62 protein-coding genes and 1 tRNA gene (1 of these 63 cut by a window edge) are annotated in these 56,046 nt (G+C 43.4%); 34 read left to right on the forward strand and 29 right to left on the reverse strand.

Features of this window, described 5'->3' with window-relative positions:
• The 9 genes from MgSA37_RS00600 to MgSA37_RS00640 all read left to right on the forward strand — a co-directional run.
• Positions 1-359, forward strand: partial view of a hypothetical protein gene (locus MgSA37_RS00600; RefSeq protein WP_157750364.1) — the 3' portion only. Its footprint begins 52 nt before the window's first position; only the last 359 of its 411 coding nucleotides appear in the window; its start codon lies beyond the left edge, outside the window; it ends in the stop codon at positions 357-359.
• Entirely contained in the window at positions 356-838 is a 483-nt protein-coding gene (locus MgSA37_RS00605) for a M23 family metallopeptidase (protein WP_096349345.1), read from the forward strand. Before MgSA37_RS00600 ends, MgSA37_RS00605 begins: the two co-directional genes overlap by 4 nt.
• On the forward strand, positions 777-1,955 hold the full coding sequence (locus MgSA37_RS00610) for an ArdC family protein (protein WP_096349346.1): 1,179 nt from the start codon (positions 777-779) through the stop codon (positions 1,953-1,955). The genes MgSA37_RS00605 and MgSA37_RS00610 overlap by 62 nt, the downstream gene beginning before the upstream one ends.
• A complete protein-coding gene (locus MgSA37_RS00615; RefSeq protein ID WP_096349347.1) occupies positions 1,956-2,732 on the forward strand; it encodes a DUF4099 domain-containing protein in 777 nt (258 codons plus the stop codon).
• A 55-nt stretch (positions 2,733-2,787) separates the two neighbouring features.
• Positions 2,788-3,327 carry a hypothetical protein gene (locus MgSA37_RS00620; protein WP_096349348.1) on the forward strand — a complete coding sequence of 180 codons (540 nt, stop codon included), beginning with the start codon at positions 2,788-2,790 and terminating at the stop codon, positions 3,325-3,327.
• Positions 3,311-3,769, forward strand: a complete 459-nt coding sequence (locus MgSA37_RS00625; protein ID WP_096349349.1) for a PH domain-containing protein — start codon at positions 3,311-3,313, stop codon at positions 3,767-3,769. Before MgSA37_RS00620 ends, MgSA37_RS00625 begins: the two co-directional genes overlap by 17 nt.
• A gap of 55 nt (positions 3,770-3,824) precedes the next feature.
• Positions 3,825-4,103: a hypothetical protein gene (locus MgSA37_RS28010; protein ID WP_157750365.1), complete on the forward strand. Its 279-nt coding sequence runs from the start codon at positions 3,825-3,827 to the stop codon at positions 4,101-4,103.
• Between the two features lie 160 nt (positions 4,104-4,263).
• Positions 4,264-5,070 carry a hypothetical protein gene (locus tag MgSA37_RS00635; protein ID WP_096349351.1) on the forward strand — a complete coding sequence of 269 codons (807 nt, stop codon included), beginning with the start codon at positions 4,264-4,266 and terminating at the stop codon, positions 5,068-5,070.
• Positions 5,071-5,178: 108 nt separating this feature from the next.
• Positions 5,179-5,442, forward strand: a complete 264-nt coding sequence (locus MgSA37_RS00640; protein WP_096349352.1) for a helix-turn-helix domain-containing protein — start codon at positions 5,179-5,181, stop codon at positions 5,440-5,442.
• 308 nt (positions 5,443-5,750) lie between these two features.
• On the opposite strand, the gene MgSA37_RS00650 is transcribed toward MgSA37_RS00640, so the two are convergent.
• The 3 genes from MgSA37_RS00650 to MgSA37_RS00660 all read right to left on the reverse strand — a co-directional run bounded on the left by MgSA37_RS00650 (position 5,751) and on the right by MgSA37_RS00660 (position 7,874).
• Positions 5,751-7,016: a site-specific integrase gene (locus tag MgSA37_RS00650; RefSeq protein ID WP_096349354.1), complete on the reverse strand. Its 1,266-nt coding sequence runs from the start codon at positions 7,014-7,016 to the stop codon at positions 5,751-5,753.
• Between the two features lie 248 nt (positions 7,017-7,264).
• Positions 7,265-7,352 (reverse strand) — tRNA-Ser (locus MgSA37_RS00655).
• Positions 7,353-7,553: 201 nt separating this feature from the next.
• Positions 7,554-7,874, reverse strand: coding sequence for a hypothetical protein (locus MgSA37_RS00660; protein ID WP_096349355.1), 321 nt, complete (start codon positions 7,872-7,874; stop codon positions 7,554-7,556).
• 276 nt (positions 7,875-8,150) lie between these two features.
• Between MgSA37_RS00660 and MgSA37_RS00665 the strand changes: the two genes are divergently transcribed.
• The 3 genes from MgSA37_RS00665 to MgSA37_RS00675 all read left to right on the forward strand — a co-directional run bounded on the left by MgSA37_RS00665 (position 8,151) and on the right by MgSA37_RS00675 (position 11,118).
• A complete protein-coding gene (locus MgSA37_RS00665) occupies positions 8,151-9,122 on the forward strand; it encodes a polyprenyl synthetase family protein (protein WP_096349356.1) in 972 nt (323 codons plus the stop codon).
• A gap of 372 nt (positions 9,123-9,494) precedes the next feature.
• Positions 9,495-10,286, forward strand: a complete 792-nt coding sequence (gene cdaA, locus MgSA37_RS00670) for a diadenylate cyclase CdaA (protein ID WP_096349357.1) — start codon at positions 9,495-9,497, stop codon at positions 10,284-10,286.
• Positions 10,287-10,305: 19 nt separating this feature from the next.
• A complete protein-coding gene (locus tag MgSA37_RS00675; protein ID WP_096349358.1) occupies positions 10,306-11,118 on the forward strand; it encodes a sterol desaturase family protein in 813 nt (270 codons plus the stop codon).
• Positions 11,119-11,124: 6 nt separating this feature from the next.
• On the opposite strand, the gene MgSA37_RS00680 is transcribed toward MgSA37_RS00675, so the two are convergent.
• The 3 genes from MgSA37_RS00680 to MgSA37_RS00690 form a co-directional block, all read right to left on the reverse strand.
• The gene (locus tag MgSA37_RS00680) at positions 11,125-11,499 is read right to left on the reverse strand and encodes a hypothetical protein (RefSeq protein WP_096349359.1); all 375 of its coding nucleotides are present in this window, start codon (positions 11,497-11,499) and stop codon (positions 11,125-11,127) included.
• Between the two features lie 153 nt (positions 11,500-11,652).
• Positions 11,653-14,154: a M1 family metallopeptidase gene (locus MgSA37_RS00685; RefSeq protein WP_096349360.1), complete on the reverse strand. Its 2,502-nt coding sequence runs from the start codon at positions 14,152-14,154 to the stop codon at positions 11,653-11,655.
• A 5-nt stretch (positions 14,155-14,159) separates the two neighbouring features.
• Positions 14,160-15,440, reverse strand: a complete 1,281-nt coding sequence (locus MgSA37_RS00690; protein ID WP_096349361.1) for a metal-dependent hydrolase family protein — start codon at positions 15,438-15,440, stop codon at positions 14,160-14,162.
• 401 nt (positions 15,441-15,841) lie between these two features.
• On the opposite strand from MgSA37_RS00690, the gene MgSA37_RS00695 reads away from it, so the two are divergent.
• The 5 genes from MgSA37_RS00695 (at position 15,842) to MgSA37_RS00715 (ending at position 20,043) form a co-directional block, all read left to right on the forward strand.
• The gene (locus tag MgSA37_RS00695; RefSeq protein ID WP_232010755.1) at positions 15,842-16,378 is read left to right on the forward strand and encodes an RNA polymerase sigma factor; all 537 of its coding nucleotides are present in this window, start codon (positions 15,842-15,844) and stop codon (positions 16,376-16,378) included.
• Positions 16,379-16,620: 242 nt separating this feature from the next.
• Entirely contained in the window at positions 16,621-17,028 is a 408-nt protein-coding gene (locus MgSA37_RS00700; protein WP_096357174.1) for a hypothetical protein, read from the forward strand.
• Between the two features lie 12 nt (positions 17,029-17,040).
• The gene (locus MgSA37_RS00705; protein WP_096349363.1) at positions 17,041-17,652 is read left to right on the forward strand and encodes a YceI family protein; all 612 of its coding nucleotides are present in this window, start codon (positions 17,041-17,043) and stop codon (positions 17,650-17,652) included.
• A 386-nt stretch (positions 17,653-18,038) separates the two neighbouring features.
• Positions 18,039-18,647, forward strand: coding sequence for a YceI family protein (locus tag MgSA37_RS00710; protein WP_096349364.1), 609 nt, complete (start codon positions 18,039-18,041; stop codon positions 18,645-18,647).
• A gap of 31 nt (positions 18,648-18,678) precedes the next feature.
• Positions 18,679-20,043 (forward strand): hypothetical protein, encoded by a 1,365-nt coding sequence (locus MgSA37_RS00715; protein ID WP_096349365.1) that lies wholly within the window; start codon positions 18,679-18,681, stop codon positions 20,041-20,043.
• 321 nt (positions 20,044-20,364) lie between these two features.
• Here MgSA37_RS00715 and MgSA37_RS00720 read toward each other — a convergent pair whose 3' ends face one another.
• Together MgSA37_RS00720 and MgSA37_RS00725 are read right to left on the reverse strand one after the other, a co-directional pair.
• Positions 20,365-21,006, reverse strand: coding sequence for a DNA-3-methyladenine glycosylase family protein (locus tag MgSA37_RS00720; protein ID WP_096349366.1), 642 nt, complete (start codon positions 21,004-21,006; stop codon positions 20,365-20,367).
• Complete coding sequence (locus tag MgSA37_RS00725) at positions 20,990-21,667, reverse strand: hypothetical protein (RefSeq protein ID WP_096349367.1); 678 nt, start codon at positions 21,665-21,667, stop codon at positions 20,990-20,992. The genes MgSA37_RS00720 and MgSA37_RS00725 overlap by 17 nt, the downstream gene beginning before the upstream one ends.
• A 63-nt stretch (positions 21,668-21,730) precedes the next feature.
• Here MgSA37_RS00725 and MgSA37_RS00730 point away from each other — a divergent pair, with 63 nt between their 5' ends.
• From MgSA37_RS00730 to MgSA37_RS00745, 5 genes are all read left to right on the forward strand, one after another.
• Entirely contained in the window at positions 21,731-23,011 is a 1,281-nt protein-coding gene (locus tag MgSA37_RS00730; RefSeq protein ID WP_096349368.1) for a replication-associated recombination protein A, read from the forward strand.
• A 28-nt stretch (positions 23,012-23,039) separates the two neighbouring features.
• A complete protein-coding gene (locus MgSA37_RS28015; RefSeq protein ID WP_157750366.1) occupies positions 23,040-23,276 on the forward strand; it encodes a hypothetical protein in 237 nt (78 codons plus the stop codon).
• A 100-nt stretch (positions 23,277-23,376) separates the two neighbouring features.
• A complete protein-coding gene (locus tag MgSA37_RS00735; RefSeq protein WP_096349369.1) occupies positions 23,377-24,858 on the forward strand; it encodes a DUF5687 family protein in 1,482 nt (493 codons plus the stop codon).
• Position 24,859: 1 nt separating this feature from the next.
• Positions 24,860-25,603: an ABC transporter ATP-binding protein gene (locus MgSA37_RS00740; RefSeq protein WP_096349370.1), complete on the forward strand. Its 744-nt coding sequence runs from the start codon at positions 24,860-24,862 to the stop codon at positions 25,601-25,603.
• A 112-nt stretch (positions 25,604-25,715) separates the two neighbouring features.
• Positions 25,716-26,210 (forward strand): GNAT family N-acetyltransferase, encoded by a 495-nt coding sequence (locus MgSA37_RS00745; RefSeq protein WP_096349371.1) that lies wholly within the window; start codon positions 25,716-25,718, stop codon positions 26,208-26,210.
• Between the two features lie 66 nt (positions 26,211-26,276).
• Here the strand turns inward: MgSA37_RS00745 and MgSA37_RS00750 are convergent, their stop codons facing one another.
• Positions 26,277-28,076, reverse strand: coding sequence for an IPT/TIG domain-containing protein (locus MgSA37_RS00750; protein ID WP_096349372.1), 1,800 nt, complete (start codon positions 28,074-28,076; stop codon positions 26,277-26,279).
• 796 nt (positions 28,077-28,872) lie between these two features.
• Between MgSA37_RS00750 and MgSA37_RS00755 the strand changes: the two genes are divergently transcribed.
• Genes MgSA37_RS00755 through MgSA37_RS00765 form a run of 3 tightly spaced genes read left to right on the forward strand, consistent with a single transcriptional unit; the run spans position 28,873 to position 31,698 of the window.
• Positions 28,873-30,552 carry an FAD-dependent oxidoreductase gene (locus MgSA37_RS00755; RefSeq protein WP_096349373.1) on the forward strand — a complete coding sequence of 560 codons (1,680 nt, stop codon included), beginning with the start codon at positions 28,873-28,875 and terminating at the stop codon, positions 30,550-30,552.
• A gap of 25 nt (positions 30,553-30,577) precedes the next feature.
• On the forward strand, positions 30,578-31,009 hold the full coding sequence (locus tag MgSA37_RS00760) for a DUF983 domain-containing protein (protein ID WP_232010756.1): 432 nt from the start codon (positions 30,578-30,580) through the stop codon (positions 31,007-31,009).
• A gap of 44 nt (positions 31,010-31,053) precedes the next feature.
• Positions 31,054-31,698: a class I SAM-dependent methyltransferase gene (locus MgSA37_RS00765; protein WP_096349374.1), complete on the forward strand. Its 645-nt coding sequence runs from the start codon at positions 31,054-31,056 to the stop codon at positions 31,696-31,698.
• Here the strand turns inward: MgSA37_RS00765 and MgSA37_RS00770 are convergent.
• Positions 31,682-32,680 (reverse strand): GRP family sugar transporter, encoded by a 999-nt coding sequence (locus MgSA37_RS00770; protein ID WP_096349375.1) that lies wholly within the window; start codon positions 32,678-32,680, stop codon positions 31,682-31,684. The genes MgSA37_RS00765 and MgSA37_RS00770 overlap by 17 nt on opposite strands.
• A gap of 285 nt (positions 32,681-32,965) precedes the next feature.
• A complete protein-coding gene (locus MgSA37_RS00775) occupies positions 32,966-33,946 on the reverse strand; it encodes a deoxyhypusine synthase family protein (RefSeq protein ID WP_096349376.1) in 981 nt (326 codons plus the stop codon).
• A 116-nt stretch (positions 33,947-34,062) separates the two neighbouring features.
• On the opposite strand from MgSA37_RS00775, the gene MgSA37_RS00780 reads away from it, so the two are divergent.
• Together MgSA37_RS00780 and MgSA37_RS00785 are read left to right on the forward strand one after the other, a co-directional pair.
• A complete protein-coding gene (locus MgSA37_RS00780) occupies positions 34,063-35,202 on the forward strand; it encodes a BamA/TamA family outer membrane protein (protein WP_157750367.1) in 1,140 nt (379 codons plus the stop codon).
• Between the two features lie 119 nt (positions 35,203-35,321).
• A complete protein-coding gene (locus MgSA37_RS00785) occupies positions 35,322-35,831 on the forward strand; it encodes a GNAT family N-acetyltransferase (protein WP_096349378.1) in 510 nt (169 codons plus the stop codon).
• A gap of 11 nt (positions 35,832-35,842) precedes the next feature.
• Here the strand turns inward: MgSA37_RS00785 and MgSA37_RS29495 are convergent, their stop codons facing one another.
• From MgSA37_RS29495 to MgSA37_RS00820, 8 genes are all read right to left on the reverse strand, one after another.
• Entirely contained in the window at positions 35,843-35,968 is a 126-nt protein-coding gene (locus tag MgSA37_RS29495; protein WP_317046618.1) for a low molecular weight phosphatase family protein, read from the reverse strand.
• A complete protein-coding gene (locus MgSA37_RS00790; RefSeq protein ID WP_317046619.1) occupies positions 35,965-36,282 on the reverse strand; it encodes a low molecular weight protein-tyrosine-phosphatase in 318 nt (105 codons plus the stop codon). Before MgSA37_RS00790 ends, MgSA37_RS29495 begins: the two co-directional genes overlap by 4 nt.
• A gap of 122 nt (positions 36,283-36,404) precedes the next feature.
• Positions 36,405-37,202: a S1/P1 nuclease gene (locus MgSA37_RS00795; RefSeq protein WP_232010757.1), complete on the reverse strand. Its 798-nt coding sequence runs from the start codon at positions 37,200-37,202 to the stop codon at positions 36,405-36,407.
• 1 nt (position 37,203) lies between these two features.
• Positions 37,204-37,716: a hypothetical protein gene (locus MgSA37_RS00800; RefSeq protein WP_096349379.1), complete on the reverse strand. Its 513-nt coding sequence runs from the start codon at positions 37,714-37,716 to the stop codon at positions 37,204-37,206.
• Positions 37,717-37,773: 57 nt separating this feature from the next.
• The gene (gene fumC / locus MgSA37_RS00805; protein WP_096349380.1) at positions 37,774-39,171 is read right to left on the reverse strand and encodes a class II fumarate hydratase; all 1,398 of its coding nucleotides are present in this window, start codon (positions 39,169-39,171) and stop codon (positions 37,774-37,776) included.
• An 81-nt stretch (positions 39,172-39,252) separates the two neighbouring features.
• Complete coding sequence (locus MgSA37_RS00810) at positions 39,253-39,669, reverse strand: hypothetical protein (RefSeq protein ID WP_096349381.1); 417 nt, start codon at positions 39,667-39,669, stop codon at positions 39,253-39,255.
• 379 nt (positions 39,670-40,048) lie between these two features.
• Positions 40,049-41,104 carry a tetratricopeptide repeat protein gene (locus tag MgSA37_RS00815; RefSeq protein WP_096349382.1) on the reverse strand — a complete coding sequence of 352 codons (1,056 nt, stop codon included), beginning with the start codon at positions 41,102-41,104 and terminating at the stop codon, positions 40,049-40,051.
• Between the two features lie 23 nt (positions 41,105-41,127).
• A complete protein-coding gene (locus tag MgSA37_RS00820) occupies positions 41,128-42,144 on the reverse strand; it encodes a tetratricopeptide repeat protein (RefSeq protein WP_096349383.1) in 1,017 nt (338 codons plus the stop codon).
• A 112-nt stretch (positions 42,145-42,256) separates the two neighbouring features.
• On the opposite strand from MgSA37_RS00820, the gene MgSA37_RS00825 reads away from it, so the two are divergent.
• A complete protein-coding gene (locus MgSA37_RS00825) occupies positions 42,257-43,486 on the forward strand; it encodes a serine hydrolase domain-containing protein (RefSeq protein WP_096349384.1) in 1,230 nt (409 codons plus the stop codon).
• A 142-nt stretch (positions 43,487-43,628) separates the two neighbouring features.
• Positions 43,629-43,928: a YbaB/EbfC family nucleoid-associated protein gene (locus tag MgSA37_RS00830; RefSeq protein ID WP_096349385.1), complete on the forward strand. Its 300-nt coding sequence runs from the start codon at positions 43,629-43,631 to the stop codon at positions 43,926-43,928.
• 49 nt (positions 43,929-43,977) lie between these two features.
• Here MgSA37_RS00830 and MgSA37_RS00835 read toward each other — a convergent pair whose 3' ends face one another.
• On the reverse strand, positions 43,978-44,949 hold the full coding sequence (locus tag MgSA37_RS00835) for a quinone oxidoreductase family protein (RefSeq protein WP_096349386.1): 972 nt from the start codon (positions 44,947-44,949) through the stop codon (positions 43,978-43,980).
• Positions 44,950-45,028: 79 nt separating this feature from the next.
• Positions 45,029-45,604, reverse strand: a complete 576-nt coding sequence (locus MgSA37_RS00840) for a Crp/Fnr family transcriptional regulator (protein ID WP_096349387.1) — start codon at positions 45,602-45,604, stop codon at positions 45,029-45,031.
• A gap of 150 nt (positions 45,605-45,754) precedes the next feature.
• Here MgSA37_RS00840 and MgSA37_RS00845 point away from each other — a divergent pair, with 150 nt between their 5' ends.
• Positions 45,755-46,432, forward strand: coding sequence for a metal-dependent hydrolase (locus MgSA37_RS00845; RefSeq protein ID WP_096349388.1), 678 nt, complete (start codon positions 45,755-45,757; stop codon positions 46,430-46,432).
• 40 nt (positions 46,433-46,472) lie between these two features.
• Here MgSA37_RS00845 and MgSA37_RS00850 read toward each other — a convergent pair whose 3' ends face one another.
• Positions 46,473-46,661, reverse strand: coding sequence for a hypothetical protein (locus tag MgSA37_RS00850; protein WP_096349389.1), 189 nt, complete (start codon positions 46,659-46,661; stop codon positions 46,473-46,475).
• Positions 46,662-46,852: 191 nt separating this feature from the next.
• On the opposite strand from MgSA37_RS00850, the gene MgSA37_RS00855 reads away from it, so the two are divergent.
• The gene (locus tag MgSA37_RS00855; RefSeq protein ID WP_096349390.1) at positions 46,853-47,110 is read left to right on the forward strand and encodes a hypothetical protein; all 258 of its coding nucleotides are present in this window, start codon (positions 46,853-46,855) and stop codon (positions 47,108-47,110) included.
• A gap of 202 nt (positions 47,111-47,312) precedes the next feature.
• On the opposite strand, the gene MgSA37_RS00860 is transcribed toward MgSA37_RS00855, so the two are convergent.
• From MgSA37_RS00860 to MgSA37_RS00870, 3 genes are all read right to left on the reverse strand, one after another.
• Positions 47,313-48,134 (reverse strand): N-acetylmuramoyl-L-alanine amidase family protein, encoded by an 822-nt coding sequence (locus tag MgSA37_RS00860; RefSeq protein ID WP_096349391.1) that lies wholly within the window; start codon positions 48,132-48,134, stop codon positions 47,313-47,315.
• A gap of 32 nt (positions 48,135-48,166) precedes the next feature.
• The gene (locus MgSA37_RS00865; RefSeq protein WP_096349392.1) at positions 48,167-48,616 is read right to left on the reverse strand and encodes a Fur family transcriptional regulator; all 450 of its coding nucleotides are present in this window, start codon (positions 48,614-48,616) and stop codon (positions 48,167-48,169) included.
• Positions 48,617-48,757: 141 nt separating this feature from the next.
• Positions 48,758-49,186 carry a MerC domain-containing protein gene (locus tag MgSA37_RS00870; protein ID WP_096349393.1) on the reverse strand — a complete coding sequence of 143 codons (429 nt, stop codon included), beginning with the start codon at positions 49,184-49,186 and terminating at the stop codon, positions 48,758-48,760.
• A 141-nt stretch (positions 49,187-49,327) separates the two neighbouring features.
• Here MgSA37_RS00870 and MgSA37_RS00875 point away from each other — a divergent pair, with 141 nt between their 5' ends.
• Complete coding sequence (locus tag MgSA37_RS00875; RefSeq protein ID WP_096349394.1) at positions 49,328-50,002, forward strand: phosphatase PAP2-related protein; 675 nt, start codon at positions 49,328-49,330, stop codon at positions 50,000-50,002.
• A gap of 14 nt (positions 50,003-50,016) precedes the next feature.
• Here MgSA37_RS00875 and MgSA37_RS00880 read toward each other — a convergent pair whose 3' ends face one another.
• From MgSA37_RS00880 to MgSA37_RS00895, 4 genes are all read right to left on the reverse strand, one after another.
• Positions 50,017-50,781, reverse strand: coding sequence for an NYN domain-containing protein (locus MgSA37_RS00880; protein ID WP_096349395.1), 765 nt, complete (start codon positions 50,779-50,781; stop codon positions 50,017-50,019).
• Between the two features lie 152 nt (positions 50,782-50,933).
• Complete coding sequence (locus tag MgSA37_RS00885) at positions 50,934-51,653, reverse strand: DoxX family protein (RefSeq protein ID WP_096349396.1); 720 nt, start codon at positions 51,651-51,653, stop codon at positions 50,934-50,936.
• Between the two features lie 4 nt (positions 51,654-51,657).
• Positions 51,658-52,650 carry a TolB family protein gene (locus MgSA37_RS00890; RefSeq protein WP_172885276.1) on the reverse strand — a complete coding sequence of 331 codons (993 nt, stop codon included), beginning with the start codon at positions 52,648-52,650 and terminating at the stop codon, positions 51,658-51,660.
• Between the two features lie 125 nt (positions 52,651-52,775).
• A complete protein-coding gene (locus tag MgSA37_RS00895) occupies positions 52,776-53,894 on the reverse strand; it encodes a DUF2911 domain-containing protein (RefSeq protein ID WP_096349398.1) in 1,119 nt (372 codons plus the stop codon).
• 345 nt (positions 53,895-54,239) lie between these two features.
• Here MgSA37_RS00895 and MgSA37_RS00905 point away from each other — a divergent pair, with 345 nt between their 5' ends.
• Both MgSA37_RS00905 and MgSA37_RS00910 read left to right on the forward strand, forming a co-directional pair.
• Positions 54,240-55,259 (forward strand): sensor histidine kinase, encoded by a 1,020-nt coding sequence (locus tag MgSA37_RS00905; protein ID WP_096349400.1) that lies wholly within the window; start codon positions 54,240-54,242, stop codon positions 55,257-55,259.
• On the forward strand, positions 55,256-55,966 hold the full coding sequence (locus MgSA37_RS00910) for a LytR/AlgR family response regulator transcription factor (protein WP_096349401.1): 711 nt from the start codon (positions 55,256-55,258) through the stop codon (positions 55,964-55,966). The genes MgSA37_RS00905 and MgSA37_RS00910 overlap by 4 nt, the downstream gene beginning before the upstream one ends.
• Positions 55,967-56,046: the final 80 nt, after the last annotated feature.

A 56,046-nucleotide genomic window follows, 5' to 3' on the forward strand; every position in this document is an offset into this window, starting at 1 on the left:
TTGAAAATGACCCCGGTACAAAAAAGGGTCTGATTGGTATCCTGACCTATGCCAGGTCGGAAACCGAAAATTATGTACGTTTTCCGGAGGTTGGCGAAGCCTATTATCCTGCCGGACGGGTAATGATGCTCAAAGATAAACAGCAGGTTATGGACGACCTTACTCACAACGGCTCCAACATGCCGCTGGATGATTTTAAGGCCATGTATAAGATCATGCTCCTGCAGGACAGGGGAACTTCACAGGCCTTGTATTCTGCATTGGCCATAGCCAATGACCATCCGGGCGTACAAGAACGCGTGCTGGAATCCATCAATCCTATGCCAAAACAGGAAATGGCAAAAACTTACAGCCGGTGAAGACGCTGATCAGCTTCTGCCTGGTCTGCCTCCCCCTCAAACACCTGAAAATAAATTCTGATTACGGTTATCGCATCCACCCGCTTACCGGCAGATATGCCATGCACGCAGGTGTGGACTTAAAGGCCAGCCACGATACCGTATATGCCATCCTTGATGGCGTAGTGAAATCTACCGGATATGATGATGGCCTCGGACTAAACATTTGGCTGCAACATGGTCCTGTTGAATCCATCTACGGTCATCTAAGCAGGATTTTAATAACAATTAACGACAGTGTGAAAGCGGGGGAACCTATTGCAATTTCAGGTTCAACAGGCAGGTCAACTGGCGAGCACCTGCACTTCAGCATCTGCTACAGGCATAAATACCTCAATCCAATTCAATTTTTATATGAACTGCTAATCAAACAACAAAATGAGCAAAAATTTCAAAGCACTTCCGATACAGCTTTCAGAAAAGCTGATCGGCGAAATTAAAGAGGGTAATTCCCTGTTTCAAAAACCACTTAAGGACAATGGCCTGCCTGCCTTCGTCAAACCAGTTAATCCCACCACGGGAAAAGGTTACAGCGCGATGAATGCACTGATCCTTGGCATGCAGCGCCATGATGATCCACGCTGGCTGTCGGCAGATGCAGCCCGCTTTGCCGGGAACTGGGTGAAGGAAGGCGAAAGAGGCACGCTGATCGAGTTTCCGAAAACAAGCGATATCCAGGCCATCCGCACAGCTGAAGGCGAGCGCATCAAAGATGAAGCGGGTGTGACCCAAACTAAAACAGTTGAATTTGAAAAGCCGCAACAAGGAAAGGCTTTCCTGTTTAACGCAGAGCAGATGAACGATATCGTACCCCTGGAAGAGTTCCTGGCCAAACAGGACGAAGGCCAACCGCTATCGCCTGTTGAGCGCGCGGAAAAACTGATCGAAGACAGCAAAGCCGTGATCATCCATGGCGGCCAGGAAGCCTACTATGATAAACAGCGCGATGCCATATTTATGCCTGAAATGGAACAGTTTGAGAACGAAACCAAATATTACCAGGCGGCGATTCATCAGCTGGCACATTGGACAGGGCATGAAAGCCGCCTGAACCGTCCAATGGAGGGTAAGTTCGGATCATTGGACTATGCGCGTGAAGAAATGCGTGCTGCTATTGCGGCCATCCTGATCGGTGGCGAATTAAAGACCGGGCACAACTTTGGGCATCAGGCAGCCTACATGAACAACTTCGCCAAAATCTTAAAAGATGAGCCCTTTGAGATTGCCAAAGCTTCAAGGGATGCCCAGAAAATTGCCAACCTTTTATTGGGAGTTACGCAGAAGCGCGAGCAGAAACAGGCTCCCGAAGCTATCGGTTTCAAAAAAGGTGATGAGATCGCCTATATGGATACCACTTATAAAGTGCTGGAAACCTATAAAACCAAAAGTATCAAGGTAGAAGATGCGGAGGGCACCCGTAAGGTTTTGAAACCGGAATACGGCCTCTATAAATCCCTGTTAGAGGCCAAAGCCAATCCACGGGAACCAGAATTGCAACTTGCGGAAGAACAGGGCCAATCCCATGAACAGGGGCCAAACCAAAAAATAGGGCGGTAAATGAACCTGGTTAACTATAATGAAGATGATCTCCCGATCAAGGATCTGGAGACCATCGGGCTGGCCGCAGGCGGTCAGCTCCTGTTAAATGTCGATGACCTGAAAGCATTGCTTTCGGGCCGTCGAACCGGTTTGCTGGAACTGCATGACCTTGAAGCTGAAAACATCAGGATCAAGTCCATCAACGCGAAGATTTCGCTAAAACCGAATGAAGCCGGTAAAATGGATTTGCTCATTCACCCGATCTACCGTAAAGCGCTGACACCGGATTTTCTGGATGATAACGAGGCGCAGCAATTGCAAAAAGGTGAAGTGGCCACTTTATTGAAAACAACGCTGGATAATCATGGCAACAAAAAAGAAATGCTGATCGAATACGATGCCGAAACGAAAGAATATATCGTTTCAGATACCGAAAAGATACTGGCACCGGACATGGTCAATAACGAGTTCCTGACACCGGCCCAGAAGGAAGCTTATCGCAAGGGTAAGGAAGTTGAAATTGCTGACGGTACCAGGTTTAGTTATTCCGGTGTTGACCATCATGGCATTCGTTCCAATAAGATTGCGTTAGTCGCTTCAATACTGATCGATGGCGGTCTTTCCTATATGGTTTATAAAGGATTGAATGCTTTATTTAATAAAAAGCAAGACCCGAAAACAGCCGAAAAATTGAGCCCGGGATACTACAATGCGCTCAAAGACATTGAAAATCAGCGGTCATTTGTTCCGAACCAGGAAAACCGTTCCTATACCCGTAGCGGCGGCTCGCGCTGATGAATGCGCTCTTAACAGGCCTGGGCGTTCCCCCGGAGATCCAGGCCTTTTTAATGTGGGGGCTGAACTGTCTTTTAATTATGGCGGTACTTTTGAGTATTATGGTGAGGATGGGCATATAGTTCCGGCAACACCAAATCTTTGGGTGGCTGGCAATGAAGCCGCTTCACACGTGGTTGTTACGCATTCGGCGATGGAGGCAATTGCCTTTATCACGGTCTATCGCCAGCGCTATCCCCGGTTGGAGCAACTTGCTTTTATTGCCACCGGTAACCGGCTGCACACCGGACAGGCCGACTGGATCAGGCAGCATTTTGCGGGGCGCAGGTTCACATTGGTATTTGGCAAAGACCTGCTCGGCCAGCTCACCGCTATCAAATTAACGGCCGGTATAAAAAATATCGCTATCCGGATATTTCATGCCGGAGATCAAGTGGTCATTTGCCGCGGCAGGCAGGAAGTCATTTTTAATACCGGCCAAATCAGCCTGCACGCTTTCCAGGAAGCCTTCGGCATACGCCCCCGTTTCCGTACCGGTAAACCGGTTCAATCATTAACTTTTTTAGATCAATTGAAATATGATGCAGAACGATGATGTTTTATTAAGACCGGCGATGCTTTTTGCTTTTTTGAAAGCCTTGCCAATGATATTGCTGGCCATCATTTTTCTTTTATTGGCCTGGTGGCTGTCACCTTACTTTATTTTATTCAGCCTGGCCATATGTGGTGCCGCATGGTACCGGCTTTTGTACATCCGTAGTTTTCAGTATTTGATTACTGCAGAGTATATCCGGATTACCCGTGGTATTTTTTTTAAAAGAATCGATCAGGTGGAAATGTACAGGGTAAAGGATTACATCATTACGCAATCTTTTATATTGCAGCTTTTCAGGCTGATGTACCTGACCTTAAAGAGTACTGACCCTGAGAATCCTGTGGTCCTGTTACAGGGAATCCCCGAATCGGACATAACAGATACCATCCGCGACAGGGTGCAGGAGGCACGAAAGGACAATAATATCTACGAATTAAATTGAAAAAACACTTGTTAATTACTAATTATTTTAGTAATTTTAGTTAATAAAGATGATCATGAAAGCGATAGTACGAAACATATTATTGACCTGTTTAATTTCCATGTTCGCCTTTTTTGGCGCCGTAGGAAGAAAACATAGCAGGGATAAAATGACGGAAACGCAAAAGGCAGAGGCGCGCAAGGAGACGTTGACCTGTTTAACAGTTGCATTTGTAGCCTGCGGTGCCTGTGCCTGGAGATGTAACGTGCTCTATAAAAGATTAAACGAAGAACGGGAATACAGACGAAGATTTAATGACTATAGTCGTAATACTGCCTACAACAGGCATTATTAAAGAATTATTAATAATTTGCAACATCTTAAAAGCCGGCATTCCTGCCGCGCAATTGTGATAAGGTTTAGGTTTAAAGTCCCCGGCAGCGAGTGTTTGGGGACTTTTATTTTTACCTGTACCTCCCATACACGGCTGCCCTAAGCCCCAGTATCCAATTTTTATGAACCCTTCAAAACAGCCCGCGTTTAAATCAACCGGGACGATAACGGAAAGTGAACTTACTGAACTTTATGGCTCGATGCTTCCCGCAGAACTTGTTTTAAAATTCGCTGAACACAAAAATTTTGACGCTGCAAGGGAAAGTTTCAAGACCTTGAACGAACACGATATTACCCAAACGGATAATTTCCTTATTCAAAATAACCGGCTTTCAACACAATCTCATGAAAGCTGGGAGGCATACATTGCTAATATGTTCCTCAAAGTCTTAATTAATGAATATGTGCATGACAAGCAGGAGAAAATAAGGGTTCGCACGGAAGATCCGGTTCAGCAACAAAAGGCCGAAGAGTTATTAAAGATCCGTCAATCAGGAAAGCTGCCACACATTGATCTTGCCGGAACCGATTTTACGGTTGACTGGCGATTAAGGCAGATGAGGGAAACTGAACTGCCCTGGAAAAACATCAGCTTTGATGATTTTGAGCTGGACGATTATGGTGATAATTACCTGTGCTTCTTTAATACGAAAACACATGAACTTTATATGCCGCCGGATGATCTAATGGAATTGCCGGAAAATGTCGTGGTTCTGGAAATACCAAATGAACTCCATCTTGATCCTGTTGCAGTCGCGCGTGAATATGGGTCGGATTTGGCAGATCTGCTCAGAGCGTATCCCATAAGAGAAAATTTAACGGCTAAAGTTTCTCCATTGACGGATACCGGGCTATCGGCTATGATCGAAAATAATATTCGTATTCAGCAAGGGACAATGAACCAGAAACAAAATAAAATAGGCCGGTAGAAATATTCGCTACCTCCAGAAAATAACAGCTTATACCAGATATCCCCTAACTGGTGCTGTTATTAACCCTGCCTTATGCTAACTCCAACCATCATTAATACAATTTTCATGGCTATAGAAATAATAACCAAGGATGACCTTGAAGCATTCAGGAAAACCTTATTGCTTGATATCAGGCTATTGTTATCCGAAAAACAACAGGATAACAAGGAATGGCTGAGATGCGCAGACGTACGTAAAATGCTCAAAATTTCAACCGGTACAGTACAAAACCTCAGAATATCCGGAAAACTTAAATCCCAAAAAGTTGGGGGAATTCACTTTTATAAACTTGCCGATGTCCAAAATATGCTCGGCGGCAAAATTCATTGACCTATGGTTTCACAGTCCAAAGTCCTTTATAACCTTTATGTCAAAGTAGCTGAAGATCCGCGGTTAAATGTTTGGCAAGTAAGTTTGTTCTCGTTTATCTTAACCCTTTGGCAACAGGATGGGTTTAAAGACCAAATAAAAATCACACGAAAACAACTCATGACCGGGGCCCATTTCGGCAGTATAACCACCTATCACAAATGCATCAACCAACTCCAGGAACTAAAGTATATCACCTATCAGCCAACCTTTGACTCCTATAAAGGAAGCATAATCAAGGTGTTGGTATAACAGGGCTTCGGCGGTGCTTAATAAATGCTAAGCACCGCGTTTTCTTCCTCTTCCTCGAGCTTTCCTTTTCCCAACAAATTCTCCTCTAATATGAGCATATCCCTGCTCACCTTGTAATCCTGCATTTTCGCGTAGTGTTGGGTCTGCTTTATATCAGCATGCCCCAGCATTTTTGATACAGACTCAATCGGTACGCCATTGTTTAGCGTAACCGTAGTCGCAAAAGTGTGCCTCGCGATATGGAAAGTCAGTTCCGTTTTTATCCCACAACATCCCGCAATTTCCTTTAAATAGGAGTTCATTTTCTGATTGGTGAGCACCGGTAACGCCGTTCCTGCATGCGAACATTTTGGATCATCCTTATATTTTAGCAGAATGCTTTGCGCTTGAATAAGTAATGGTATTCTCGAAGGCGCGTTTGTTTTTTGCCGGTGCACGATGATCCAAAACTTTTTGTCCTCCCCGTACTTAATATCTTCCCTTCTTAATTTTTGAACATCTATATACGCAAGTCCTGTATAGCAACTGAACAAGAAAATATCTCTTACTACCTGTAGCCTTCCGGTCTGGATATTTTTTGTTTCCAATCGTCGCAATTCAAGTTCGGTCAATGCTGTTCGCTCAACCTTCTTCTTCGTCATCTTAAAATTTGAAAAAGGATCAGCGGGCAGCCATCTGTTTTTCACACAGATCAGCACTATCTTCTTGAAATTTGCTAAATACTTAACCGTCGAATTGTGATTGCATTTTCTGACCGTCTTTAGCCAAAATGAATATTGTGAGATGAATTCGTGATCTAATTTCCGGATATCTTTATCTTCATCGGTGCCATACATCCATTTCATAAATGCTTTTGTATGTCCGTATGAAATCTCATACCTGCCGATAGTTCCACGGGCATAATCAATGCCCTCCAGTTCCTTCATTTGATCATTATGATGCCTGAAGGTTTCCAGGATCATTCTTTTCTGATCGTAATTACCGGTGAGTATATCCTTTATCGCCTGCGCGGAAATGTCCTTATCAGACTCGATCAGTCTCTTTTTCGCCTGGTACACCTGCTGTTCCATTTCATCAAGGTAGGCGTTTAATGCTTTTACAGATTCCTTATTGCCGATGGCCCTTCCTAAATGCGCACCCCACCTGGAGACTTCGCATTTGCGCTTAGTCGATAACTCTTTCGACTTGCCATTAACAGTGATTTTCAGATAAATATATCTGTCATCATTTTGATTTTGGGACTGTTTAAGAAAAAAAAGCAGTCCGAAGCTTTTGTCTAACATAACTCTGATTTTAAAAGTGAAATAAAAATACGTTTTAACCAATAATTTCACAAGATGTACACGTCGTAAACATCCTGTATATCAATTTGTTATGGTGTTTTCATTGCGTGATTTTTGAATTTGAAATCACGCAATGAATCACGCAATAGAGTTATGCGTTTTTATGCGAGTTTTGATAGAGTGGAAAAATAAAAAAGCCCTTTAATATGCAATTAAAGGGCTTTTTCGACTTTTGTTAACGTTAACAGCGGAGAGGGAGGGATTCGAACCCTCGATACCCTTTTGAAGTATACACACTTTCCAGGCGTGCTCTTTCGACCACTCAGACACCTCTCCCGGGTTAATTGTAAGATTGTAACACGTCGTATTGTTTTTAAGTGTTGGGTTTTTTAAACCTATTACAACTTTTATAACATTTACAACTTTTTACAACCCAACATCAATCGCGCAAAGGTAAAATAATTATGCTTTTACACACAATAAAAAAAGCGCACCTGGTAAACCAGGGCGCTTTGTGAAAATTCAACCCGCAAAATATTAACTAACCCTATCCCTGTGCTCAGCGCGGCGGATGTTGTGGTTTATCCTTCTTTCTTCGAGGCGCAGGTGGCGGCGTTCGCCGCGGGTAACCCGTCCGTCAGCCATTGCCATGCGCTTTTCTTTGTTTAATCTTCGTTCTTCCATTCGCAGGTGATATGCTTGCATACGGGATATTTTCCCGTGGCGCACATCCATCGTAATACGGTGTTCCTGTTTCTTTTGCACACGATTAATGTGTGGTATGTGTGTTTGCGCATTTGCTATGGAGGTGATAGCTAATGCAGCTACCAGTAAGCCTCCGAATATTGTAATTTTCATTTCTTTTCTAATTTTAGTTGTTTAAACAATAGAGCATTTTGGGTGCATTTGGTTTAAATCGGATATGTTAAAAGATGTTAACGAAGGAAATTGATTGGAGGCCGTTTTGGTTCATGGATCATCGTTCATAGTGTATAAAAAACTATTCATTAATAAAAACGCTCTTACCAATGAACTAATGAACAAGTAAACTAATGAACCAATCAACTAAATTTCCTATGTTTGCTGCAGGTTGCCGGCAAGGCTGCCGGCAAATAAAAAGCGTGTATAGTTTCAATGCTGAGCATCAACGAGATTAAAAAACCTATTGCCGCTGATATTGATGTTTTTGAAGGGAAGTTTAAAACTTCTATGCAAAGCTCAGTACCGCTGCTCGACCGTATTACCCACTACATCGTTAAGCGCAAGGGCAAACAGATCAGGCCCATGTTTGTATTTTTTTCGGCAAGCATTTGCGGCGGTATTAATGAATCTACTCACCGGGGTGCCGCCCTGGTTGAGCTGTTGCATACAGCTACGCTGATACATGATGACGTGGTTGATAACTCTTATCAGCGCCGCGGATTTTTCTCCATCAACGCTTTATGGAAAAACAAAATAGCGGTTTTAGTAGGTGATTACCTGCTGTCAAAAGGGTTGCTGCTTTCCATTAAACATGATGATTTCCGGTTTCTGAAAATTGTATCCGAAGCAATGCAGCAAATGATTGAAGGAGAGCTGCTGCAGGTGGAGAAGGTACGCAAAATGGATATTGAGGAACCTGTTTATTACGAAGTGATCAGGCAAAAAACAGCCTCGCTGATTGCATCCTGCTGCGAGTGCGGCGCAGCTTCGGCAGGCGCCGATGATGCTACTATTGAGAAAATGCGCCTGTTTGGCGAAAAGATCGGCATTGCTTTCCAGATAAAGGATGATATGTTTGATTTTGGAACTGATGATGTTGGTAAACCGCTGGGCATCGACATAAAAGAAAAAAAGGTGACGCTCCCGCTCATTTATTCGCTTAACAACAGCAAGCCTGATGTTAAAAAGCAAATGATCAACCTGGTAAAAAATCATAACGACGATCCTAAAAAAATAGCGCAGATCATCAGGTTTGTTAACGAAACCGGCGGCCTGCAATATGCCGAAACGCAAATGAAAAAATACCAGGATGAGGCTTTTGAAATACTAAACACCTTCCCCGAAGGTGAATCGCGCAAGGGGTTGGAACAACTGGTACGCTTTACCACCGAACGGAATAAATAATGCATTTTGCATTATTTATTAATTTTCATTTTGGCCTTTATCATATTTATTCCTCAAGCTGGTCATCAACCCTGGCTTATTAGCAAATTCCGATAAACCTGCTGGCCCTTAATTCAGATCGGTATTTATAGCTTACCCGATTGAGAAACCCGCATAGCGGTTATTAATTCAACTTTGGAGGGCTTATCGGAAGACCCGGATTTTGCCTATACGTCAATGGAGATGGGGAGTTCCCGGCGGACTACATCTGAGTTAGTAATTAGTGATAAGAGAACGGGGATTAGTTAGAACGGGGGCATTTCGAGTGGTTTCGTTCGGACTTCCCCGTCCCGATAGCTATCAAGATTCGGACTAAAATCGCTACCTTAGTAAATGCATTTTTTCGATTTCAACTTATTTAAATTTACATTTTTCGACCTGTTGGACGTTTTGCTGGTAGCATTTCTTATCTACCAGTTGTACAACCTTATCAGGGGCACTATAGCGGCAAATATTTTTATTGGCCTTGCGCTTTTGTTCGGCATGTACTATGTGGTAAAAGCGCTGCATATGCAGTTGCTTACCGGTATCCTGGGCAAATTTGTGGATGTAGGCATCATCGCCCTGATTGTAGTTTTTCAGCAGGAGGTACGGCGTTTTTTACTATTGGTAGGCAAAAATGCTTCTTTGCAGCGCAACAGGGCGTGGTGGCAGTATTTTTTTGGCAAAGCCGATGCGGAAAAAAATAATTATGCCCGCATAAAGCCCATCATTGATGCATGTAAAAGTTTGAAATCAACCCGTACAGGCGCTTTAATTGTTTTTGCCAAATATTATGATGAACAGTTTTACCAAAACAGCTGCGAGGTTATTGAAGGGAAGATCTCCAAACGCTTACTGGAAAGTATATTTCAAAAAACAAGCCCCCTGCATGACGGTGCCGTGGTCATAGCCGAAAACAAGATCAAATCGGCAAGTTGCATTTTACCGTTGACGGAAAAGACCGATCTACCGGCACAATTTGGTTTACGTCACCGCGCCGGCATAGGTGTTACTGAAGCCAATGACGCTACGGCGATCATTATTTCCGAAGAAACAGGCGAGTTATCCTATGCTAAACAGGGCCGCGTTAAAATGAATATCAGCTTTGCCGAGCTGGAAAAGTTGCTGAATAAGGATTTTTAAAATTTGCCGTTAATATGCTATGTTTTCTTCAATTGCAAATTCGCTTGAATCGTTAAAGGTTTTATTTAACCTGGTTTCGCGGTATTTGCTTTTTACCGGATCATTTTATTTGTTTTTTTATGTTTGGAAGAACAAAAAATACTGGATGGCCAAGATCCAGCAACGGTACCCCGAACGAAAACATATTTTTAATGAAATAAAACACTCGGCCATTACCATCCTTATTTTTGGATTAATTGTTTTGATGGTGATTTGGGCGGGAAAAAATGGATTAACGCAGGCTTACGAACCGATAAACAAATATGGATACTTCTATTATTTTTTAAGCATCGTGCTGATGATCGTTTTGCATGATACTTATTTTTACTGGACCCACCGGGCCATGCACTGGAAGCCCCTTTTTAAATGGGTGCATAAAACCCATCACCTCTCTGTTAATCCTACGCCATTTGCGGCCTATGCCTTTCACCCATTGGAAGCGGTTATAGAAGTTGGTATTATTCCGCTGATTGCTTTTACCATCCCCCACCATCCTTCGGCAATAACCATTTTTTCGCTTTATTCCCTGTTGTTAAATGTTACCGGGCACCTGGGATATGAGCTCTTCCCGAAGGGATTTGCGGAGCACTGGCTATTTAAATGGCACAATACTTCAACACACCATAACATGCACCACAGGCTGGTTAAATGCAATTATGGGCTGTATTTTAACTTTTGGGACCGGCTGATGAAAACCAACCACCCCCATTACGAAGCGCATTTTAATGAAGTGGTTGAAAGACGGCAGCAGGGGAAAACACCTTCAGTTTCTCCTGAAGCTGTGCTTGAATAAATAAGCTCAAGGTTTACTAAGTGTTGGCAAACCCGAAAGCCCCGGACGCTCTACAGTGATCACCTCCTCCGTCCCCATCTTTTTTACCGGCATAGTATAATATCCTCCTAATTTAACCACAGGCATTTTTGAATTGCCTGCTAATACCGCTATGGGCATATGATCAACGTTTGATTTTTTAACGTCGACAGGGGCAAGCATCAACGGATGGTAAAAGGCAGTGTTGGGTTGAAGTAATTTTAAAGCAGCATCTGGCTTTACTTTCAACTGGCTTAAAAGCTCATTTGTTAAACTATCAGCAGGTTTAACCTGGAAAAATTGCTGCGCTTTTAAGTGGTACCCGGCAGCCATGAAACAGATAATAAGCAAGGTTTTTTTCATGACGGTTTATTTATTACGAATATAAACATAACCGGTAAATTAAATATGTTAAATGGATGTTAATTTGAAACCGGAAATGTTAAAAAAAGGAAGCCGGCCCAATTGGCCGGCTTCCTTTTTTAAGCAACGTAAAAATAGCGCTGGTTTTACAATTTATTTTGCATCATTGATAGCCTGCGTAGCATCATCTGCCGCTTTAGCGGAAGCATCATCTTTTAGTTTAACGCGCTGCGCCTTTATATCTGCAAGCAAGCCGGTAACAAATGGCGCTACGCCAAATTTTTTGTATTTAATACCAAGGTCTTTAAATGCAGCAATGCCCTGCTGCGCATATGTTGGGTTGTCTACATGGCCGGTCATGGCGGCAAAATTCCTTGCCATACCAAATTTACCCTGCGGCCCCTGTTCATTAAATGCTTTAAGGACATACGGCCACTCATCGCTGCCTCCAGATGTAGAATATACGGTGATTATAGCTTGTGTAAGCGGCCCTTTATTATCCTGTTCAAAACCTTTAGCCAGTGGAAGCGCCTGTTTCGGGTCAAGCAGGTTGATGGCAGTTAACGCTGCACCCTGTACCGCGTATGACTGGCTGCTTAATGCCTGTTTAAAGAGATTCATATTGCCCGAAGCCTTAAGTTTGCCTAAAGCGCTAATTGCGGCGGCCCTGACCAGGGTATTGTCGTCAGTTTGTGCCAGCGTGGTTAAAACCGGCAGTGCTGCATTATGGATATCATCATTGCTCATATTTAACGCCCGGATAGCTTTTATACGTAAGCCGTAATATTTATCCTTCAAAGCGGCGATCAGTACTTTTTGAGCGCCTTTATCTGACTGCCTGCCGGATACGGCATTTATGGCCTCAAAACGGTCGAGGTATAAGGGCGCATTGAAATACTGGAACTCAAATTCTTCCAGCGATTTGTTATCTGTTTTGGCACATAACAAAACTTTGTCGCCGTCAACATTTACCAGGTTGGGTTTCGATGCAACAGTAAAGGTTAAGGTATCGGCCTTATCATTCATCCAAACTTTATGACGTTCCTTTTTGCCGCCGGCATAAATATCAACGGCAAAAGGCAGTTTGAATATTTGCCCCTCCTGGGTTTGCTGTAAGTAAACGGTTTCGGTTTTGCTGCCTTCATCCCATTTATAGCTGATATTTAACACAGGATGGCCCGCGCCGTAATACCATTGGTTAAAAAACCAGTTCAGGTCCAGCCCGCTGGCTTCTTCTTCGGCCAGGCGTAGCTGCTGTGCCTCGCCATTTTTAAACTGGTTTGTTTTAAGGTAGATGTTTAAGCCTTTAAAAAATGCAGCATCACCTAAATAATTGCGCAACATATTTAAAATACGGCCGCCCTTTTGATAGGTTACCACATCAAACACATCTTCCTTATCATCATAATGAAAACGTACAAGATCCTTTGTACTGGCATCCGGAGAGCCCAAATAATTCTGCAGCGCAGTATAGCTGTGTGCATCGGCTTCATCTTTACCATATTTATGTTCGGCCCAAAGCATTTCGCTAAAATCAGCGAAAGATTCGTTTACAGTAAGGTTGCTCCAGCTTTCGGCAGTTACCAAATCGCCAAACCATTGGTGGAAAAGCTCATGTGCAATGGTGCTGCGGCCAGCGTCATAATTAGCGTCCAGCAATTCGCGCGGGGTTTCCTGTACATAATCGCCATGCAAAGTAGCGCTGGTGTTTTCCATAGCACCGCTTACATAGTCGCGCACAACGATCTGTGAATATTTGTTCCATGCAAAGGGATAGTCTAATGTTTTCGAATAAAACTCGATCAGCTCTGGCGTCATCCCGAATATTTGTTTGGCGTAAGGGGCATATTTCGGCTCCAGGTAATAGTTTACCTCTTTGTTGCGCCAGTGGTCATGATAGATCTTAAAGTCGCCCACAGCCATCATAAACAAATAAGGTGAATGCGGTAATTCCATTTTCCAGTCATCGGTACGGGTACCATCGCCATTTAACTTTTGAGCAGCGAGGCGGCCGTTAGACAGAGTAACGTATTTAGCCGGAACGGTCATGATAATCTCATCGGTTGTTTTTTGCTCAGGTTTATCGATGGTCGGGAACCATGCTGATGAACTTTCAGTTTCGCCTTGCGTCCAAATCTGTACCGGTTTATCTTTCACCGCGCCATCAGGGTTAATAAAATACAAGCCTTTGGCATCGTTAATAGCCGCGCTGCCCTTTGTTTTTAATTGGTTTGGCTTTGCAGTATAATCGATATAAATGGTGTAGGTTTCGTTATTATGATAAACCTTATCCAGTTGAATAGCCACGGTAAGGCTATCGTCATATTTAAACTTTAACGGATAATTCTTTCCGTTCCTTACCACGGAAATGTTGTTCAGGTCCATGCCTTTGGCATCTAAACGAAGGGTGTCAGTTGGATAAAAATGCGGTCGCAGGGTAACCCATTCCTTCCCATACATAAAGCATTTTTTGTAATCAAAGCGCACATCCAGTTTGGTATGCACCAGGTCGTTGATCTTCGGCGGCGTTGCGCGGTAAATCTTCATCAGCGGGTCATCAGCTTTAGCAGGCGCCTGTGCGTAGGCCGTTGAAAAAGCCATCCCGGTAGCGAGGCCCGAAAAGATCAAGGTCGAAAGTGTTTTAAATGTTAACATAAGTTTTATTGATTATAGATTTTCCCATCCTTCATCACGAAGGAAACGTTCTTCATTGTTTTAATATCTGTAAGCGGGTCACCTTCAACAGCGATAATATCTGCCAGTTTACCTTTGGTGATGCTGCCTGTTTTATCGCTGATGTCCAGCAGGTCGGCGGCGCTGGTAGTAGCAGCTTTTATAGCGTCCATTGGCGGCATCCCGGCATCAACCATATAACCAAACTCCAGATAGTTTTTACCATGAGCAAAAACCCCGGCGTCGGTGCCAAAAGCAATTTTAACCCCCGATTTGTATGCCCTGGCAAAGGTTTGCTGCATGCGCGTGCCCACTGCTATGGCTTTGCGCGCGATAACCGGCGGAAAAAAGCCCGGGATCCTGGCCGAATCGGACACAGATTTACCGGCAATAATAGTTGGCACCAGGTAAGTGCCGTATTTTACGGCCAGTGCCATATCTTCATCATTCATAAAAGTGCCATGCTCTATTGATGTTACACCACCTAATATCGCCCTGCGGATACCTTCCGCGCCGTGGGCATGGCAGGCAACCCGCAGTCCGTAGTCTTTTGCAGTTTCAACAACTGCTTTAATTTCATCAATCGTAAACTCGGCGCCTGAGCCGTTTTCGCTCAGGTCCAGTACGCCGCCTGTGGATGCTATTTTTATAACATCCGAGCCGCGTTTGATTTGCAGGCGAACCGCTTTTATCAGTTCATCCCTTCCATCCGCTACACCATCATCCGGGCCCATTTTATGGTTAAAAGCATCATCCCTGAAACCGACCGAGCCATCCATATGGCCGCCGCTGGCGGAGATGGCCCTGCCTGCGGTAACGATCCGTGGCCCTTCGGTTAAGCCATGGTTGATGGCATTGCGTAAGCTGATATTTACCCCGATGCCGCCAAGATCGCGCACGGTAGTAAAGCCGGCCAACAGCGTTTTTTTGGCGTTAACGGCTGCACGATAGGCAATATCTGCATCAGTTAAAGTAAAACCCTCTAAAAGTGTGTTTTTGCTGAACTGATCCTCGAGGTGAACGTGGCAATCGATCAGGCCGGGCATTACAGTTTTATCTTTCAGGGATACTACCTTATCACCGGCGTCGCCGTTAAAATATCCGGCTTTTATATCGATGATGGTATTGCCTTCAACAATGATGGTTACGCCTTTTTGTTCGGTATTTGATATACCATCAATAAGCCGCCCGCATTGGATATAGGTTTTTTGTGCGAAAGCTGAACAGGAAAAAAATAATAGAAAAGTAAAGTAAAGTTTCTTTACCATAAATTGTGCGTTAAGAGGTCAGTTTAATGAAAGCTAAATTAGAATGTTTTTATCAATAAAACTAAGACGGTAAAGAAACCCGGTTTGTTACACTAAGTTGTTGTGTTTTTTTATAAATGCACTGTTTTATTTTGCCTTTTTAACCTGGTCAAAAAAATATTTATACACTAATAGCGAAGCCCGTTGATTGCAGTGTCTGTGTGTTAATATTTATGCAGAACCCTCCCGGAAGGGTCAAAAAACGTCCGCCATCATGCACCAACCGTACGAAAACGAACACTTTCGTAGCTTATAAAAAACAACAATTAACTGAAAATCAAATATTTAAATTTAAGGTATCAATATTGGCATAGTGGTGCAAAAACACAACAATGATGTGCACCGATATAAAATTAGCTGAAATGTGGGAAGGCTGCTTGAAAAACGACCGTAAGCAACAGGAGTTACTATACAAAACCTTAGCGCCACGGATGCTGGCCGTTTGCATGCGCTATGCCCATGATAAAGATGAGGCCCAGGATATTTTACAGGAAGGTTTTATTAAAATGTTTAACAACGCGCATAAATACCGCGGTGAAGGGAACCTGGAAGGATGGATTCGCCGTATTATGGTGCATTGTGCCATATCGCGCTACCGCAAACAAAAGCCAATGGTTTTGGTAGATGATTTTACGGAAGATAACTATGCGTTCAGTAACGGTTACAATGCGCACGGTTTGGAGGTTAAGGACCTGCTGAAAATGATACAAAAGTTGCCGCAAACCTACCGTTCTGTATTCAACCTCTACGCTATTGAAGGATATTCGCACCAGGAGATCGGAAATAAACTGGGTATCACTGAGCTTTTATCCCGTACTAACCTTTGCCGCGCCCGTGCCATTTTAAAGGATATGGTAAACAAATTGACAACCAGCGAGATGCATTACCTTGCGTGTTAACGCAATAATATTGAGCAGTAAGCAGCCGGTCATGCTTTTCTGCTTTGATTCAGGATGATACCATCGTTCATCATCGGCGCCCGCCAGAGGGTATTGCCGCTATCAGCGGAGCTCCATTCTTCACTTTTTCAATTTATCGTCTTTATAAATTGTGCCGCTTGTCATTTGAGTAAATGATATTGATCATATTTTGTGCCTTTATCAAACCTGATTTTTGTAACTTCAAAAACAAATTTGAAAAAATGAAGAAAATTCTTATTTCAGGATTAATAGCGGGTGTTATTTTATTTATCGTCAGCTATGGTGGCCTGTTCCTCGCGATCAGGTTTTTCCCAACCCTGTTTATTGAATATAACGGCCCGCTGTTTAACTCCGATGGCAGCAGGGACGTACTTTTTTACATGCACGCCTTTATTATCAGCTTAGCCCTCTCCTGGTTTTGGGATAGGTTTAAATCACTTTTTAAAGGCCACTCTATATTAAGAGGTTTGGAATTCGGTTTTGTTTATGCTATCATCGCGCTGTTGCCAATAATGTGGATTTCCTTCAGCGCTTTGGATATTACGCTGCCCATCGTCATCAGTTGGTTCTTGTACGGTTTTGTACAAGCAGTCATCGCCGGAGTTGTATTTGCAAAAATTAATCCCTGAAAGTTTAAGGCAATGTTGTTCAAAAACGTTACATGGTATTTTTTGATGCTCATTACGCTCACCAGTTTTATTTCCCGGGGCTCCAGGAACCTTTCGCCCCAAATAAAAAAATGGGTGGTCAGCGAAAATAGCAAGCTCAGGGTTAACGGCAGTACCAATATCAATACATTTATTTGTGAGATCCCATCGTACGATCAAATCGATACCATCACTGTAAACAAAACTAATAAGGATGTTTTATTATCCGGCACCATCAACCTCAATGTTAAAAGTTTTGATTGTCATAATGTGATCATGACCCACGATCTGCGTAAAACATTAAAGCAGGACCAATATCCTGTGCTTCATATCAGCTTTTTAACATTAAACAAACTTCCCGATCTTACAGCAAAACCGGAGCCCGTAACCGGCTGGGTGTTTATTGAAATAGCCGGCGTTCGCAAACGCTTTGAAGTTAATTACCAGATTAGCCAGGATGGCCAAAAAATAATTCATTTACTGGGAACTCGGGATGTTAATTTCTCTGATTTTAATTTAGTACCGCCCCGCAAATTGGGAGGCATGATTAAAACGAGTGATAAACTAAGTGTTGATTTTCATTTGAAAATGAAAAGTATGGACTGATACAGCAATACACACATTTTCCGCTGATTGATTTTTTTGTGACGCCCGTCACGCCATTGTCACCTCTGAAATTTTTTTGCAAAAAACAACCCCTTTTTTTAAGAATTATACAATAGAATTTTTTCAAAAGAAAATATTTTGAGCAAATTCTGTAGTAAAAATTAAATACCCCAAAAAAAACCATTATAAAAATCATAAAAATACCTTCTTTTTTTTAGGTTTTTTTTCCACCCCAACAGTTAAACGTCTTGTTTTTTGCAGAAATTATCCATGAATAGGATATTTTGTTAAAAGAATGACAATGATCACTTTTATAACTAACCTCTATCATTCGGCCGGTCGGCAATTACCCACACATTTGCTTTGAAATTAAAACATAAGAAAAAATGAAAAATTTTAAGACACAAGTTTTATCGATCACTACAGCGATAGCACTAGCCATATTTTTTGTACTGCCGCAGAGTTTAAAAGCGCAGGCCAATTATAAGGCATCGCCGGGCAAAGACGTATCTATAAAAGTACTGGGCAGTTCCAACATACATGAATGGAACATGACCGCAACCGGCATTGAAAGCCAGGGACAATTTAAATTTGAGGGCGGCCAGCTGCAAGCGCTTACTTCTTTCGGTTTAGTGGCAGAAGCAAAAAGCTTAAAAAGCGAATCAACCTCAATGGATGGCCGTTGTTATAAAACCATCAAAGCCGATCAATATCCAAAGATCACTTTTAAACTTAGCTCTGCCACAGTTACAGCCGTGCAGAAAAACAAGTACACCATCAAGGCATCAGGCGAGCTGACCATTTCAGGCTCAACACAACCTGTAGTGTTAACCGTTACAGCGGTGGTTAACCCCGATAATACCATCACCTGCACAGGTGCACAAAAAATTAAATTGACAGATTACAAAATTGACCCCCCAACCTTTTTGCTGGGCGCCATGAAAGTATACAACGACCTTACAATTCAATATAATATCACTTACAAAGCGATCTAAATTTTCACAAACCATTTAATAAAAAAACAACATGAAAACAAATTTATTTAAAATACTCGGTTCACTAGCCGTTGCCAGTTTGAGCCTTGTACCATTCGGTGTTAAAGCACAAGAAATTCAGTTCTATCGTCCAAACGGCCAGCAAGGTGTTAATGTATTTGAAACCAGCAAGGCTGATACAGTACCGTTCAAAGGGGTACACGTAAAAGTGGGCGGTAACTTCGAATTAACTTTCCAGGCATTGGGTCAATCAAATACCGCCGTTGCGGTACCACTTAGCAGTACCAATCCAGCTAATTCTACAAGCCTTATCGCGCTTACCCATGGATTTACCCTGCCAATGGCTAACCTTAACATAGATGTTCAGTTGGCTGATGGTATCCGCATGAACCTTACGCAATACCTTGCTGCAAGGCACCACGAAGACACCTGGGTTAAAGGCGGATACATTCAGTTTGATAAACTACCATTCCTTCATAGCGCTGTTATTGATGATATCATGAAAAGTGTAACCATCAAAATCGGTCAGAATGACGTTGATTACGGCGATCAGCACTACCGCAGAACTGACGGTGGCAACACTATCTACAATCCATTTGTTGAAAACTATATCATGGACGAATTCTCTACCGAGCTCGGTGCACAATTCTACTACTTTAACAAAACAGGATTTTTTGCAATGTTTGGCATAACTGATGGGTTATTGAATGAAACTGTGGTTCAAAGCACTAAAGTTGATGCTTTAACTGGCAAACCACTTAAATACGACCCTGCCATCCTTGCTAAATTAGGATTTGACAAACAGGTAAATAAAGATTTCAGATTCAGGTTAACCGGATCAATCTATACTGTAAGCAGTACCTACAGCAACACATTATTAAGCGGCGACCGTACAGGTTCACATTACTATAACCTGATGGAAAACCAGGCAGTAGCAAACGCCACTACCTTAAACGATGCTGTTGACTACAGCTTTACTTCAGGAAGATTTAACCCCGGCTTTAGCAACGAACTACACGCTGCAATGGGTAACTTGTTTTTGAAATACAAAGGCTTAGAATTTTTTGGTACTGCTGAAAATATTACCGGCAGAGGCGCTGCAGAATTACATAAACGCTGGGCTACCCAATATGCTGGCGACGTGATCTACAGGTTCCCTGAAAATACCGAAAACTTTTGGTTAGGCGTTCGTTACAACACTGTAACAGGCGACGTTTTGAACATAGGAGACGTAACCACTAACCGTACAGCAGGTTCATTCGGCTGGTTTTTAACAAAACACGTGATGATGAAAGCTGAATACGTAAGCCAGGAATACAAGAATTACCCAACTACCAGCATCCTTAATGGTGGCAAGTTCCATGGCGTAATGCTTGAAGCTTCAATCGGTTTCTAATTGTTTTTTTCATAATTGTTGATCATAGCAAAGCCCCTCCGGTGTTAAACCCGGGGGGCTTGCTTTTTTTATAGGGGTTCGGCATAAGAATTAGCATACAATGCTGAATGCCCCATAGGGGCTTCCCCTTTGTAGGATGATGTTCAAAACGTTATTTAGCCACGTCAGTGGCTACCCAATTCGCGAAGGGTAGCCACTGACGTGGCAATTATCCCCGGGATTTGGTTTCTACAAAGCGGTAGTCCGCCTGCGGCGGAGCATTTTGACGGTGGGCAAATTCATTTACGAACTCACGTTAGTTTATAGGCTTTGCAGCGAAACTCAAATCGCGGCTCTCTTTTCCCTGGGCGCTGATAAATAAAAATGCCATAGCAGCATGGTGGCAATAGTCCGGTAGGGCTGCCAGTTAGCGGCAATTTCCAGCAACTGCTCTTTGGTTGTTTCGGCAGGCAATTTTTTTACCCGCTTCATGGCGTTTACCGCGGCCAGGTCGCCAATGGGGAATACATCAGGGTGTTGCAAAACAAACATCAGGTAAACATCGGCCGTCCAGTTGCCGATACCTTTTAAGGCGACCAGTTTTGCCCTCACCTGATCGTCGGGCATGTCTTCCAGTTCGGTTAAATTTAGTTGGCCGCTTAACAAGGCTTCGGCCAGGTATTTCAGGTAGCCTGATTTCTGCCGGCTTACATAGCAGGCGCGCATTTCTTCGTCGGTTAATAACAGTAGTCTTGCGGGAGTTAATACCTGCAGCCGCTCTTTTAATTTATTTAAAGCAGATAATGCAGAGGCCAGCGAAACCTGCTGCTCCAAAATAATATGCACCAGGGTTTCAAACGTATTGGGCCGCGACCAGAAGGGCGGGTAACCGTGGGTTTGGATGATGGCGGCTAAATCGGCATCTGTTGATGCGAGTTCGTCGCAGATGGAATGATAATTGGAAGAATTAAAGCGATGAATCATTCTGAGCGGTTTTGACTTTTTTGAATTTTTCCTTTACATCCTTTAAAATATTCCTTTTGACCATTAATTTCTTATTTATAAAATAAGCTTGCTTATAAATTGGCTGAAGTGTTATGATGTAATTTGCATTTACACTATCTCTAACTATAAATTTAAATGGTTCGTAGTACACAGGAAAAAAAACAAGCGTGTCATTCTTTGATACCTGAAGGTCTATCTTCCAAAAATAATTATCTACTACACTTTGTGATGCTATCTTGGTTTTATTGTACAAATGGTTATCCACACTTTGAAAAGGTATCCTGCCACCGAAAGCATTCCTGATCAAAAACATTGACTCGTTTGATTTGGTTGGTGTTTTTAAAATTTTTAGAACCCTTGATGTGTCTGCATAGTTATTCCCACAACTATTGAGGACGATTTGGTTTTTATCAAGCTGCCATGTGCCAGCTGTAAAAAAATGAGTGGAATCATTGCCTGAGGGCGTCATTAGCCAACTTAATGGATTTAAATTTTCATAAAAAAAAGAATGATCTGATTTAATGATAATTATATTGAAATTTGACCCTTTTGCCCGGTAAGTTCCAATTAATCCTTTTTTCGTTACCTTACAGGAAACACTTAGCAGGAGTAAAAGGAAGGCCAGGTGTTTAGTTTTCATAATTTCCATTTAAACGTACTAATTTTTTTAGGATTTAGCATTTACTTTTCGGAATTTTACGATATGAATAACCTGCCCCCATTAGCCGAACGCATGCGCCCCAAAAACCTGGATGATTATGTGGGGCAGAAACATCTGGTGGGCCAGGGCGCCGTATTGCGTAAGGCCATTGAGTCGGGCAATTTGCCGTCCATGCTATTTTGGGGGCCGCCGGGCGTAGGTAAAACCACGCTGGCCTATATCATTTCACAGCAGTTGGACAGGCCGTTCTTTTCCTTAAGCGCCATTAATTCGGGCGTGAAGGATGTGCGCGAGGTGATTGAGAAAGCAGCCGTCCTGAAGGCCGAAGGGCAGAATTTGCCCATCCTTTTTATTGATGAAATTCATCGTTTCTCCAAATCGCAGCAGGATTCGTTACTGGGCGCGGTGGAGCGGGGCATAGTTACGCTGATGGGCGCAACTACTGAGAATCCTTCCTTTGAAGTGATTTCGGCGTTATTGTCACGCTGCCAGGTGTATATCCTGCAGCCTTTAAATGAGGACGACCTGGTAAGCCTGCTGCAAAAAGCGCAGAAAGAAGATGAGGTGATCCGAAAAAAAAATATCACTATCAAAGAAAATGAAGCCTTGCTGCGCCTATCCGGCGGGGACGCCCGTAAGCTGCTCAATATTTTTGAGCTGCTGGTAAATGCCTTCGACAGTAAAAAAATAACCATCACCAACGATGCCGTACTTAAACATGTGCAGCAAAATATGGCGCTGTATGATAAAGCCGGCGAACAGCATTATGATATTATTTCGGCCTTTATCAAATCCATGCGCGGCAGCGACCCTAACGGCGCGGTTTACTGGCTGGCCAGGATGATCACCGGCGGCGAGGACCCTTTATTTATTGCCCGGCGGATGCTGATCCTGGCATCCGAAGATATTGGCAACGCCAATCCCAATGCGCTGCTGCTGGCCCAAAGCTGCTTTAACGCCGTAAATGTGATAGGCATGCCCGAATCGCAGCTGATCTTATCGCAAACGGCCATTTACCTCGCAACCTCAGCAAAAAGCAACTCAGCCACTACGGCCATTGGCGCCGCGATGGAACTGGTGCGCCAAACCGGCGACCTGCCCGTACCACTGCACCTGCGCAACGCGCCAACCAAACTGATGAAAAACCTGGGCTACGGCAAAGATTATAAATATGCACATAGCTACGAAGGCAACTTTGCCGACCTTGACTTTCTGCCTGCCGAAATAAAGGGCGCAAAAATCTATAATCCGGGTAACAATGCCCGCGAAAATGAATCAAAAGAGAAATTAAAAAAACTTTGGGGCGACAGGTATAAATATTAAATCCTGGCCCGCCCCCGCGGAAAACAACATGAAGGTTACCTGTCTGACCCATAGGGGCCAGATATTGGTAGAAGACAATAACAGCTATTTATACCGTGCAGCAGGTACGGAACCTATACGCAATGCAATAGCGCTAATGCTGCTCCGATTGTTGCGTACCGATGGCACGCTTTTCGTTTATTGTCTATTTTCTACCAATATTTTGCACCTGACGGCGCAAAGAAGCGCTTATAAAGTGGGGTCACTTTGCGCAGCGGGCCGTTAAGTGATTAAATTGTACACGAATAGCCGCATCCTGCGTTCTTTATCTGAATGAGCCGATACCTTACTTATTTTCACTATAATTACCCTATACTAAATTTACAATGATATCAACTTTTCTCAGGCACGAGTTAAAAGCTTTCTGGCGGTCGAAAAACACAGGCAAAAGCATTGCTATCCGCATTGTAATGGCCCTGCTGATCCTTTATCTGCTACTTTGTGTATTGGCGATAGGCTTTTTTATGAATGGGGTTTTAGAAAAAGCCTATCCCCACGAAGATGAAGTGATTGCTTTTTGCGGCATTATTTTGTTGTATTATTTGATGGACCTGTTTATGCGCCTGCAGTTGCAGGAATTACCTACCCTGCGCGTGCAACCCTATTTACAACTCCCTGTAAAACGAGATGCGCTGGTGCGTTACCTGGCATTTACCGCTTTGCTTTCGGTGTTTAATATCTGGCCTTTTATCCTTTTTGTGCCATTTATCCTTAAGATTATTGCGCCAGATTCAGGCGCTGTGGTGGCGTTTGCGTTTATCGTTTCGCTTATCGGGCTTACCGTTTTCAGTAATTACCTGGCCCTGTATATCAAACGGAAATCAAACTTAAACGGCTGGGTATTTTTGATTGTTACGGCGGTAATTATCCTTGTAGTGTTATGCGATTTTTACTGGCATATTTACTCCCTGCGTAATATCTCTTATTTGTTTTTCGGGCGCCTTATTACAAAGCCATTGCTCGCACTGGCGCCGGTGTTGCTTGGAGCGGCAATGTACTACTTTAATTTTTTATACCTCAAACAAAACCTTTACCTGGAAGAATTGGGTTCGCGCAAGGCGGCCAAATACAAAAGCAGCACCGATTATCCTTTACTGAGCCGATTTGGCAGCGTGGGCGATCTGGCTGGCAACGAGATCAAGCTGGTTTTGCGAAATAAGCGCTCGCGGTCGGCACTTGTAATGGGCCTGTTTTTTATGTTGTATGGCCTGTTTTTTTACCCTAACCCTAAGTTTATTCATTTAGAAAGTGTAAAAGTGTTTGTGGGGATGTTTATGACGGGTATTTTTATCATTAACTACGGGCAGTTTATGTTTAGCTGGCAGGCCTCGCATTTTGATGGTTTGCTGGTGAGTAGCGTTAGTTTCAGGGATTTTTTAAAAGCAAAATACCTGTTGTTTACGGTTGTTTCTACCGGTTTTTTCCTGCTTACCATCCCTTATGTTTATTTTGGCTGGCGAACCCTGATGATCCACTTTATTATGTATTTATGGAACATCGGTATCAATACAACCCTCGTGCTGTTTTTCGCCAACCGTAATTTTAAGCGCATGGACCTTTCAAAGGGCGCGGCCTTTAACTGGGAAGGAATGAGCGGTAACCAATGGATCTTATCATTTCCGCTGCTGATCGCTCCTTATGTAATTTACGGGCCTTTTGCCCTGCTCGGTCATGCAGATATAGGCCTGGCTTTGCTGGCTGTAACAGGCCTTATATTTATATTAATCCGTGGCTTTTGGATTAAACAGCTGGAAGCCGATTTTTATTTACACAGATACAAAATAGCTGAAGGTTTCAGAAACAAATAAGATGATAGCAATTAACGACCTTAAAAAAATATACAACGGGGTTACTGTTGTAAACATATCGCACCTGGAGATTAAAAAAGGCGAAAGTGTTGGCCTTGTAGGCAATAACGGCGCAGGTAAAACTACCCTGTTCCGGTTGATGCTGGATTTGATCAGGCCCGATAACGGCGTGGTATTATCAAATGGCGAAAATGTAGCCGGGCACGAGCACTGGAAAAATTACACTGCCTCATACCTGGATGAAGGTTTTTTGATAGATTATTTAACCCCCGAGGAATATTTTTACTTTATCGGCGGCCTGCACCGGCAGAGCCGCGCTACGGTGGACGACTATTTATCGGGGATGGCGGAGTTTTTTAACGGCGAGATCCTGAAAAAAGGTAAATACATCCGCGATCTGTCAAAAGGCAACCAGTGTAAGGTTGGCGTGGTATCCTGCCTGCTGCAGAACCCTGAATTGCTGATGCTGGATGAACCATTTGCCAATATCGACCCAAGCACACAATTCCGTTTAAAAAGCCTGTTGAAAGACCTGAATAAAAACAAGGGAGTTACTACCCTGATATCCAGCCACGACCTTAACCACATCACCGATGTATGTGACCGTATCCTGCTGATGGAAAAAGGAAAGATCATCAAGGATATAGCTACCAGTTCATCTACTTTAAATGAACTGGAAGACTACTTTGGCGTAGGACAAATTATTGGCAGCCCGGTTAAAGTTGACGGGGAAGAAAATCATTAACGCTTGAAGCACTTTGTGTTCTCTGTGCCCCTTCGTGTCCTCCTATATTTGATTTCAAACATAGAGGACACGAAGGCTTTAAAAAAATGGCGGCAGATTGATATATTTGGCCATGTACTCAATCAGGAAAGCAAGCTCGGAGGATGTAGAAATTATCCGCAGCATAGCCGAAATAACATGGTGGGCAACTTACGGCCCGATACTCAAAAAAGAGCAAATAGAATTTATGCTGGAGGAGATCTACGCCACCAGGAAACTGGCATCACAGCTCACCCACGATACCCAAACCTACCTTTTACTGGTTGAAGCTGATAAACCTGTAGCCTTTGCTGCCTACTCGCCGCGGGAAGAAAACCCCGGGATTTATAAACTGCACAAACTTTATTGCCTGCCCCAAACCCAGGGCAAAGGCTATGGCAAAATCCTGATCAACGAAGTAGTAAAACAAACGATCGCAGCAGGCAAACGCACGCTCGACCTGAATGTGAACCGCTACAACAAAGCCAAAGACTTTTATGAAAAGATGGGGTTCGCGATAGTTTATGAGGAAGACGTCCCGGTAGGTAAATACTGGATGAATGATTATGTGATGCGAAAAGTACTTTAAAAAAGATTTTACGAATGTTTCTGCAGGGCATCCGCACGGATGCCCTGCAGAAACATTATTTGCTTTTTATTTAACATAAATAGAAACCACCTGGTTGGCGAAGGTCGCCGCGCAATTTGCGCCCTGGTGCGTACATCCCGGGTCCATTTCCACAAAATTGCCATTCTTCCAATAACAATTATTTCCTGATGACGACGATGCACCGCTTATATACAGATCCGTATTGTTATATAAAAAGATGGAGGACACGACTTCGGCAACCGAATAGGCAGCAGTGTTGATCATGGCTCCGTTTTTCCAAACAGCCCCGGCGCCATTATACTGGCCACCAAGATACACATCGCTGCCCGACACCAAAATACTCGTGATGGTGTTGAATATACTGTTTGCAGGTGTAGTAATTGGCACTGATACGCCGTTTTTCCAAAGACGTGGAGCTTCGTTGATGATACCCCCGGTAGTGATGTCGCGGATTTCCTCCAAACCAGCCACATAGACATCTGCGCCAGAAACATACACGGCCGTCGCCCTGGCGCTGCCTGAATGGATCCCGTCTGTCAGATCAATCGGGCTGCCGTTTTTCCAGTAAGTAGCTTTTAAAATAGTTGAGTTGCCCAAATATTGTGCGCCGGCTACGTAAACATCTCCGTTACTTACTGCCAGTTCGTTATTTTGATAGGTACCAGTAAGGTAGATCAAACTTGTAGTTGTTAAAGGCGTAGCTGTTGTATTTTTCCAATAGGTGTAAACATTGTTAAGCACACCCAGGCAATATACGTCGGCACCTGAAACTGCGACAGAAGAAGTAAAACCTGTTTGCGACGAGACATGTACTGCTGTATTATTTTTCCAGTAGGTAGGCGTTTGTGTTGTTGATGGGCCTGCAAAATAAATGTCTGTACCTGAGCCAACCATGGCATCCGCCCCGTTACAATCGGTAGTAGCGGTGAAGGCGGAGTTTTTCCAGTAACCAAACCCAGACCGAGTATCCGAGCCAACTACATAAATGTTGGGCCCGGTAGCAACCAGGTAAGTAAAGGCCATACCATTAGATGTTCCGCCGGGAGTAGTTACTGTTATATTTCCGTTTGTGCCGCCGGCCGGTACCGTAGCTATTATTTGTGTAGCGGTGGCACTGGTAACCGTTGCAACGGTACCATTAAACTTAACCACATCATTGGCGGCCGTCGCATCAAAATTGGTACCGGTTATGGTAACGGCAGCGCCGGCAGCTGCAGTAGCAGGGCTGATGCCTGCAATAACCGGCGCCAGCAAATAGGTGAATACCGGCCCTGTTGCCGTGCCGCCTGTTGTGGTTACAGTAACGGCCCCTGTGCTTCCTGCCGCCGGCGCGGTAACGACCAATGAGGTTGTAGTAGCTGCGGTCACAGTGGCTGCAACACCATGAAACTTAACCACGTTATTAGCAGCTACGGCATCGAAATTTGTACCTGTAAGGGTAACCGATACCCCGGCCACACCCGATGCCGGGCTGATAGAGGTAACGCCGGGGGCCAATAAATAGGTAAATGTTGGACCTGTAGCCGTGCCTCCTGTTGTGGTAACACTTACCGGCCCGGTACCCGCGCCTGCTGGTGCTGTTACAATCAATGTAGTGGCAGTTGCCGAGCTGACGGCAGCAACTGTGCCATTGAATTTGACCGTATTGGCAGCGGCTGAAAGTTCAAATGCCGAGCCGGTGATGGTAACAGAGGTACCCGCAGTGCCGGACGTTGGCGAAATAGCGGTAATTTTGGGGAGAACCGGGATAATTGGCTTGGGGCCGGGATTGTTTTTTTTACAACCCGGGAGTATAAAAAGGGCAGCGAAAATCACAATTAGTAAATAGGTAATTAATGTTTTCATAAGGTATGGATTAATGTTTTTACTGGCAGGTGTTTAAAAAGTATTTACTTCACCTGTGAAATTGCACATATTCGTGTTTTTTATCAATCCTCTCTTTGAGTGAATTGCCGGGGCGTCTAATCACCCTTTTGAAATGGGATTCCGGTCAATCATGTTGCCTTATTTGTTTCTTTATTAAAAAGAGCCTGTAAACCAGCTCCCGGGCAGGCAAATGATGGTGATTGATGAGTCATTATCGTTTAGTTAAGGATCCGGCCTGCATTTTGGTTATAAGGGGCAGTAATGTCAGTTGTTAAATACTTAATTATCAGCTTTTTTTCGCTTTTTGCTGGGTGTTGCATGTGTTGCGCAACGAAACAAAAAGCCTGCGGATGTACAATGAAATAACAATTGGTAAAGGTATATCTGTCTTAAGCAAACGCTGCTGATTGATGATTGGCGAGGCACTGTTTGTTTTTTAATATGCTATTACTCATTTGAGTGATAAAGTAGACCAGCTATAATGATGCCGCTTATACCCCGCAAGTATGAAAATAGCTCACTCTGTGGTGGATCAACTGTATCCTTTCAGGCCTTTTACACATTGCTTATATCGTTCAGCATTCTATGTTATTTTTCATTCATCCTTTGGCCAAAAAAACGAGGAAGCTATTTTGCTGGGTATTGCAAGTTAATAACTGAACAACATGACATTAAAATTATGCGGAATGTAACATTTATCACATTTTAAACTTCCAATTTCGCCCACCTTTGCCTTCATCAGCTTAGCATTAGTTAAGCATGTAATAAACAGACCATGAGATATATCATTATTGGTGCGGTAGCAGGCGGTGCAAGCACCGCTGCCAGGTTAAGAAGACTGGACGAACATGCCGAAATCATCATTTTCGAAAAGGGAGAATATATTTCCTACGCCAATTGCGGCCTACCCTATTATATCGGTGAGGTGATCACCGACCGTAATAAATTATTTGTACAAACAGCAGCATCTTTTAATCAGCGTTTTAATATTGATGTTAGGGTATTGACCGAAGTAACCGGAATCGATCCTGGCAAAAAAACAGTTACTGCAGAGAACCAGGTAACAGGTGATGTATACGAAGAGACCTACGATAAACTGGTCCTGTCGCCCGGCGCCGGGCCTATCAGGCCTCCTTTACCTGGTATTGGAAATGATGGCATATTTACTTTGCGAAATGTGTCAGATACTGATTATATCAAAAAATATATTTATCACAAACAGGCAAAAAAAGCAGTGGTTGTGGGCGGTGGTTTTATAGGGCTTGAGATGGCCGAAAACCTGCATGGGCTGGGCCTGGATGTTACCATTATCGAGATGGGAAACCAGGTAATGGCTCCGCTTGATTTCCCGCTGGCTGCCATCGTACAGCAGCATATCCGCAGTTTGGGGGTTCATCTGTATTTAAATAACGCGGTAACCGGTTTTGAGCAAACTGACGGGGGCCTTGCTGTTAACTTAAAGTCGGGTGATGTACTGGATGCCGATATTGTGATCCTGTCGATCGGGGTGCGTCCTGATACCAGGCTGGCAGCAGGCGCCGGGTTAAAAATTGGCGAAGGGCGGGGAATATACGTTAACGAATACCTGCAAACATCCAACCCCGATATTTACGCAGTTGGCGATGCCATTGAATTTGAAAACCCTATTACCGGGCAGGCAATGGTTACCTACCTTGCCGGGCCGGCCAATAAACAAGGGCGGATTTGTGCCAATAACATCGTAATGGGCAATGTGCAGCAATATCATGGTTCCATTAATACTGCTATAGTGCAGGTGTTTGGCATGACTGTTGGCACGGCCGGCACGGCATCAAAACATTTAAAAGCCGCCGGCATCAAACATACGGTATCAACTACCAGTAGCGGCTCGCATGCGGGGTATTTCCCCGGTGCAAAGCAAATGACCATTCAGGTTGCTTTTTCGCCTGATAACGGGCGCCTATATAACGCGCAGGTTGCAGGGTTTGACGGTGCGGATAAGCGCCTGGATATCTTATCATCGGTTATTAAAAGAAACGGTACTATTGATGAACTCGTTGAATTTGAACACGCCTATGCTCCGCCGTATTCATCGGCAAAAGACCCGGTGAACATGGCCGGATTTGTCGCTGAAAACATACTGCTGGGCCGCCTGAATATATTTTATTGGGACGAAACGAATAAAATTGGCGAAGATGACCTGCTTCTGGATGTGAGGAGCCCGGAAGAATACCGGGCTGGCTATATTGGCGGAGCCATTAACATACCCATTGATGAACTGCGTGGCAGAATGGATGAGCTATCAACCCAAAAGAATATTTATATTTATTGCGAAGCCGGTTTAAGGGGATACCTTGCCCAGCGTATATTAAGGCAAAGCGGGTTCAATAATGTATACAATCTTTCGGGAGGATACCGGTTATGGAAAAACTGTACGGCGGAAACTGAGCAAAACACCATTGAGGTTGTTTGCTGATTGTTGAACTAATGAATAATTTTGTATGAAGATTGTTGAAATGGAAAAGGCGCCAATAAAGCGTTTGCCAATGTGGCCCGCTGTAATTACCGGCAAATGCCCACGGTGCCGTGTGGGAAATATTTACGAAAAGCCAATGTATAGCCTGGTCGGGCAAAAAATCAACAAGGCCTGCCCGCATTGCGGCTTTGTTTACGAACGGGAGCCTGGCTATTTTTACGCTGCGATGTATATTAGTTATGCTTTCATTGTGGCTGAGCTGGTAACGCTGGCGGTGGGCACCTCGATATTAACCGGCAGCCATAACCCATGGCTTTATATCGCCATATTACTCAGTGTGACAGGTGTGCTTGCGCCATTTAATTTAAGATACTCGAAGGTATTGTTATTACACTGGCTTACGCCCGGAATCAGGTACATGCCGGAGTACAGCGTGGAAAAGGACACGGCGGCTTAGTTGAACGATCATAGTCACCAACATCAAAGCAAAATTAATGATCGATGAAAAGTTTTTGGGATGAGCGTTATAGCGCGAAAGAATATATTTACGGAGAAGAGCCAAACGTTTTCTTTGCTGCCGAGTTGCGCAAACTAAAACCCGGCACCATTATTCTGCCCTGCGATGGCGAGGGCCGCAATGGTGTTTATGCGGCATCTGCCGGCTGGACCGTGAAAGCCTTTGATGGAAGCGAAGAAGGAAAGGCCAAGGCTTTGCAACTGGCAGCGCTAAAAAAGGTGGAAATTGAATATGTCACCGGGGATGCCGCAACAATAACTTATCCTGAAAAGAGTGCCGATGCCGTTGCTTTTATCTACGCACATTTACCTCCTGACGTCCGTAAAACAGCACATCAAAATGCAATAAAATGGTTAAAACCTGGCGGGGTATTAATTTTGGAGGTATTTAACCCGGCGCAACTGAACAATACCTCCGGCGGGCCAAAGGATGTGGCTATGCTTTATACTAAAGAGATGCTTCAAAAGGATTTTGAATTGCTTGAAACGGTACTGCTTCAGACCCTCGTTACTACTATAGATGAAGGTGACCGTCACCAGGGCAAAGCCGATATTATCCGTTACATCGGGATAAAAAATAAAACACTGATGTTACGCGCGTGGGGCCTGGTTGTTATTTTGCGCCAATGATCAACCCCAAACCAATAACGTAAGCCACGAGCATACTAGATAGCAGGGCATTAGTGCCTTTTGGCGCGTTTTTAAATTCTTTCCAGATAAGTATCCCCCAAAGTGCTGCTATAAGTGTAGCGCCCTGCCCAAGGCCGTACGATATTGCAGGGCCTGCTTTGCCTGCGGCGATAAGGTTAAATGAATTGCCGATTCCCCAGATGGCGCCACCCAATACGCCGGTGAGATGGGTTTTAAAATTGCCTTTAAAATAATCAGCATAACTAACAGGCAATCCCGAGAAAGGCTTTTTCATCAGGATAGTATTGAATAGAAAGTTACTAAGCAAAATTCCGACCGAGAAAATAAATACGGCAGTATATGGTGTCATTTTACCAGCCGCAGGTGCTGCAAAGTTTTGCAGGTCCATAGACGCGGCTATGAACCGGTAAAAGAAGGACATCAGCACGCCAGCGACTATACTCAACACAATGCCTTTTGATGAAACCTTGTTACCCCCGCTGCCGGCCTTGCGGAAGGCCATTGCATTAAGGATGATGGCTAAACAGATGCAGCCTACCCCGGCAAACAAATAAACCGGGTTGCCCTGCTGTAATGCAAAATAATTGAGCAATACACCCAACACCAAAGCAATACCTATGGCTACCGGAAAAGCTACCGCCATACCGGCAATAGCGATAGCTGCAGAGAATAAAATATTTGCAGCATTAAAAACAATACCACCAATTAAGGCACTGGCAATGTTGCCGCCATCTGCCTGCTTCAAATCAGCTAAAAAGCTGCGGCCCTGCGTTCCAAAACTTCCTAATGTAAAAGCAGAAAGGACAGAAAAGAAGAGGATCCCGATCACATAATCCCAGTAAAAGAGTTCAAAGCGCCAGCTTTTGGCAGCAAGTTTTTGGCTGTTGGCCCATGATCCCCAGCAAAGCATGGTGATGATACAAAATACAATAGCTGCGGCGTATGAAGAAACGATGAACATAATGCCCTGGTTTTTAGGTGATCAATAAACAATTGGTGGCTTAAAGTTATGTTTTAAATTAATTGGTATTATTTTTTGCACCTTATTTTATTAACGTCATTGGGTCACCTGCCTGCGGCAGGCAGGTTTGCTTCGCGTCATTGGGTCATTATGTCGTTGGTTGGGGGTAAAATGGCGGTTAGGGCTATTCAAAACAAAAACCCCTTCCGTGTTGGAAAGGGTCTTCATGACTTTTTTTATAAATTTTATAAATTCGAAATCGAACATCCGAATTCCGAAATCAAATTACTGTCCTAATATCCAGGCAAATATTAACGGCGCTACAATGGTGGCATCCGATTCAACAATAAATTTTGGGGTATGGATATCCAGTTTACCCCAGGTAATTTTTTCATTAGGCACCGCGCCGGAGTAAGAGCCGTAGGATGTGGTTGAATCAGAGATCTGGCAAAAATAACTCCAGAAAGGAATTTCGGGCATTTCCATATCCTGGTACAACATTGGTACCACGCAAATCGGGAAATCGCCTGCTATACCGCCCCCGATCTGGAAAAAGCCGATGCCTTTGCCGGAAGAGTTTTTTACATACCAATCAGCCAGCCATGCCATGTATTCGATACCGCTTTTCATGGTGGTTGGTTTTATTTCGCCTTTAATAACGTATGAGGCAAAGATGTTACCCATAGTGCTGTCTTCCCATCCGGGAACTACTATCGGCAAATTCTTTTCGGCCGCTGCCAGCATCCACGAATTTTTAGGGTCGATCTCGTAATATTGTTTCAAGTCGCCGCTTAGCAGCATTTTGTACATAAACTCATGCGGAAAATAGCGTTCGCCGGCGGTATCCGCATCTTTCCAAAGTTTATGGATGTGCTTTTGCAGCCGCCTGAAGGCTTCTTCTTCAGGAATACAGGTGTCTGTTACGCGATTGTAGTGATTTTCAAGCAAATCCCACTCATCCTGCGGACTAAGGTCTCGGTAGTTAGGCACACGTTTATAATGCGAATGCGCTACCAGGTTCATAATATCCTCTTCGAGGTTAGCGCCGGTACACGAGATGATGGCAATTTTATCCTGGCGGATCATCTCGGCAAGCGAAATACCCAATTCTGCCGTGCTCATGGCACCGGCAAGCGTAACCATCATTTTACCGCCTTCAAGCAGGTGTGTTTCATATCCTTTTGCTGCATCCATTAACGCTGCCGCATTAAAATGCAGGTAGTTTTTTTCAATAAACTGCGATACCGGGCCTTTTGTACTACTCATGATCTTTATTCAAAAATTTGGTGCAAAAGTAGATATTTTGGTGAAATATGAGCCATTATCATTTTATTAAGCCAATAAAATGCCGAAAGTATCTATCTTAGCCACATCTGCTTTTTATGAAACGAATTATTATTTTATTAATAATACTTTTTAGCGCCAGCTGTGTGTATGCCCAGATGAATTTTTTACCAAAATTTATCCGCAAAATGTATTTTAATAAGGATAGCACCCGCAAGCCGGGGTTTGTATTGCTGCCGGCTCTTGCTTCGGCCCCTGAAACGGGCCTTGAAGTTGGCGGCGCGGCGCTGGTTTCGTTTTATACTGATACCAGCGATCATACTACCCATGTTTCCAGTTTGTTTGGCTACGCAACCATTACCACCAAAGGGCAAACTAAGCTAAGCTTAAATGCCAATTACTGGACACCTCAAAACAAAATTCATTACCTGGCAACTATCAGCTATTATAATTTTCCGTTCAATTTTTACGGCATTGGCAATAACACCCATTTGGCAGATGTTGACGAGGTTTTTGAAAAAAGGTATAAAGTTAATTTTGAGAGTGAATTTAATTTGGGCAATGGCTTGTATTTAGGCTATGTAGCAGGAGGATTTAAATATTATTACAGGTTTGACAGAAACAGGCAGGGGGTTTTAAATACCGATCCTTCGGTGGAAGACAAAAGGGGCGGAACAGCCGGTTACGCCGGACCGACGTTTACTTATGATACCCGAAACAACAATACTTATACCACCAAAGGCATCATTATTAATGCTTATTACAATTTGATGCATGGCGCTTTTATCAATAACGGCTATGAAGGTGGTTTTTTTAACATTGAATATTCTGAGTTTTTTTCTTTAAGCAAGAAACTGGTTTTGGGGACAGATATCCAGGAACAAAGCCTCACCGGTTCAAGATCGCCGTTTTATTTGCTGCCTCAAATGGGAAGCGATGAAATGATGCGGGGTTATTACGAGGGCCGTTTCCGCGACAGGAATTATATAGCCGGGCAAACCGAACTCCGGTACCGTATTAACAACAGCTTTGGGCTGGCAGCTTTTATTGGTACCGGCGAAGTATTTCACACCAGCTTTAGTTTTGCGCAGTTAAAACCTAACTATGGTGGCGGCATCCGCTACTTTTTTGACATTGAAAAAGGGCTTGCCATCCGGGTTGATTACGGCGTAGGCCAAAAGCCGGCTGGTGAACCCAGGATAAGCGGTTTATATGTTGCGCTGGGCCAATCTTTTTGAGCCCGGGGTTTAGCTGTGCAAATATTACCAAAATGCCAGCTTTCCAATAATTTTTCCATTCTGAAGAATCCTTAACTTGTTGAATTCCGGATTAAACAAAATAGCATAACTTTGAAGCTATGCACATTGTAGCCCAAACGCCGCGTTTTGTAATCCGCAACTTCAGCCCCGAAGAGGAAAAAATATACCTGTCGCTTTTTGATGATGAAGAAGTAACCCGTCACCTGCCAAAAAGAACGAGGGACGAAAATCGCAGAATCTTCAGAGACGGCTTGCATGACTATGCAGCCGGAAAAGTTTTGGGGCGCTGGGGTATATTTAACAACGGCAACGAAGAATTTATAGGGATCTGCCTGCTAAGGCCGTATGACGGCGAATTAAATAAAATAGAACTTGGCTATGTACTGGGCCGGAATTTTTGGGGTAAAGGCATTGCCGGCGAGATGGCGCAAATCATGGTTGCCTATGCTTTCACCCATACTGATGCCACGGAGATTGTTGGCGTAACCACCCTGGAGAATGTGGCATCGCAAAAAGTGCTTCAAAAAGCCGGGCTTGAACGATTGGACAATATGATAAGAGATGGTGAGGAACTGGCTTTTTTTAAGTTGATAAAAACGGTACAATAGCCAACGCCTTTTCAGGCCCCGGCAAGTCGTTTAATAATATCGCTGCATCCCTGTTCAATCATTTTAAAAACAGGCTCAAACTGTGTATCATCATAATAAGGATCGGGGACGATTTTATCGCCCAATAAAAGCCTCACTTTTTTTCGTCCTCTTTATTGCGGGCTTTGGCCAGGATATCGCCCAGGTTGCTTTTGTCCATCACGAAAATATGGTCGTAATAATCAAAATCACTTATCCTGAATAAGCGGCAAACCTGTGTGCTAATATCGATGCCATGATTTTTTGCCGCGCGGATAGACCTGCGGTCCGGCGGTTCACCTACATGCCAGTCGCCGGTACCGGCTGATTCTATTTCCCAATTCAGTCCGCGTTCAATCGCCATTTGCTCCATAATGCCATGTGCCAGCGGCGACCGGCAAATATTTCCAAGGCATACCATAAGGATTTTCATTTTGTTAGCGTTGTTGTAAGGTTGAAATGTTGGAATGTTTTTTGGATTTGCAAAATTGGAAAGTTGAAACGTTAGTCATCGGCGAAGCAACTTTCCAACATTTCAACCTTCCAACAATTCTCCTAACCAAAAATAGCATTCAGCACCCCGGCAAGCCTTACGCCGGCCATCAGAAGGCGCTGGTTGAGCTGATCGACGTGGTTGAAATTGTATTTATAATTAAGCGTATCGCCGGGTTTTATTTCGGTGTATAATTTTTCAGCCATCTGGTTCGATTCAAACAACCATTTACTGATGGGGTCCTTTTGCCACGCAGCCCTTTCAGACTGGGTGGTATGGTTAATGGCTGCCGCATATTCGGTATAACTCAACTGCTGAAAATCTATCAACTGCGAGTCCCATACCGAATGCAAATTAGTGGGTGTACTAAACCAGTTTACCTTAAAATCATTTCCGCCCTTATCATCAGCATGGGCAACATGCATCGGCTGGTGTACATCCTCCACAATATGAATCAGCATCCTAAGGTCAAGCAATTTATTTTCCTTGCTCAGGTTGTTCCTTTTCAGTTCGCCTATCAAAAACTGAAGTTTAGTATAAGCGTCCACGTTGTTATCCTGGTTTAAATAACCTATCATTTCGGGGTAGGTTAATACTTTATCAAAATCGATATAATGCCATGATGACAAATAATTATAATCGGGATCCGATTTGATAAAGTCGGCCCAGTTACTGGCCATGGCTATGGATTCGTTGCCTAATATCGCCTCAATGGCTTTACGTGCTTTTGGCGTAAGATAGGTACTGGCTATTTGCCCGCAAATACGGTGCCCCTGGGCACCCCATGCCATTGATTGCAGCGGCAAATAAGAAATTAAAAATATAAACAACAGTTGTTTAATAAACTTGATCATGCTCATATCAAATGGGTTTTGGGTGACAGGATACTCTTTTAATTAAACGCGCCTTAATCGGGATTACATCTGTGGTGCCGGCAAAAGTAAGCAAGGAATCACTTTGTTTTGTTACTTTAAAAAGTTCATCATAGTCGCCCGAACGGAAACAGCCTTTATCATCCTTAAGGGTGTAATCTGCATTACAAAATTGCCCCGTTAAACGCACGGTATCGTTTCGTTGAATATAAGTCCCTTTTGTATATTCGGTCCAATGACCAGCATTCATGCAGGTATCAGTCCCTGTGTTGGTCTTGCTGAACGAATGGATCTCCACGTAAAAAGAATCGCAGCTAAATTTAAGATGATATAGCGAATAACTGATCAATTGCTTTTGATTTGTTACAGAATCCTGCCGCCACTCGCCCTGTAAATAGCCTTCGCCGGGTGTCTGCTGATTTGGGTTGAACGAGCAGGAGCTTACGCACAAGGCCATAAGTAAGGTGAAAGCCGAAAGGCGAAAGCTGAAAGGGTTTTGCATCAAATATATTTTCTAAGCCCCTCTCCGGTGGAGAGGGGTTTGGGGTGAGGCGGACTTTTACTTCAAACTTCCTATCATATCTTCCGGGCGTACCCATTCATCAAACTGTTCGTTAGTCAACAGGCCTAAACCAATTGCGGCTTCGCGTAAGGAAAGGTTTTCTTTCAACGCTTTTTTTGCAATTTTTGCAGCGTTCTCGTAACCGATATGCGGATTTAGGGCGGTTACCAGCATCAATGAATTTTCGAGATGTTTTTTAATACCGGCATAATTTGGTTCGATGCCAACAGCGCAATGGTCGTTGAATGAAGTGCAGGCATCCCCAATCAGGCGGGCCGACTGTAAAAAGTTGGCTGCCATAACCGGTTTAAATACGTTCAACTCATAATGTCCGTTTGAGCCACCGATAGAAATAGTTACATCATTCCCCATAACCTGTGCCGCCACCATGGTAACGGCTTCGTTTTGGGTGGGGTTAACTTTGCCCGGCATAATAGATGATCCCGGCTCGTTATCAGGAATGTGGATCTCGCCAATACCTGAACGCGGACCAGAAGCCAGCATACGGATATCATTGGCGATTTTCATCAGCGATACGGCAATTTGTTTTAATGCACCGTGGCTCTCCACAATAGCATCATGCGCGGCCAGCGCTTCAAATTTATTTTCCGCGGTGCGGAATGGCAGGCCGGTAAATTTGGCAATATATTCAGCTACCTTAACATCGTAACCTTTTGGGGTATTGATGCCTGTACCTACGGCGGTACCGCCAAGGGCAAGTTCCGACAGGTGGTCGAGGGTGTTTTTTAATGCTTTTAAACCATGGTCCAGTTGAGATACATAGCCTGAAAATTCCTGGCCCAAAGTAAGCGGTGTAGCATCCATCAGGTGGGTACGGCCAATCTTTACCACGCTTTTAAATGCTTCGGATTTTGCTTTCAGCGTATCGCGCAGTTTTTCAATACCCGGTATGGTTACATCGATCACCATTTTATAGGCGGCAATGTGCATAGCCGTTGGGTAGGTATCGTTGGACGACTGCGATTTATTTACGTCGTCATTCGGATGGATGAAAGTTTTGCCTTCGCCCAGTTTATTGCCGGCCAGTACATGCGCGCGGTTTGCAATTACCTCGTTCACATTCATATTTGACTGGGTGCCCGAACCTGTTTGCCAGATCACCAGCGGAAATTCGCCGGCAAGCGAACCTGCCAGGATCTCATCACAAACCTGTGCAATCTGGTCGCGTTTTTCGGCGGGCAATACGCCGCAATCGGTATTGGTATAAGCGGCTGCTTTTTTTAGGTAGGCAAATGCCGCAATAATCTCCTTAGGCATAGACGCCTCGGGGCCAATTTTAAAGTTATTGCGCGATCTTTCGGTTTGTGCTCCCCAGTATTTATCGGCGGGTACCTGTACCTCGCCCATGGTATCGTGTTCAGTTCTGAAACTCATGGAAATTGTATTTTTTGCAGGGGCAAAGTTAGGGTTTTAGTTGGTCTATGGGAGTGGCAAAAAGTAAAATTATTAATCAAATCAACCCCAAAAACTTTTATAGCCAAATACCGATGATAGTAAAACGATGAAGAAAATACTGCGGTATAAAATCTGTTTATACGCGATGTTTTTATAGTTAAATAGCGAGATAACAAGAGGTACCCCTAAAAGTAATAAGCCTAAAATAGAATAGACACGCCAGAACTGCCAATTTGAGAGACTAAACATCAGTGCGACGATGGCCGTGCTAAAACTGAAACCGGCTATAATCCTATTCATCGGGTGTATAGCATAAGCAGCATATAGCCATAATGCGGCAGCAAAATACAGGCATGATAATAGAAATCCACAGAGTACCATGACCATTGATGAATAGGGAAGGTGAAGGCAGCGACAAATTTCAGCAATCAAGAAGATAGTTAAGGGGATAAATTCAAGCAGTTGTTTTTTATTCATGATGTTGCGTGGCGCTTTTAGGCTTTTAAATCAGGCAAAATATACAAGAAAAATAAGGCCATGACGAATAAAATAAACAGGAATCCAAATTGCATTAAAAAGAATTTTAACTGGCCTGTTAATGCCTTAAGAAAGAACCGTTTAAACAGATAACTTATTAATAAGGAGATAAGTGAAAAAAGAGGCTGATAATAAAACCGCTGCGAGCTAAAATAAGATACATCTCTGTACTTGTATATTTATTCGCCGGGAACTCTACAAACATTAGATCGATAGAAAGGAAATAAAGCGCAATAAAATTGTTGGCAATTAATAAAAGCAAGAATAAATTTTCGGGTATTGATTTAAACCGAAGCCTGTTTTGTTCCATTACGTCGAGTTATTGCACCTCCCTTTTCGTATTAGACACCCATGTGTCTAAAGCAGTAAGTTTGCTATCATTGTCTTTAAACCATTGAAGGTCTTCTTCCCGGTAGGCGCTCAGGCTAATAAATCGCGCAAAGGCCGGCATGTTATTGCTTTGCGCTAATTTATAAAAGTAGTCTACATAAAACTTCCAGAAAAAATCCTTTTCTCGCTTCTTTTCCCCCAGTTCACCGCCTTCCTCAAAAAGTGTAGACAGCTCCTCATTCAGGATGTCGACCGCTGGCTTATTCTTATTTTCGTCAAGCGTTGGTGATGCCGCGATCATTGAAAGAAACATATCCAGCGCAGATTCGTCGGTATTTTCTTTATTGTCTTGAACACGAATCGTCACGCTTTTCTTACCATTCGCCGTATCCACAGTAACTTTAGACTTGATGATACTTTGTACGTACTGGTACGCTTCGGCAGACCGCTTTGTTTGTGGCTCAAGCATCAAAAAACTGCAAAACGCCATTATAGAGGCTGCTCCCCTGTTTTGATGGTACATTGCGAGTGCATAAGCCCGCTGACTGCTGGCATGTTTCGGATCGAGCTGAATCGCCTTAATTGCAGCTTGTTCAGCCTCCGGATACCTTTTTTGACGGAGATAAGAAACTGCGAGGTTAAAACGAAGCCGCTGATAATCAGGAAAGGCAATGATTCCCTGTTGATAATAAGCAATCGATTTTTCAAAATCCTTTTTGTCGTCATAAATACTTGCAAGCAAGTCATAAGCTTCTGCGTACCTGTTTGATGGAGCTACTTTTTCTAACAAGGGAATAGCATCATCCCCTCTACCGCTGCTGAAAAGCGTGTACGACATTTCATACTGTACCTGTAAATTTTCAGGATCTATTTTTAAGGCTGCTTTATACTTTTCTATAGCTGCCACATATTTGCCGCTGTCGTTTAACGCAATCCCTTCATTGATCAGGGATTTTGCATCAGGTTGATCCTGGCTAAAAGCCACAGACGAACCGGCCAGCGAGAAAACGATAAGTACTAAAAGGATTTTGCGTAAGGTTCTCATATTTATATAAGGTTAAAAGTAATTCAAAAGTCTCTCGCCGTCGTTTTTACCCACCCATCCAAATCATTCATATACTGTGGATGCTCACTTATCCATTTAGCACTTTCGGTATTGCCCCAATTGATCATCCTGGCAAAAGCCGGCATATTTGGCGATTGCGCCAGCTGGTAAAAATAATCGGCAAAGTATTTTTTGAAAACGGGATCGGCATTTTGTTTATCGGCCAGTTGGCCAATGGCGGTAAAAATATTGGTTAACTCCGCTGTTAGCTGGTCGGCCGGGCTGGGGTATTTCTTTTTATCTGCATCGGCAATAGCCTTACTGATGGCGTTATTCAAGGCGAGGCTATTAGCATCCACCATTAGCGTAGGTGTTCCGGCAGGCGGCAGTAAAATACCACCCTGTAAAATGTGTGTTATGTTGCCATAAGCCTCCGTAGTTCGGGCGGTGTTAGGTTCAAGCAGGATAAAGCTGCATAAACCCAGCAAAGCATTGGCCCTTTTATTTTGGTGAAAACAAACCAGGGCATACATGCGCTGGCTGCTGGCATGTTTGGGATCGAGCTTCATCGATTCGATGGCGCATTTTTCCGCCCCGGCATAATTTCTATCCCTAAAATAAACCAGTCCTAAATTGTAATAAATGCTCTGGTATTTCGGGTCGAGTTTTAAGCCCGCCTTAAAAGCTTCGATGGCTTTGGCCGAATCGTGTTCTTTATCATAGATACTGCCCAAAAGGTCATAAGCCCATATGGTGATGGAACTGTTGGAGTTAATAACTTTTTGTAAATACGGGATCCCTTCTTTGCCCTTTTCGGACGCCAGGAGCGAAAAAGCCATACCATAATTCGCATAAATATTCTCCGGATCCAGTTTTAAAGCCTGGCTGTATTTGTCAACAGCCTCGGCATATTTCCCAGCCTTGTTCAATTGTACCGCTTCTTTTGTCAGCGATTGGGCGTCACCTGTATCCTGTGCAAAGCCTGTGTGTGCAATGACTATTAAAACAAAGAATACCAGGAAAAAGCGAAACGATTTCATGGTTAAATTTAAACAGATGTTAACCAAATTGAAAATAATTAAAACATTATGTTAAACATGCCGGTATAATTTCTAATTTTTGCAATCGTTCTAATGTGTGGGATATTTATTTATGAGATTTGTGTATAAAGCTATTTTAACTTCTGCCTTCTGCTTGTTTTTTTTGAGCTCGTGCACGTCAAGTGCAAATAATAATAATAATAATAAAAATAAGAATGGTGCGGCCGCAAAACCTGAGCGCCCAATGGACACCACAACCCTGCTGGCTTACAACGCTAAAAACGCTGATAAAAAGATTGATGCCGTGATGCAGCAATTGCACCGTACGCGCGCTTTTAATGGCAATGTACTGGTGGCCAAACACGGCAAAATTATTTACGAAAACGCCATTGGCTGGGCTGATTACCTGCACCGCAAGGAATTAAACATCAACTCGCAGTTTGAGCTGGCATCCGTTACCAAAACATTTACCTCAACGGCCATTCTGATGCTGATGGAACAAGGTAAGCTTTCGTTAAATGATGACGTAAAAAAATACTTCCCTGATTTTCCATACGATGGTATAACGATCAGGCTATTGCTTACCCATCGCTCGGGAATGATGAACTATGTTTATTTTACCGATGACCTGTACCGCGCCGAACACCGTGACCAGCGCAAGGGCCTTACCAATGCACAGGAAATGGCACTGATAGCCCAATATAAACCGCGCCCGTTTAATAAGCCCGATAAACGCTTTTTATACAACAACTCTAACTTTATGGTGCTGGGTTCCATTATTGAAAAAGTTACTGGTCAGTCCTACGCTGATTTCGTTAAAACACATATTTTTATCCCATCAGGAATGGCACATACGGCCGTTTACTCAAAAGCGGTTTACGAAAAAATTCCTGTTGATGTGGTGGGGCACGACAGGGGACAATGGCGGTATTCAGTCGCACAAAACTTCCTGGATGGCCCTGTGGGTGATAAAGGCATTTACAGCACTGTTGGCGACCTATATTTATACGACAGAGCGTTGCGCCAGGGCCGACTGCTAAAACAGGCCACTATGGACTCTGCTTATGTTCCGCGTAATCCAATGCTGCACGGCCACTTTAGTTATGGATATGGCTGGCGGATTTTTGAAGCACCAGGCAAACAGGTGATTTATCATACCGGCTGGTGGCACGGTTTCAGGCATATCTACTTGCGGGATATTAAGGACGATATCACCATTGTATTGCTGTCAAACCTTTCAAACGGGAGTTTGCTAAAACTGGATGATCTCTTTAATGCAGCAGGCATGCCAATTGTGAGAAAAAGCGCCTATAAAGGTAACGGAGATACCAGTGATGATTAGTGTTTAGTTGATTGGGTTGATTAAGTGAGCGGTTGAATAAGTTGAGCTGCTTAGATAATCATAAATTTGAAAATTACAGGCAAATTAGAATATACAACTCAATCAACCTAATCTAACTCAATAAACTTAATCAACCAAAAGCATGTTTGATAAACTAATGCAGGCCCAGCAAAAAGCGGGCGAAGTAAAAAAGAGGCTGGATGCCATTACCGTAACCGGCGTTGCCGAGGGCGGCAAAATTTCTGTTACCGCTAACGGTAATAAAGTGGTTCAATCTGTTGTTATCGCCGACGAACTTTTTAAGGAGGCCGATAAGGAGCAATTAGAAGAACTGCTGATCATCGCGATAAATAAAGCGATGGACCTGGCTGACAATGTAAGCCAGAGTGAAATGGCCGCGATGACCAAAGAAATGTTTGGCGGACTGGGCGGATTGTTTTAAAAAGCACTGTTCATGCCGGCAGGCTTTTTGCCTGCCGGCATGAACAGTGCTATATCATAACAACGAGTCGATGCCCGTCGGGTACCTCAAGATTCCATATTCCGGCAATGTCGGCAAGCTTTACTTTACTAGTTTGAATTTTTAACCGGCCTGACGCGGCAAGCTGAAACATTTCAGGCAATATCGCGGAAAATAATAAGTCGACCTGGGCTTTTGTCCAGCTTCCCAGTCCAGACCCGGATAACTGCAAATTAACACTTTTAAGGGTTGCGGCCGACAATTGAATAAGGTCACCCGTCATGCTTCCAACAGACACATAGCGGGTATTTGCGCTGAATGAACCATCGCCTTTCAGGCTTGAGAGTATTAGCTCTGCTGTATGCCCCCATAAATAATCAATCACTACGTTGACCGGGTTTATTTGATGTAACGCTTTTACCCTGTTCATAAATTGAGCGTCGTCTGGTTGAATTGGCACCATCTCATCAGCGCCCAGGTTCAAGAGTTCATTTAATGACCGTTGATTTCTGCCGGTGGCGATCACCGTTTTAGCGCCATAATACTTTGCAATCTGAACGGCAACGCGCCCTGTAAAGCCAGTGGCGCCATTAATCAACACCGTGTCACCTGGTTGGATGTTCGCCCTGAATTTCAAGGCCATAGCAGCGCCGATTACGGCGTTTGGTAAAGCCGCTGCGGTGGCATCATCCAGCCCTTCGGGGACAGGTACCATCCTGCGCTTTTCAATTACGGCCCGCTCTGCTAACATCCCGGTTATGCCCATGCTGTAAACCCGGGTACCATCAGCCAACGTGCAAATCCCGTCTCCCCCAATTACCCGGGCAACCCGTGGTTTACCCGCAGATGAATAGTGTGTGCCCCGGGCACGGCTCTTGTCGAGATGTTTTATTGCAGATGCTTTAACCGATACCAGCAATTCATCTGTATTTTTTACTTCCGGTTCCGGAAAATCCACATATTCAGGCGCTCCTGATCCTTCGTATATTACTGCTGCTTTCATAATTTTCTAGTTACCGCAAAGTTATATTGCCGCGTGCAAACAAGCCGGTAACATTTGTTACCAAATGAAAAGGTGCTATTTATTTTGTTCGTGCCAGTTTCGCCTTTATCCGGCTCAGATGCACACGGCTGACACCAAGGTACGAGGCGATAAAATGGAGGGGCACCCGCTTTATAATATGAGGACGGTGGTGCAGCAGGTTTAAATAGCGTTGTTCCGGTGAATCACGGATAAACGAAACAAATTCGTTCATATAATGAAATTGCCTTGCAGCTGAGATTTCCATCAGGATATAAAAGAAATTACGTTCATTGCTTAGCTCATCTATCAAATTAAAAAAATGATCTTTATCCAATGCGTAAACTGTTGAAGGTTCTATCGTTTCTATCGTAAAAGCACTCGGCTTGTTTGTCATAAAGCTTTCCAGCGAAGAAAGCCCTTCGTTTTCAAAAAAGAATTGCACTGTTTTATCTTCGTCATTGTTATTGAAACAAGCGCGCAAGCATCCTTCTTTAACAAAAAAATATTGCTTTGCAATTGCCCCCTCTTCCAATAAAACAGCACGGGATTGCAATTCCACCTGTTTTTGAAACGGGAGGTATTTATCCCAATATTTATTAAGTTGCGGAAATTTATTTTTGAAATAAAAAAGCATGCGTCATAAAAAAGCAATTTACTTAAAATAGGCCGGGAACCGTAAATAAACCACCTTGCTTTTTTTGATTATTGAGTGTTTAATATCGAATTTTGAAAGATGAAGATATTTTTCTTCAATATTCAACAGTAAAACAAAAAAACACCTATAATGAAAATCACTTATTATGGCCATTCTTCTTTTGAGGTGGAAACTGGCGGCAAAAAATTGCTTTTTGATCCTTTTATTTCTCACAATGCCCTGGCGGCGGCAATTGATATCAATAGCTTAAAACCTGATTATATTTTGCTCTCGCACGGGCATGGCGACCACATGGCCGACCTGGAAACGATTCAAAAAAACAGCGGAGCGAAGGTTATTTGCATTGCCGATATTGCGGGCTGGTTAAATAACAAAGGTATTGACAACGTGCACGGTATGAATTTTGGCGGCGGCTTTAATTTTGATTTCGGCAGGGTAAAAATGGTTTATGCGCTGCATTCAAGTTCAATGCCGGATGGTGCCTATGGCGGTAACCCGGCTGGCTTTGTGATCTTTTCTGAAGGGAAAAAACTTTATTTTGCCGGCGATACCGCGCTTACCCTTGATATGAAACTACTGGCGGATGAAAACCTTGATTATGCAATTTTACCTATCGGCGATAATTACACTATGGGTGCAGATGATGCCATAAAAGCTGCCGGCTTTATAAACTGTAAAAATGTTATAGGAATGCATTATGACACTTTCCCGGTAATAAAAATTGATAAAGAGGAAGTGAGCGAAAAATTTAAAAAAGCAGATCTCAACTTGAAATTGCTGCCGATTGGAGAAAGTTTAACGATATAAATAAAAACTCCCCGGCATCCCGGGGAGTTTTTTGTGGTTGTTACTTTCGTTTAATTTGCTGTTTTACGTCAGTAGAGTCCTTTTTCCTTTTTGTAGAATCTCTTTTTGTTTTTTTCTTTTTAGTGGTATCATTTTGCATTACATGCCTGTTTGTAGTAACGGCACTGTGCGCATATACGCTGCCGAAGGAGATTGCTGCTAAAGCAACCATACAAAATAACTTTTTCATAGCTTTAATGATTTAATAACTAAAATTGATTTTAATTAATGATTAATTTTATTACTTGAAAGAATCAACAATTTCCTTTTTTATTTGTTTTATATTTCCATAGGACCACCAGTCTTTTCATTTCCTGCAAAAATAACAGCGGTCAACCCACTGCCAATGAAAGCGCCGTTGTAAAAGAAAGCTTTACCCTTATGGCGGCGAATATCTCAAAGGGCGTTTCCGTTAAGGGCCAGGTTGCCTGGCTTGATTATTTTGAAAACGATGCGTTTTTTTTTATGGCGAATGACGGGCAGCTGGCATTAAAGGATTATCCATCAGCTGTATCATTTGTAAAAAACACCCTTATTAAATTAATGCCAAAGATCAGCTTGCAATGGAAAAATGTGAAGATTGACCCGCTTAGACCATCCCTGGCAATATTGGAGCCACGTTTCATGAAGATATTGTAATGTCAGATGGTAAAACACTTTCTGCTGATGGTTATTTTACCGGAACCGTACACTTCGATGGTAAAAAATGGAAACTGAGGAATTTGCACTGGTCGTCAAAAAATCTTCAAAAAATGTCAAATTAAAAATGCTGCATTTTTAAGGTTGATATTGATCGGCGTTGCAATCTCAATTAGCAAAAACGGTTCCTGTACCTCACAAGTTAACGGCTGTCAATCTGTTCCCTGTAAACTTTCAAGGCATGTACTATTGCGGCTGCAATGGCCTCCTGCCCTGCCTGTGAGTTTAAATATTTTTCTTCAGCCGGGTTATTAATATAGCCTGTTTCAACCAATACGGCGGGCATGGCGCTGTGGGCCAAAACCAAAACACCTTGTTCCTTAACGCCACGGCTGTGCCTACCGTCTTCATTTACAAACTCGTTATTCAATAGTTGCCCATATAAAATGCTTTGCTTGCGGTATTTTTGCATAAAGGTATTTAGCACGATGAGCGAAGTTGGGTCGCTTTCGCTGTACCCGCCATAATTTTTCTGGTAATCTTTTTCAATATAGATCGACGCGTTTTCCCTTAAGGCCTCCATTTGCTCTTCTTTTCGGTGAAAACCATAAACGAGCAGCATTACCCCCCTTTCTTTATGCATTCTTTCGGCGGTACCTTCAGGCGATGAATTGCAATGGATAGAAATAAACAGGTTGGCATTGTTTTCATTGGCTATTCCGGCGCGCCGGTTTAAAGGAATAAACCTGTCGGATGTGCGGGTCATGATTACCTTCAGCCCGGGCATCGTGTTTTCTATCAGCTGATCAACTTTTTTGGCAATTGCAAGCGCGACGTTTTTTTCAAGGGAATAGGAGCCGTGGGCGCCGGGGTCTTTGCCGCCGTGTCCTGCATCAATTACAACCGTTTTGAATTTAAACGCTGGTTTTGATTGCTGCCCTGTGGCCATGTAGCCAATTAATGTTAAAAGTAAGGTTAGCCAAAAGCTTACCGATACCTTTAAACTTTTAAGGTATTTAATCATTAACTGGATAAGGGTTAATTAAAAAAATTGTTTTAACTCGCTTTTTTTGCCGCAAGTTTATTGCATTTGGGGCACACGCCTGTTGCATACAACGTAAACCCGGTTGGCTTAAAGCCATTGGGGAGATTTAAAGCAGGGAGGTTTAGCTCGTCAAGGCAATATACATTATTGCAAATGGTGCAATTAAAATGCAGGTGTTCATCATGATGATGATTTTCTTCACAATTGGAAGAGCACATTGCATAGTTAGCAGTTCCATTTAAGTCAAATACTTTATGGATAATACCTTTTTCTTCAAAAGCATTCAGTATCCGGTATAGTGTTACCCGGTCTATATCGTCCAGCACGCTTTCGAGATCAGGCTGCGAAGTGGCTACGTTTTTTGCGGCTAACATTGACAACACCTTTAATCGCGGTCCTGTTTTTTTGAGGTGGTGCTTTTCAAGCAATGCTTCAAACTTAGTATCAGATGTTTGTATCATTGAAGCTGAGATAAAATGTACGGGCAAAGGTAAAAAGAATAATGATAGAATTTTAATCTGCCCGATTTTCTAATGAATATTTAACCCTGTATAGTCGTTATGGCACTTGCTACGTCAATACTGTTTTTTGAGTTTTTCAGGTTAGTGTTTATGCTGGCTATCGCCTAAGTGGTAGTGCGAATGCCCGCTCTGCCGGCAGCTGCCGCTGTACCTGAAATTAAAAAAATGAGCCGTGGCGATCATTAACCCCCCTATAGGAACTACCAGCGCCTCATGCCAACCGGAAACAAATACGTGCCCGATGATGATAATCACGAAGCCTCCAATCAGTAAAAAAACCGGCAAAGGCTTATGATGGGTATGTGTATAGGATAAACCTATCGCGTATACTCCGATGAAAAATGCAAAAATAATCATACTCCATTCAAGCACCGGGTTTGCTAAAAAGCCCAAACCAACCAATGGTAAAAAAGTGATCAGTATGGGTACAATCGCACAATGAATAGCGCATAATACTGAGGCGGTCATCCCTACGCTATCCAATTTCGAGTTGCCTTTTTCAAAAATCATGTTGCAAATATCGTAAAAATGCAATTAAGTTGCATTGTAATTTGGTGTTATTTTACACGCAGATTATTTTACATGAAATTAAACTTTTCTTAATAATTTATCTATTGTTACTTTTGCGCATTAATTGCGTCTAACAGTCATATGCAGAAAACGTCTATACTAGAAATCTGGAAGGAAACCTGGAACTCCCCGGTTAAGCGCCTGCAGTTGACGGCGATTATGGTGCTTATTCCCGTTTTTTCTATTTTTCTTCCTCATTTTTTTGCTTTTATTGAAAAACGGAATGGGGTGGTTTTACATGACCGGGTGTTAGCTAACATAGCGCCACATAATGTTTCTGTATTGATATTTATCATTATATGGTCAATGATCCTGCTGATATTATACAGGGCGATACATAAACCTTCTATTTTTATTACCTATTGTTTAACCCTGGCCATGGTTACCGTTGCACGGGTTTTATGTATCAGTATGGTGCCGCTGTCGCCCCCGGTAGGCTTAATTCCATTATCTGATCCGCTGAGTGGCGCGTTTTACGGGGAAGCGTCAGTAACTAAAGACCTTTTTTTTTCAGGCCATACGGCTACCCTCATGCTTATATTTTTATGCCTGGAGAAGCCCGTTGATAAAATAATAGGCCTTTTAGCTACTATAACGGTAGCCTACCTTTTGTTGGTACAGCATATTCATTATACTATTGACGTAGTTACTGCGCCGGTTGTTGTGTATATACTTTACCGGTTTACCTTTTATTTTCTGTATAAATATAAGCAGTCGAAAAAAGAGCCGGTCCGGGCCTATGATATTGTTGAATAAGCGTTAGTGTTTTTCTACTTTATTTTAACATAAACATGTTTATTGTTTCCCTTGCCTGATTCTCTTTCATCAAAATCAAATTTATTAAGGCTTTTGATTAAAGGCAGCATTTTGGCAAACCCGTAATTTCTTGAGTCGAAATCGGGTTTCTTTTTCAGGATCTGTGTGCCCAGGTTCCCTAAATGCGCCCATCCGTTTTCATCGGCGATGTCGGCAATACTATCCCGTAACAGCTTTACCAGTTCCTGGCCTACTTTATCTATTGGCGCCGATTTTGGGCTTCCGCGTTTCTTCGAAGGCCGGGTCTTCCTGTCTTCGTCGGGCGTGGCCGCGGCATCTTCCTTCAATATTTCAATATAGATAAACTTGTCGCAGGCGGTAATAAAGGGGATCAATGTTTTTTTCTCACCTATGCCAATCACTTTCATGCCGGCCTCACGCAGCCTGATAGCGAGGCGCGTAAAATCACTATCGCTTGATACAATGCAAAAGCCATCTACCTTGCCCGAGTATAAAATATCCATCGCATCAATAATCATGGCGCTGTCGCTCGAGTTTTTGCCGGTGGAGTAGCTGTACTGTTGTATGGGCGTGATGGCATTTTCCAGCAAAACTGTTTTCCATCCCGAAACGGTTGGTTTCGTCCAGTCGGCATAGATCCGTTTAAACGTAGGCGTGCCGTACTTGGCTATTTCCTCAAACATTTGTTTTACATTGGCATAAGGAACATTATCCGCGTCTATTAAAACGGCAAGCCTGAGGTCTTTGATCGCATCCATAGCTATTCTTTTTGATATTTTTTTCCGCTTACTTTTCGGGCCAACCGGTAAACGAGCATCTAAAGGTATCTATATTTTGAGGTTTATAAAGTTTTATTTGATGTGGAAGAGGTAATATTTTGACTAACACTTTGCCAGAATAAATATACTGGTTAATTGGCGTCTTTCGATTGCAATATGTTACCGACGGCAGTAAAATCCATTGCCTTCGGATTAACCAACTGTTCAAAATAATAAACCACCTGCAATATCCCCAGCGTTATAAACGCAGCTATAGCATCGTAAGATGCGGAAAGCGGGTCGTGATTTTGGTTATGGGTATAAAGTGCGCCGATCATAATCAGCATCAAACCGGCGGTGGCAACGGGGCCGGTTTTTAGTTTAAAATGGAGCAGGATCCCTAAACCCCCCAGCGCCTCGGCGGCCATTATAAAATAAAGAAACCAGGGCGCATATCCCGACGTTGAAAAAAAGCAGCACATTCTTCCCATATTTTCATCCTTCCAATAGCTTTCAGTTAGGAATGCAAAGCCGGTTATAATGCTCATGCCCCATAGGGTTAAGCCGACTATCTTTCTTGTATGGCACACATCGGTATCGGACGAAGTAAGTGCTAAAAATATATTCATCAGCAAATAGCCCAAGAGCAAATGGCCCACCAATTCAAAACAGCTATTCGTAAGCTGCAGCGCCCAGCTTATTAAAGCATTGTTAAAGCCCGCCCGGTAATCAAACCAGGAACTCACACCCATTAGCATCGCCATAAAAACATATCCCCAGGCAAGTTTGTAAGCAAACTTAAACGTAACGTTAATAAAGTAGCTTAACAACCCTCCGGCAAATAACAGGGCAATTAGGATCAACACTTCCATAATGCTAATTGGCGTTGTTTTTTAAATTGACAGGGATCATCAAAATATTCCCTCTGCCGTTAAAAATGCTTCCCATTTCTTTTTCCAGGCCATCATAATTCAATGCCGGCCCTTTCGGATCCCGTTTATAAAATCCCTTAACGCGGGCAGATGTATAGTAAAGCATTTTGCCATCGGGTGATACCGTTGGGTCCCAAATACTGTCGCCGTTGTTAACCTGCGGCCCCAACTTTTGCCCGGTGGCCCATCCGTCTCCCTGCCTGTAACTGATATAAAGCTCATTGTCCCCGCTTACAAATATGATATAGCGTTCGTCCGGCGCTATAAAAGGGTCCTGTGTTTCCTCGTTGCCGTTTAGGGCCATCAGTTTTGGCGTATCATAATGGTCGCCCAGCCTTTTGGCATAGTAACTGCCCATCCCCGCATGTCCGTCCCTTCCCCTCGAACAAAAACAAATCGTACCTGAACGGCTTACAGAGGGTGCAAAATTATTTACACTATCGAGGTTAAAAGGCGCGTCCAGCAAATGCGGCGCCGACCAGGTATCACCCTGCAGATGGTCGGCATACCACAGATGCGTCTTCTTTTTCGGTTTAATTAATGACTTGTCATCCTGCGGACGGCTCGAAACAAAAAACAACCGTTTGCCGTCCGGACTTAAAAAAGGGTCCCAATCGCTGTACTGCCCCGAAAATGGCGCCACTTCAGGCTTTGCCCATTTGCCATCGATTTTTTTTGAATAGCACACGGTGTTATAAATCGTCCCCTGGTAAAAATATACGGTATTGCCATCAGGCGAAAATGTCGCCGCCGCCTCCTCAAAAGCCGTTGAAACAACCCCTGGCGCAAATACTAGGGGTTGAGCGCTAGTATCGATTACATTTTGCGGCACCACCGAAGGTTGGGTACTTTGCCCTAACGATGAAAAAATGGTGCACCAGGTGATGCTCACCCCTAAAATAGCTTCACGTAAAAGCCAGTGAACAAGTTGCATCATAGTATGGGTCATTGAGTCATTCGCTGCGCGTCGTTGATCATTTTAGAAAGTTCTAACGTCCTCTTTCTTTCGGACTTTGCTGCCTTCCAGACTTCTTCTAATCTATAATCACCAGTCTCCAATCACTAATTAACATCCTTCCCATCCTGTAAATTTTTGATCATCTTGTCCATCGTATTGATGTTGAAGGTGCCTGTTGCCTGTGTCCTGGCTTTTTGAGCGTATGGCAATGCCTTTTTATAATCGCCGATGGCTGAATAGCCCCTTGCCATACCTGCATTGGTCAAAAACTCATCAGGGTGCTTGTCATAGTTCAATTTAAACACATCAAAGGCTTCTTTACCTTTTTTACCGCGGGTCAGTCCTCTTGCATAAAAGTACAATTCATTAATACTGCCATACGGAAGCGCTTTTTTCATGGCTTCTGCCGCTTCGGTACTTCTGCCTAAACTGTCAAGTACCATCGCCCGGGTACTCCAGGCCTGGAAGCTCTGGCTGCCGCCGAAATCAGGGCCGGTTGCCTGGCCGGCCCATTGCAAAGCTTCATCAAGGTTGGTTTTATGCTGTGCGCAAAATGCGGCCGCCTGGTCCCAGCTCTCCCAGGTAAAACCTTTATCACTCCGTAGCTCTTTCCTGAAGGATGCAAGCTGTGTGCCGACAACATCCACCTCAACTTTAAAAGGAATGATCAGTTTTTCCCATTGCAGTTGCACAACAGCGCTGTTGGGTTGTTGGTCGGCAAATTCATATTTCAGCCATTCAACGCTTTTTTCTGCGGGTACAGGTTTTACTTTTACCCGCAAGGCGTCCTCTTCAGGTTTATAAAAAAAGCTGCCCCACGAAGTATAATTTTTTGAGAAGATCAGCGTGCACTCGTTCGGGTCATAGGCTACAAAAAAGCCATACTTGCCAGCAGGTAAAGGCTGCCCTTCTATCATCACATCTGTCGAAAATTCAATCCAGGTATTTTCATTAGCGCCGGCACGCCATGGCGCTGCTTTTGAAGTGCCGAAGCCCTGGTCTACATAGCCGGGAGGGACGAGTTGCCCCCAAATTTTTCCTTCGCGGCCTTTAACATGCGGGCGGTTGTAATGAATAGTTACCTCTGTAATGCCAATCCCTTCGCTGATAGTTGCCCGCCTGTTGCCGGCATCGGGCAGGGCGCTAAGTTGGGCCACCGAGGTGCCGGTAAAGGCAAGCTGGCAAATTGCCGCCATTAATACGGCCATTAATATTTTTTTCATGATCAAAAGTGTTAAGTATGTTGTTTGAATAATTTTTTCAATTTAAAACTGGCGCTAAATCTGCTGCCGGGCAAAAGAATTCAACAGGCAGGCTTGTATTTTTAACCAATTGGCATATAAAATCAATATTGCAAATAGCTGGAAAAGGGCGAAATGCATGGTATTGAACGGGGGGACGACCCGGCGGACATTAACGCTATAGCAACACGGCGTTATCACATAAGGGGTGCCTTGTAAAGGGTATAATACGGCTTCACCATACAAACACGAACCTGATTCGTTAAATAAACCCGCCAGTTTATTGAAAACAGTTAGCTGAAATAAAAAAGCTTTGTAAATTTAAAAATGAATTTTATTGAAAGGATGCCGACGATCATCCGGCTTCAGTGGCTGGTTTGGATTGCGGTTGTTTTAATTATTTTTTTTTCTGTGCTTCCCGAAGGCGGGTTTATTCATGCCTGCCTGTATACGTTGATCAATATTTCGTTTTATGCCATCGTAATTTACGGGAACATCAGTTTCCTGTTCCCGCTTTTATATGAAAAAGGACAAAAGGCAGCCTATGTTATCTGTGTAGTGATACTGGTAACTGCCGCCGGAGTATCACGAGGGTACTCGCTCACCGCCTTATATAATGCCTATTACCCCAACATGCCCGATAAAATGACGGTAGAAGCGATCATTAATTTTACGGTGGCGGGTTTGTTAACCTATATGCTCAGCTTTATTTTTCGTATGGCGCTGGCCTATTTTGAGCTGAAACGTCAATCTGAAAAAATATTGGTGCAAAAAAGCCAGGCAGAGCTAAATCTATTAAAATCACAGGTGCAGCCACACTTTTTATTCAACACGCTCAATAATATTTATTACGAAGCCTACCGCGAGGCGCCGCGGACTGCGAAACTAATTGAACGCTTATCGGATATTATGCGCTATTTTGTTGATGAAAGCCCGAAAGACGAAGTTTCGTTAAGCACCGAGATCCAATTTCTGGAGAATTATATGGTGCTTGAAAAGATCAGGATAAGGCATGAGATCGACCTCGATTTTATAAAAGAGTGCAATACCGAGGTGCGGATCCCACCCATGCTGCTGATGACCTTTGTGGAAAATATTTTCAAGCACGGCATTGATAAGTCAAGCAGCGAAAATAAGATCGAATTGTCACTGGTTCAGCAGGACGGTTACCTGCTTTTTCAAACTAAAAACCGCATATACGATTTGCCTGGCGCAGCCGTACACACCGGCTTTGGCATAAAAAACCTGCGCAAAAGGCTGAATTTATTATACGGCGATAACTTCGAACTGAATATCATAAACGAAGGAAATTATTTCACCGCCTTTTTAAAAGTTCCTTTAACATGAATTTAAGCTGTATCATTATTGATGACGAACCGAATGCGGTAAACCTGCTGGAGATCCTGGTTAATCAAAATACCAAATGGGAGCTTTTAGCCAAGTGTTATGACGCGCTGGAGGCGATGGTGTTTTTAAAAGATCATAAACCGGACTTTATTTTCCTGGATATCAATATGCCGCAGCTTACGGGTATGGAGCTGGCGGGCTTACTGTCAAAAGAAACCAAAATAGTTTTTACCACAGCTTATTCTGAATATGCTGCAGAAAGCTATTCTTTTCAAACAATAGATTATCTGCTAAAACCCATTACCCTGAAACGTTTCCTGGCGGCTATGCAGAAGATCGAAGCTTATTTCTGCAGCAGGGCCGACAATGAAAAATTATTAATCCCGACTGGCAGCGAGTATTTTTTCGTGAAATCGGGCAAGGAATTAAGAAGAATCCTGCTGGAAGATATTCAGTATTTTGAGGGTGAAAAAGAATATGTACGCGTTGTTACGGCCGCCAGCCAGATACTGATTTATCGCCGTTTAAAAGATATTGATGAGCAGCTGGCGCCGCCGTTTGTGAGGGTGCATAATTCATACATTGTGAATACCAAACAACTGAATAAAATACAGGATAATCACATTTATATAGCCAATAAACAAATACCGGTAAGCGAAAAATTTAAAGACAGGTTTATGGCGGTGATCCAACAAAGAATATTCTAAAATAAAAGTTGTCGCAAGTAATTTGTTTTCTGCAGCATTCAATAGGGCGGCCTCGTTCGTAGAATAGCAAGATGACAGGA

Source organism: Mucilaginibacter gotjawali (assembly GCF_002355435.1).
Lineage (GTDB): Bacteria > Bacteroidota > Bacteroidia > Sphingobacteriales > Sphingobacteriaceae > Mucilaginibacter > Mucilaginibacter gotjawali.

Coding starts and splice junctions, on each gene's coding strand:
- MgSA37_RS00610 (WP_096349346.1), top strand. CDS start 777: ATGAGCAAAAATTTCAAAGCACTTCCGATACAGCTTTCAGAAAAGCTG.
- MgSA37_RS00615 (WP_096349347.1), top strand. CDS start 1,956: ATGAACCTGGTTAACTATAATGAAGATGATCTCCCGATCAAGGATCTG.
- MgSA37_RS00625 (WP_096349349.1), top strand. CDS start 3,311: ATGATGCAGAACGATGATGTTTTATTAAGACCGGCGATGCTTTTTGCT.
- MgSA37_RS28010 (WP_157750365.1), top strand. CDS start 3,825: ATGAAAGCGATAGTACGAAACATATTATTGACCTGTTTAATTTCCATG.
- MgSA37_RS00635 (WP_096349351.1), top strand. CDS start 4,264: ATGAACCCTTCAAAACAGCCCGCGTTTAAATCAACCGGGACGATAACG.
- MgSA37_RS00640 (WP_096349352.1), top strand. CDS start 5,179: ATGGCTATAGAAATAATAACCAAGGATGACCTTGAAGCATTCAGGAAA.
- MgSA37_RS00650 (WP_096349354.1), bottom strand. CDS start 7,016: ATGTTAGACAAAAGCTTCGGACTGCTTTTTTTTCTTAAACAGTCCCAA.
- MgSA37_RS00660 (WP_096349355.1), bottom strand. CDS start 7,874: ATGAAAATTACAATATTCGGAGGCTTACTGGTAGCTGCATTAGCTATC.
- MgSA37_RS00665 (WP_096349356.1), top strand. CDS start 8,151: ATGCTGAGCATCAACGAGATTAAAAAACCTATTGCCGCTGATATTGAT.
- cdaA (WP_096349357.1), top strand. CDS start 9,495: ATGCATTTTTTCGATTTCAACTTATTTAAATTTACATTTTTCGACCTG.
- MgSA37_RS00675 (WP_096349358.1), top strand. CDS start 10,306: ATGTTTTCTTCAATTGCAAATTCGCTTGAATCGTTAAAGGTTTTATTT.
- MgSA37_RS00680 (WP_096349359.1), bottom strand. CDS start 11,499: ATGAAAAAAACCTTGCTTATTATCTGTTTCATGGCTGCCGGGTACCAC.
- MgSA37_RS00685 (WP_096349360.1), bottom strand. CDS start 14,154: ATGTTAACATTTAAAACACTTTCGACCTTGATCTTTTCGGGCCTCGCT.
- MgSA37_RS00690 (WP_096349361.1), bottom strand. CDS start 15,440: ATGGTAAAGAAACTTTACTTTACTTTTCTATTATTTTTTTCCTGTTCA.
- MgSA37_RS00695 (WP_232010755.1), top strand. CDS start 15,842: ATGTGGGAAGGCTGCTTGAAAAACGACCGTAAGCAACAGGAGTTACTA.
- MgSA37_RS00700 (WP_096357174.1), top strand. CDS start 16,621: ATGAAGAAAATTCTTATTTCAGGATTAATAGCGGGTGTTATTTTATTT.
- MgSA37_RS00705 (WP_096349363.1), top strand. CDS start 17,041: ATGTTGTTCAAAAACGTTACATGGTATTTTTTGATGCTCATTACGCTC.
- MgSA37_RS00710 (WP_096349364.1), top strand. CDS start 18,039: ATGAAAAATTTTAAGACACAAGTTTTATCGATCACTACAGCGATAGCA.
- MgSA37_RS00715 (WP_096349365.1), top strand. CDS start 18,679: ATGAAAACAAATTTATTTAAAATACTCGGTTCACTAGCCGTTGCCAGT.
- MgSA37_RS00720 (WP_096349366.1), bottom strand. CDS start 21,006: ATGATTCATCGCTTTAATTCTTCCAATTATCATTCCATCTGCGACGAA.
- MgSA37_RS00725 (WP_096349367.1), bottom strand. CDS start 21,667: ATGAAAACTAAACACCTGGCCTTCCTTTTACTCCTGCTAAGTGTTTCC.
- MgSA37_RS00730 (WP_096349368.1), top strand. CDS start 21,731: ATGAATAACCTGCCCCCATTAGCCGAACGCATGCGCCCCAAAAACCTG.
- MgSA37_RS28015 (WP_157750366.1), top strand. CDS start 23,040: ATGAAGGTTACCTGTCTGACCCATAGGGGCCAGATATTGGTAGAAGAC.
- MgSA37_RS00735 (WP_096349369.1), top strand. CDS start 23,377: ATGATATCAACTTTTCTCAGGCACGAGTTAAAAGCTTTCTGGCGGTCG.
- MgSA37_RS00740 (WP_096349370.1), top strand. CDS start 24,860: ATGATAGCAATTAACGACCTTAAAAAAATATACAACGGGGTTACTGTT.
- MgSA37_RS00745 (WP_096349371.1), top strand. CDS start 25,716: ATGTACTCAATCAGGAAAGCAAGCTCGGAGGATGTAGAAATTATCCGC.
- MgSA37_RS00750 (WP_096349372.1), bottom strand. CDS start 28,076: ATGAAAACATTAATTACCTATTTACTAATTGTGATTTTCGCTGCCCTT.
- MgSA37_RS00755 (WP_096349373.1), top strand. CDS start 28,873: ATGAGATATATCATTATTGGTGCGGTAGCAGGCGGTGCAAGCACCGCT.
- MgSA37_RS00760 (WP_232010756.1), top strand. CDS start 30,578: ATGAAGATTGTTGAAATGGAAAAGGCGCCAATAAAGCGTTTGCCAATG.
- MgSA37_RS00765 (WP_096349374.1), top strand. CDS start 31,054: ATGAAAAGTTTTTGGGATGAGCGTTATAGCGCGAAAGAATATATTTAC.
- MgSA37_RS00770 (WP_096349375.1), bottom strand. CDS start 32,680: ATGTTCATCGTTTCTTCATACGCCGCAGCTATTGTATTTTGTATCATC.
- MgSA37_RS00775 (WP_096349376.1), bottom strand. CDS start 33,946: ATGAGTAGTACAAAAGGCCCGGTATCGCAGTTTATTGAAAAAAACTAC.
- MgSA37_RS00780 (WP_157750367.1), top strand. CDS start 34,063: ATGAAACGAATTATTATTTTATTAATAATACTTTTTAGCGCCAGCTGT.
- MgSA37_RS00785 (WP_096349378.1), top strand. CDS start 35,322: ATGCACATTGTAGCCCAAACGCCGCGTTTTGTAATCCGCAACTTCAGC.
- MgSA37_RS00790 (WP_317046619.1), bottom strand. CDS start 36,282: ATGAAAATCCTTATGGTATGCCTTGGAAATATTTGCCGGTCGCCGCTG.
- MgSA37_RS00795 (WP_232010757.1), bottom strand. CDS start 37,202: ATGAGCATGATCAAGTTTATTAAACAACTGTTGTTTATATTTTTAATT.
- MgSA37_RS00800 (WP_096349379.1), bottom strand. CDS start 37,716: ATGCAAAACCCTTTCAGCTTTCGCCTTTCGGCTTTCACCTTACTTATG.
- fumC (WP_096349380.1), bottom strand. CDS start 39,171: ATGAGTTTCAGAACTGAACACGATACCATGGGCGAGGTACAGGTACCC.
- MgSA37_RS00810 (WP_096349381.1), bottom strand. CDS start 39,669: ATGAATAAAAAACAACTGCTTGAATTTATCCCCTTAACTATCTTCTTG.
- MgSA37_RS00815 (WP_096349382.1), bottom strand. CDS start 41,104: ATGAGAACCTTACGCAAAATCCTTTTAGTACTTATCGTTTTCTCGCTG.
- MgSA37_RS00820 (WP_096349383.1), bottom strand. CDS start 42,144: ATGAAATCGTTTCGCTTTTTCCTGGTATTCTTTGTTTTAATAGTCATT.
- MgSA37_RS00825 (WP_096349384.1), top strand. CDS start 42,257: ATGAGATTTGTGTATAAAGCTATTTTAACTTCTGCCTTCTGCTTGTTT.
- MgSA37_RS00830 (WP_096349385.1), top strand. CDS start 43,629: ATGTTTGATAAACTAATGCAGGCCCAGCAAAAAGCGGGCGAAGTAAAA.
- MgSA37_RS00835 (WP_096349386.1), bottom strand. CDS start 44,949: ATGAAAGCAGCAGTAATATACGAAGGATCAGGAGCGCCTGAATATGTG.
- MgSA37_RS00840 (WP_096349387.1), bottom strand. CDS start 45,604: ATGCTTTTTTATTTCAAAAATAAATTTCCGCAACTTAATAAATATTGG.
- MgSA37_RS00845 (WP_096349388.1), top strand. CDS start 45,755: ATGAAAATCACTTATTATGGCCATTCTTCTTTTGAGGTGGAAACTGGC.
- MgSA37_RS00850 (WP_096349389.1), bottom strand. CDS start 46,661: ATGAAAAAGTTATTTTGTATGGTTGCTTTAGCAGCAATCTCCTTCGGC.
- MgSA37_RS00855 (WP_096349390.1), top strand. CDS start 46,853: ATGGCGGCGAATATCTCAAAGGGCGTTTCCGTTAAGGGCCAGGTTGCC.
- MgSA37_RS00860 (WP_096349391.1), bottom strand. CDS start 48,134: ATGATTAAATACCTTAAAAGTTTAAAGGTATCGGTAAGCTTTTGGCTA.
- MgSA37_RS00865 (WP_096349392.1), bottom strand. CDS start 48,616: ATGATACAAACATCTGATACTAAGTTTGAAGCATTGCTTGAAAAGCAC.
- MgSA37_RS00870 (WP_096349393.1), bottom strand. CDS start 49,186: ATGATTTTTGAAAAAGGCAACTCGAAATTGGATAGCGTAGGGATGACC.
- MgSA37_RS00875 (WP_096349394.1), top strand. CDS start 49,328: ATGCAGAAAACGTCTATACTAGAAATCTGGAAGGAAACCTGGAACTCC.
- MgSA37_RS00880 (WP_096349395.1), bottom strand. CDS start 50,781: ATGGATGCGATCAAAGACCTCAGGCTTGCCGTTTTAATAGACGCGGAT.
- MgSA37_RS00885 (WP_096349396.1), bottom strand. CDS start 51,653: ATGGAAGTGTTGATCCTAATTGCCCTGTTATTTGCCGGAGGGTTGTTA.
- MgSA37_RS00890 (WP_172885276.1), bottom strand. CDS start 52,650: ATGATGCAACTTGTTCACTGGCTTTTACGTGAAGCTATTTTAGGGGTG.
- MgSA37_RS00895 (WP_096349398.1), bottom strand. CDS start 53,894: ATGAAAAAAATATTAATGGCCGTATTAATGGCGGCAATTTGCCAGCTT.
- MgSA37_RS00905 (WP_096349400.1), top strand. CDS start 54,240: ATGAATTTTATTGAAAGGATGCCGACGATCATCCGGCTTCAGTGGCTG.
- MgSA37_RS00910 (WP_096349401.1), top strand. CDS start 55,256: ATGAATTTAAGCTGTATCATTATTGATGACGAACCGAATGCGGTAAAC.